We start from the raw sequence: 57,671 nt of genomic DNA on the forward strand, positions 1-57,671 counted from the left end.
TTTCGTGATCCTTGGACGACAATCGGTTATCATAAAGCACTTCGCTTATCTTCTTATGCAGAAAAAAAGCATAAAAAGCTAGAGCATAAAGTACTTAATTCTGCAGATGAAATTATTGTAACCAGTAAAACAACTAAAACTGAATTTGAAGCGATTACGAATAAGCCAATTACAGTAATTACAAATGGTTATGATGTTGAAACGGTTGAAAAACAAACTTTAGATACCAAATTTACCTTAGCTCATATTGGTTCTTTTTTATCAGATAGAAATCCACCGTTTTTATGGGAAGTTTTAGTCGAATTGCTGCAAGAAGTTCCAGAATTTAAATCTCATTTGGAAATTAAATTAATTGGAGCCGTAAGTCAAGAAGTTTTAGATGCGATAAAAGAACATCAATTAAATGATTATTTGAATTTAGTGGGTTATGTTTCTCATAAAGAGGCCGTGGCGCACCAAAGAAAATCACAAGTTTTGCTTTTAATAGAGATTAACTCTGAAGATACCAAAAGCATTATTCCTGGAAAATTGTTCGAATATATGGTTTCTAACCGCCCAATAATTGCTATTGGACCTCAAGGTTCTGACTTTGCTGATATTGTTACACAGACCAATACAGGAGTATTTTTTGATTATTCTGAAAAAGCGAAATTAAAAAGTGTAATTTTGGACTTTTTTAATCAGTTTTTAGAAGGGAAATTGCAGTCGCATGGAATTGGTTTACAGCAATATTCAAGAAAAAATCTAACCAAACAGTTGGCACAGCTGATTAAAGGATAATCATTAAAAATAAAACAGAATTAAACTCAAGAAATGGGTATTGTCTTAAATCAGTCTTTTAAAAATACTATAATTACATACATTGGTTTTGGTATCGGAGCCATTAATACATTATATCTTTACCCTGTTTTTCTTGGGGCAACCTATTACGCATTAACCAATTATATTACTTCTGCGGCAAACGTAATCATGCCTTTGTTTGCAATTGGTATGCAAAATACGCTTGTAAAGTTTTATTCGCAATACAAAACAGAAGAAGAGAGAGAGCAGTTTTTATCTTTTACAGCTCTGTTTCCAATCTTAATGTGTATTCCGTTAGGATTAATCGGAATCTTCTTTTACGATGATATAACCGATTTCGTGTCTAAAGAAAACCCAGTTGTTCGCGAGTTCATGCTTCTTATTCCTTTTATTGGAATCTGCATGGCTTATTTTGAAATTTTTTATGCTTGGGCTAGAGTGCATATGCATTCTGTTTTTGGAAATTTTATCAAAGAAGTTGGATTAAGATTGCTTTCTACAATTGCCTTAATTGGTTTATATTTCAATTGGATTAGTTTGGTTCAGTTTGTTTATGTGACTGCTATCATTTATTTTTTGGCTTTTATTGTAACCATGTTTTATGCATTCTATATCAAGAAGCCCAATTTCCAGATTACAATACCTGAAAATGTAAAAGCAGTAATGGAATATACTTTTTATATTATTCTTTCAGGAAGTGTTGCCAATTTGCTTTTAGATGGAGACAAACTGATTTTGAATCAGTACATGAAAATTGAAAATATTGCCTATTATTCTGTTGCAACTTATATTGCTTTGGTGATTTCTGTTCCAAGCCGTGCAATGCATCAGATAGTGTATCCGATTACTGCAAAATTAATGCACGATAATAAGCATGATGAATTAAACCAGCTTTACAAAAAGACTTCTATCAATCTTCAGATTGTAGGGGGATTTGTAATGCTTTGTATTTTCGTAAATATTAATCAATTGTATGAATTGGTTCCAAAAGAATATAGTGGAGGAATTCCAGTAGTTTTCATGATTGGTCTTTCAAAATATTTTGATTTAATTTTAGGAAACAATAACGCTATTATTTTCAATACAAAATATTACCGAATGGTTCTGTATTTAGGATTGATGCTGGTTGTTCTGACGGTAATTTTAAACATTATTTTTATTCCAATTTTAGGAATTTTTGGATCTGCTTTTGCAACGCTTCTTTCGATTACTTTATACAGTTTGGCCAAATTGCTTTTTGTGGTTAAGAAACTAGATTTGTATCCATTTACTAAGCAGACGATTCATTCAATCGTTTTGACTTTTGCACTGTTCTTGGTTTTTTATTTCTGGGAATTCCCATTTTTCCAATTAATTAGCATTGCTTTAAAATCTATTTTGGTGACTATTTTGTACGTGTATTTGAATTACAAGTTTAAAATTTCACCAGATATCAATAATGTAATTGATTCTATCATTAAGAAATTAGGATTTAAGATTTGATCTGATTTTTCTGTAAAAAAGAAAGTAATTTAAAATCGTAACTTTTTTGTTTTTATATTTGTTAGAAAGGATAACTAATTTATTTCTAATTGAATATGAAAATAAAAGTACTTAGGTTATTAGCTTTCTTTTTTGTTTTGTTTTCTTTTTCAGCATTTGCACAGACTCATAATCTGAAAAAATCTGATAAAGACACTGCAACAGTAAAACTACAAGGTTATCCTATTACACCTTTTAAAGACACTCTTTTCTTGGTTTATCATAATGTTGGTTCTTTTTCTGCAAAAGAACGGGCAGAATATATAACCAACAAAATCAAAAGACTTTACAACGAATCTTTCTTTGAAAAAGATTCTATTAAAATTGTGCCTTCTGATGTTTCGGTAGATATTGTTTACCAAAATGATTTGGTTATTATGTCTGTTTTTGATGCTGATGCAAAAGCAGAAAAAAGCACAATCACTAAGATTGCAAACCGAAATCTGTCTAAGATTAAAAGTGCAATTTTATATCAGAATGAAAACTATTCGCAATTGCCCAAACGAATTGGATATACAACCTTGTTAGTTCTAATAATTGGCCTTGTTTTGTTTTTGGTTGGAAAAGTCTTTAATATCATTAAAAATTATATTGTAAAGAATAAAGCCAGATATTTTAAAGGAGTAAATTACAATACAATCAAAATACTCTCTCCAGAAAAACAGCAATTTTTGTTTCTCCGCTTTTTTGGTTTTATAAAAATGGTAACTCTTATTTTAATAGTTTACCTGTCGCTTCCTGTTTTATTCAGCATTTTTCCTGCGACTAAAGATTACACGACAATGCTGCTCAGATGGATTTTGACTCCTGCAAAATCTGCTTTAATGGGATTTATTGGGTTTTTGCCAAGTCTATTCACTATTATCGTGATTATCATCATTTTTAAATATTCGATTAAAATAATTAAGTTTTTCTTTGACGAAATAAAATCAGAAAACATCAAAATAGATGGGTTTTACAGTGATTGGGCATTGCCAACATTCAATGTAATACGACTGCTGATGTATGCTTTTATGCTGGTGATTATTTTTCCCTATTTGCCTGGTTCAGATTCGCCAATTTTCAAAGGGGTTTCGGTATTTGTCGGAGTTTTATTTTCATTAGGTTCTTCTAATGCGATTGCGAATATGGTGGCTGGGTTGGTTATAACGTATATGCGTCCCTTTAAAATTGGGGATTATATCAAAATTGGAGATGTAAGTGGAGAAGTAATCGAAAAAACAGCTTTGGTAACCCGAATTAGGACACCAAAATTTGAAGATATTACGATTCCAAATGCGACGGTTTTGTCCAGTACATCAACCAATTATTCAGCAAACACCAAGCATTCAACAGCAGGTTTGCTAATTCATACTACGGTTTCTATTGGTTATGATGTGCCTTGGAAAGACATTCATGCTGCTTTGATAGCTGCGGCTTTAAAAACGGAAATGACCGAAAAAGAACCTAAACCTTTTGTGTTGCAAACCAGTTTGGATGATTTTTATGTTTCGTATCAAATTAATGTGTATACCAAAGAACCAACCAAACAACCAAGGATTTATTCGTCATTGCATCAAAATATTCAAGATTGTTTTAATGAGGCAGGTATAGAAATTATGTCACCGCATTACAGTGCTTTGAGAGATGGAAACGCTACTACAATTCCGCCAGAGTACCCGAAACAAGAATAGTTAAGCGTTATTTACTTTATTACTATAAAAGTTAACTAATTGGAAATTGGGTATTAAAAAATAAATTTTAACACGTGAATATTTTGTAATTAAATGAATTAAAATTAACTTTAACATGAAAATTTATCAGCACTTTACTGAAAACGCAGTTTTTTTTCTAACAAAATCACTAAATGTAGGTATTTTTTTATGTTTTGTAATTTTATATTTTTGAAAGAAATTACAAATAAAAGTGTATTAGAATTTAATTTGTAGAGTAACAATTATGAAAGACAATCATCTGAGCCATGAACAAAGCATGCAGGTATTTTCTAATATGATCTCAAACAAAGTTCATAAAGGATTTACGCTGGAAGAAAGAAATGATAAGTTGCTTTTTGCAGTTTTATCTAAAGGAGGAAAAGTGGTTAACCACAGTTTAAATTTCATGATTTTTTGTTTAACTCTAGGTTTATGGTCATTTGCTTGGCTGTACCTTACCTTTGAGGCTTCAAAACAGAAAAAGATTTTAGTAGCTATTGATGAAGATGGTGTTCCTTTTGAGGAAAGATGTCTTGTAGCTTAAAGCAGTAATAGAAATTAAAATATAAAGCCATAAATACAAAGTAATCAATTGTATTTATGGCTTTGTTATTTTGTCTGGAATCGCTGAGTTTACAATTTATCTTTTAAGTAAGCTCCTGTTACCGATTCTTTTACTTTTACAATATCTTCAGGAGTTCCAGAAGCAAGTAAATGGCCTCCGTTTTCTCCACCTTCAGGACCTAGATCCAATATCCAGTCGGCACATTTTATTAAATCAAGATTATGTTCGATTACAATTATCGAATGTCCTTTTTCTATTAAAGCATCAAACGAAGCCAAAAGCTTTTTAATATCATGGAAGTGAAGACCCGTTGTTGGTTCATCAAAAACAAATAAAGCTTTGTCTTTTGTTGCTCCTTTCACTAAAAACGAAGCCAATTTAATACGCTGTGCTTCTCCACCAGAAAGAGTAGAAGAGGATTGTCCTAATTGAACATACCCTAAACCAACGTCTTGTAAAGGCTGTAATTTTTGAGTGATTTTTGACTGTTTGTTTTTTTCGAAAAATGCAATCGCATCATCAATTGTCATGGTAAGAATGTCATTGATGTTTTGATTGTCGAAAGTAACTTCTAAAATTTCTTTTTTGAAACGTTTTCCACCGCAAGTTTCGCAAGGAAGAGAAACATCGGCCATGAAAACCATTTCGACATTAATGGAACCTTCACCTTTACAAGTTTCGCAACGTCCTCCGTCAACATTAAAAGAAAAATGTTTGGCTTGATAGCCTCTTATTTTTGATAGTTTTTCTTTAGCATATAAATCACGAATATCATCATACGCTTTGATATATGTAACAGGATTCGATCTAGAACTTCTTCCAATCGGATTTTGGTCTACGTACTCAATATGTTTAATCTGTGAAAATGATCCAGAAATTTCAGTAAATTGTCCCGCTTTTTCTGAGGCACTTTCTAATTTTTTCTGCATTGCCGGAAATAAGATTTTCTTAATCAAAGTACTTTTTCCGCTACCAGAAACTCCTGTAACCACAGTTAAAACATCTAGCGGAAAAGTAACATCAATATTCTTTAAGTTGTTTTCGCGCGCGCCAATAATATCAATATGATTTTTAAATTTTCTTCTTTTCTTAGGAACAGAAATTTCTAAATCGCCATTTAAATATTTTGCTGTAAGTGAATCCGATTTTAGAATTTCATCATAAGTTCCTTGTGCAACCAATTTTCCTCCAAAAGTTCCTGCTTCTGGACCAATATCGATAATCATATCGGCAGCTTTCATGATGTCTTCATCATGTTCTACCACAATTACAGTGTTTCCAAGATCTCGAAGAGAAAGCAATACTTTAATTAATCTTTCAGAATCTTTTGGATGCAGGCCAATACTTGGTTCGTCCAAAATATACATCGATCCAACTAAGCTGCTTCCAAGAGAAGTTGCAAGATTAATACGCTGCGATTCTCCTCCAGAAAGAGTAGCGGAGTTTCTATTTAAAGTAAGATAATCTAAACCAACCTCAGTTAAAAATGACAAACGATTGTTGATTTCGACCATCAAACGTTTAGCGATTTGCTGCTCGTATTGATTTAATTCGATGTTTTTGAAAAAGGTAACCAAGTGTTTAATAGGTAAATCAACCAGATCTGAAACCGTCTTCCCATTGATTTTTACATAAGATGCTTCTTCACGCAAGCGTTTCCCTTTACAAGCGTGGCATTTTGTTTTGCCTCTATAGCGTGACAGCATTACACGATTCTGAATCTTATAATTTTTTTCTTCTAATTCTCTAAAGAAGTCATTTAGACCTTGAAAATATTGATTGCCAGTCCAAATTAAATCTTTTTGCTCGTCAGTTAATTGAAAATAAGGTTTATGAATTGGAAAGTCGAATTTATAAGCATGTTTTACCAATTCGTCTTTATACCAGCTCATGCTGTCGCCGCGCCACGGATAAATAGCGCTTTCATAAACAGACAACGAAGTGTTGGGCACAACCAAATCGGCATCGATGCCAATTATATTTCCGTAGCCTTCACAAACTGGGCAAGCTCCATATGGATTGTTAAAACTGAACAAATGTACATTTGGCTCTAGAAAAGTCATTCCGTCAAGCTCAAAATTATTAGAGTATGAAAACCTCTTGTCTGCATTTAATTCTTGAAGATAACAGATTCCCTTCCCTTCAAAAAATGCAGTTTGAACAGCATCAGCCAAGCGATTATAAAATTCTTCCTCTTCTTTTACAACAATACGGTCAATAATCAATAAAATATCTTTATTGTCTAATTGATGCAAATCTGTAGCCGAAAATTCGTCCAAACGAACCATTTCGTTGTCAACTAAAATACGTGCAAAACCTTGCTGTAGAAGTACTTTTAGTTTGTCTTCAAGCTGTCGTCCTTCTTCTAGATGTATTGGCGAAAGAAGCAGCCATCTACTATCAAGTGGAAGACTTTTTACATCAGAAATAACATCTGTAACCGTATTTTTTTTGACTTCCTGTCCAGAAACAGGAGAGTAGGTACGCCCGATTCTGGCGTACAGCAGCTTCATATAATCGTAAATTTCTGTCGAAGTCCCGACAGTTGAACGGGCATTTGTTGTATTTACTTTTTGCTCAATAGCAATTGCCGGAGCAATACCTTTAATATATTCTACTTTTGGTTTGTCTAAACGGCCCAAAAACTGACGCGCATATGAAGATAAACTTTCTACATAACGTCTCTGTCCTTCGGCATATAAAGTGTCAAAAGCTAAACTCGATTTTCCTGATCCTGAAAGACCTGTAATAACAACAAGCTTATTTCTAGGAATAACCACATCTACATTTTTTAAATTATGTACTTGTGCTCCTTTAATTATAATATTTGATTTTGGATCTATTTTAGAAAGGTCAATTTGCATAAAAAAGTCAATTTTTACAAAAGTAATCAATTTTGAATTGGATTTAGTTAAGGAAATAGTTCCAAATTTTAACTATTTTACTCTTAATGAAATCCTTTTATCGTTTGATTTTAAGTCAAAAAGGATAATTTTTAGACATAAAAAATCTAATTTGGAGGCCGCTCAGAAAAAAATATTAGGCGATTAATCATTTATTCCAAGAAAAAATTGTAATTTAAATTTAGATTTAAAGCGGGAAGTAAATAGTATCTTGTTAATTTCGAGGTGTTTATATGTGTTTTTTGACACTTTTTAGATGCTTTTGTTTTATGGATTTTTAGCTGTTTGTACGTAAAATTTATGTTTATTGTACATTAATAAAAGTTTTATTAATAATAATTAATGATTTTATTTGCTTTTTAAAACTAAAATTTGTTAAATTTGGTCACAATATTAACATAACTCAAAAAAAGAAACGCCTATATAAAAAAACTACTTTTTAGAAAATACTCCAAATTTTAAAATTAAAACTAAAAAAAAGTAGTTATTATGGCTGATCTGCATACTCCAGACGCTCTATTAGTAAAAAATTATGTTGACGGTAGTGAAGCTGCTCTTGCAACATTAATAAAAAGGCATGAGTCTAAGATATATGGATTTATATATTCTAAGATTGCTGATAGAGATATTTCAAATGATATTTTTCAAGACACTTTTATTAAAGTTATTAAAACTTTAAAAAGCAATTCTTATAACGAAGAAGGTAAATTTTTGCCTTGGGTAATGCGTATTTCTCATAACTTAATTGTAGATCATTTTCGCAAGACAAAAAAAATGCCGATGTACAGAGAAACAGAAGAGTTTTCTATTTTCTCCATCATGTCAGATGATGCATTGACAATTGAAGGCAAAATGATTGTAGATCAAGTAGAGCTTGATTTGAAAAAGCTAATAGAAGAGCTGCCAGAAGACCAAAAAGAAGTATTGGTAATGCGAATGTATCAGGATATGAGTTTCAAAGAAATCTCAGAAGTAACAGGTGTTAGCATCAATACAGCGTTAGGAAGAATGCGTTATGCATTAATGAATTTGAGAAAAATAATTGATAAACATCAAATTATTTTAACCAACTAATACTATTTTGAGAATAAGCCCGTTATATTAGTATAAAACATTCTGATAGTATGGGGAAAATTTACTCAAAAAAAGCATTAGCTTCTAAAAATCTTAAACCTAAAAAAGAAGTAGTTTCTTTTTTATTGAATTATTCAAAAGCCTTAACAGTTGTTAAGATTGAGGATAAAAATTTTGAGATAATAGCTAACTAAACAGCCCACTGCTCCTGTCGGATGTTTATTAAAATAAACCAAAAATGGTCGTTTTGGTTTGAGAACTCACTGTTTGTATATTGTTATGTATAAATAGTGAGTTTTTTTATTTATTCTTCTTAGATTAAGAAAGTATAAGGTTTTTATGTCATTTTTATCTGGTTTTGTTAAAATTTAATATTTTAACGGATATTAATGTGTTTATTTGGTTTTTAATTCTATTTTAGTTAAAAAACTATTTTTTTGTTTAATAAAAATGCTTTTAAAGATGTTATTCGTATTGAGAAACTTTTTGATTGCTATTTAAAAAGAACAAGCTGTTAAAAATGAAATAATTAACCCAAATCCAGATTGTTTATGAAGAAAAACTACCCTACTTTATTCTGTTAAGTTTGATGTTATTTGATTTTGAGCAACTATTTGAACCAACAAATGTTGTCTCAAAAAAAAATAGTAGAAAAGATAATTTTTAAACCAGTTTAATTGTCTTTCTTACTATTCCTCAAAAAGAAGAAAATCATTTAATCACCAAAACTTAACCGCAAAAATGAAAGAGAACATCAAGATGTTGTCATGCTTATTGATGATAAGCATTGGCGCATTTGCCCAAAAAGACAAAATTAAAGAAGCACAATCTTTATTTGATAAAGGAAACAGCCAAGACGCTTTGGCAATTCTAACTAAAACAGAATATCTTATTCTTAACGCTCCAGATGAAGATAAATCTGATTATTACTTCTTAAAAGGAAATGTTTTAAAAGATTTGGCTGTAAAAAACATAGATGCTGCCAATAATTTTACACTGGCATCGCAATCGTACCAAGATGTTTTTTTATATGAGAATGAATCAGGAAAATTTAAATGGACAGTTAAGGCTAATATGGCTTTAAAAGACATGAAAGCTAGTCTTGTAAATGGGGCAATGGCAGATTTTAAAGCCGGAAACTTCAAAGAAAGCGCCGACAAAAGTTATAAAGTATATTTATTTGATAAAAAAGATACTATAAACTTATGCAATGCTGCTGCGTCATCTTTAAACGGAAAAGATTACAATGCAGCTGTGACGTATTACGAACTTCTGAAAAAGATAAATTTTTCAGGGAAAGGGGTTCGATATTTTGCTACCAACAAAAAAACAAAAGAAGAAGATGCGTTTATTTCGCCAAAAGCGAGAGAATCGGCAATACAGCAAGGTCTTTACGAAAAGCCAAGAACAGAATCTGTGCCTTCTAAGAAAATAGAAGTCAATAATAATCTGGCTTATGCTTATTTAGAAAAGAAAGATTATCCAAGGGCAGAAGCGGTTTATAATTATGTTTTAGAATTAGATCCAAATTATGTGGATGCCTATATTAATTTGGCGTATCTAAAGTTACAAATGAAAAAAGATTTGGCAGATGAGATTTCGTCCTTAGGAACTTCGCCATCCGAAATGAAGAAATATGACAAGCTAAATGCTCAAAAAGATGATATTACTAGAAGCGCAATTCCGTATTTGAAAAAAGTACTTACGCTTGAGCCAAAAAATCCAGATGCAACTAAAACATTATTAGGTGTTTATCGATCACTTGATATGAACGCAGAATACAATGCTCTGAAGGCAGGAATGTAAATAAATTTGATAATTAGAAAATTTGATAATTAGAAAATTTGACAATTAGATAATTTCTTTAGATTCCGAGAAACATTTCCTAATTTTCTAATTGGCACATTAAAGCACAAAGATTTTGATCTTTGTGCTTTATTTTTTTGATAGCATTTGTGTTTTTTCCATTTCTTCAATAAGAGATTTTTTTCCAACGGTCTTCGTTATAATATCTTTTTCTAGATTCCAGCCTCTAGCAGGTGAATATTCACGTCCGTACCAAATAATCTGAAGATGTAAATCGTTCCATAAATCTCTTGGGAATAATCTTTTAGCGTCTTTTTCAGTTTGCGCTACATTTTTTCCGTTAGACAAGTTCCATCTGTGCATCAAGCGGTGAATATGCGTGTCTACTGGAAAAGCCGGCACGCCAAAAGCTTGCGACATTACCACACTTGCCGTTTTGTGTCCAACAGCAGGAAGAGCCTCAAGCGCTTCAAAACTCTGTGGAACTTCTCCATTGTGTTTTTCAATCAAAATTTCAGACAAACCATGAATTCCTTTTGATTTCATTGGCGACAAACCACACGGACGAATGATTTCTTTAATTTCCTCAATCGTCATTTTAACCATATCATACGGATTATCAGCTTTTGCAAACAAAAGAGGTGTAATCTGATTTACACGAACATCGGTACATTGCGCAGACAATAAAACAGCAATTAAAAGGGTATAAGGATCTTTATGATCAAGCGGAACAGGTATAGTAGGGTAAAGTTCTTTTAATTTATCAATAACAAATTGTACACGAGCTTCTTTATTCATTTCGGTGATTTTAATGTATGTAAAAATAGTATAATTTTAATGATGTGCCTAATCCAGCTTTTCGTTTCAACTCCTCATTATGCTAGTAACATTTTTAAGTTTTTAAAAGAGCTTCCGTTGGTCGCTTTTTAAAAACAAAAAATGTAAACTATCATAATTCCGGGGTTTTCACTGCAATCTGGGGCAGAAAGAAGTTATGATTTATAAATTATGAGTTAAGAATTATGGGTTATAAGTTATCTTTGTTAGAAGAAACAATCTAAAATCTAATATCAGAAATCTAAAATAAAAAGATATGACAACATTAAAAGCAGGAGACAAAGCGCCAAACTTTTCAGGAATTGATCAAGAAGGAAAAACACATAAACTAGCAGATTATGCTGGAAAGAAATTAGTGGTTTTCTTTTATCCAAAAGCAAGTACACCAGGTTGTACAGCAGAGGCTTGTGATTTGAGGGATAATTTCCACCGTTTTCAAGCCAATAATTATGAACTTCTTGGGGTAAGTGCCGACAGTGTAAAAGCACAAGTAAAATTCAAAGAAAAATACGAATTGCCATTTCCTTTATTAGCCGATGAAGATAAATCGGTGATCAACGCATTTGGAGTTTGGGGACCAAAGAAATTCATGGGAAAAGAATACGACGGAATTCATAGAACCACTTTCGTAATCGACGAAAAAGGAATCATTGAAGAAGTAATCGAAAAAGTAAAAACAAAAGAACACACAGCGCAGATTTTGAAATAGAGTTCATTTTGTTTCAAGTTTCAAGTTTCAAGTTGCCTGTTTGACGTTTAATTTTAACGCAAAGCACGCTAAGTTTTATTTTTAAGCTTATGCTGATAAATGCAAAGTTCGCAAAGCTAAATCTACACAATGCTTTGCGAACTTTACGTTTTTATTAAGTTTGGGTCACAAAAAAACTTAGCGTGCTTTGCGTTAAAATTATACATAAAGTATATAACTTGAAACGTGAAACAAGAAAAACGTGAAACAAAAAAAAAGTCCCTTTTTCTGGGACTTTTTTACTATGAATTTTGTTCTAATTCTTTCTGAGGATGATATCCAAAAAGATGGTGTTCTTTTATAATTTCTGGAATTCCAGGAGGAAGCATTGGTTCCCATCCAGGTTTGCCTTGATTGATCATTTTTAAGATTTCTCTAGAGAAAACATCTAGAATATTCGGATCGTAATCTTCGATATCAACCACTTTTCCATTGAATTTAAAGAACTTGTACAATTCTTTCATTCTAGGGTGAACTTTTAAGTTGTTTGAATTCATTAATGAGCCATCTTCATCTAACATTGGATATAAGAATACTTTCATGTCACGGTAGAATAATTTTCCGAAAGCTTCCAGAATTCCACCACTTAAATGACGATAGTACTTCTCGTCAAAAATATCAACAAGGTTATTTACACCCATTGCCAATCCCATACGGGCTTTGGTGTAATTGGCGAAGTACTCTACAACTTTATAATATTCTTGGAAATTCGAAATCATAACCGTTTGGCCAAGAGAACAAAGCAATTCGGCTCTGTCCATAAAGTCACGTTCGTCGATTTCACCATCAGAACGTAAATTCGAAAGTGTGATTTCAAAAATTACAAGCGTATTTTTTTCTTCAACCTTATTTTCTTTGAGAAACATTTCTAATGACTTCTCATACATATCCATATTTACCTTAGTAACCGGACGGAAACTTCCTCTTAAAGCCAAAAGGTTCTTTTTGTATAAAATAGCAGCTGGTAGAATGTTTTTTCCTTCTGGATTAAACATTACGGCATCTGTCATTCCATTTTTTACCAATTGTAAACTCATCAAACGATTGTCTACATCAGCAAAACGAGGTCCAGAAAAGTTGATAGTGTCGATCTCTAATTGATCTTTGTCTAAGTGATCGTATAAATAACGAAGTAATCGTTTCGGATCGTTGTATTTGTAAAAAGCACCGTAAATTAAGTTAACTCCTAAAATACCAAGTGTTTCTTGTTGTAATCTCGCATCAGTCTCTTTAAAACGAATATGAAGAATAATTTCGTTGTAAGCTTCGTCTGGTTCAATTTGGTATCTAATTCCGACCCAGCCATGACCTTTAAATTGTTTGGCAAAATCTATTGTGGCAACAGTGTTTGCGTAGCTGAAGAAAAGTTTTGTAGGGTGTTTTTCGCGACTTAAACGTTCTTCGATGATTTGTCCTTCATGAGTAAGCATTTTTTTTAATCGCTCTTCGGTAACATATCTTCCGTCACTTTCAGTCCCATAAATGGCGTCACTAAAATCTTTATCATAGGCAGACATCGCTTTTGCAATAGTTCCCGACGAACCTCCAGATCTGAAAAAGTGTCTAACTGTCTCTTGTCCAGCGCCAATCTCAGCAAATGTTCCGTAAATATTTTCGTTTAAATTAATGCGTAACGCTTTGTCTTTTATAGAAGGAATCTGTTCGATGACCTTGTCACCTTTGAGTTTTATTTCTGTACCCATTTTGTTTTAAATAGATTTGTTACAAAGTTAGTAAATTAGGCTTCTAATGAAAGAGAAATAATCCTATTTTTGTAAAAAAATTAAGTTCAATTGAAGGTTTATTTTTTAGGTACAGGTACTTCTCAAGGCATTCCAATTATAGGAATCGATCATCCCGTTTGCAAAAGCACTGATGCTAAGGATAAAAGGCTCCGTGTGTCCATTTGGATAACATGGGATGAGCATTCGTATGTTATAGATTGCGGCCCCGATTTTAGACAGCAAATGCTTTCTTGCGGATGCCGAAAACTGGACGCCATTCTCTTTACACATGAACATGCAGATCACACCGCAGGATTAGACGATATACGTCCGTTTAATTTTAGACAGGGCGAAATTCCAATTTACGGACATAAACGTGTTTTAGACAATCTGAAACGTCGTTTTGACTATGTTTTTGAAACGGTAAATAAATATCCAGGTGCTCCAAGCGTAAAAACAATAGAGGTGCAGAATAATGCGCCTTTTGCTGTTGGAGATAAAATGGCAATTCCGATAAATGCCATGCATGGCAATCTTCAGGTTTTTGGATACCGAATAGATGATTTTGCTTATCTGACAGATGTGAAAACAATCGAACACGAAGAAATTGATAAACTGAAAGGTTTAAAAGTTTTGGTTGTCAATGCTTTGCGTGTTGAACCTCACGATACTCATTTTAATCTGCAAGAAGCGCTAGATTTTATTAATTTGGTTAAACCTGAAAAAGCGTATTTAACGCATATTAGCCATGTTTTAGGCTTTCATGAAGAAGTGCAGCAGAAACTTCCAGAAAATGTCTTTTTGGCTTACGATAATTTAGAAATTACAATTTAATTATACCACACAATGAAAAAATCCTTGATGCTTTATCTTTTTATTCTTGCCATTTTGATGAATGTCTTTACTTATGCATTTTACAGCGGCGAAGTGAAATTTGCAGAACAGAGATATGAAAAAACAACTAAGAAATTAAGAGACAGCATAAATATAGTGAAAACGAAACTTGCTGATGCTGATTATTTTTCGTTAGAACACAATGAAAATGCTCAGAATTATTTTGATAACAGTGCTTCTGGCGGAAAAGTTATTTTATACGAAAAACTGATTCCAGTTGTAACAGAGAAGCTATTGGATTTCAATTCTAATCCAAAGGGGAATCCGTATACCGGGCAAGATCAAATTGGACCAAACAAATTTATCATCAATAAAGTGAAAATTTTAAACCATAGATGGATCATAGCAGATTACAGTAATGGGGAGTTATGGGGAGAAGTCTTGTTAAAATACTTTGTAGATAACGACGATAATATTACATTTGAAGTAAATCAAACTTGGTTATATCAAAAATAGGATTTTAAATCCTATTTTTTTTGCTCAAATTTTAAATTATAAGATTATGAAAAAAGTGATTTTGATTGTAATGATTGTTAGCATGGTAGTATCTTGTGCAAAGAAACCTTCGGGGGAAAAAGTTAATTCGCAAGAACTTAAAAAAGATGGGGTCGAAGTAACTATTCAAGATACTGTCAAAGAAGCTAAAGTAGGAGCAGACGTTGATGATCATGGCTGTAAAGCTTCTGCAGGTTATACTTGGTCAACGCTTAAGAAAGAATGTATCCGAATTTTTGAAGGAACAAAACTATCCCATTCTGACGACGGAAAAAAGTATACAACTGCATCATATGTAATCTTTGACGGAAACAAGGCAGAACTTTTCTTAGACACTCAAAAAGAGTCTATCATTTTAGAAAGAAAATCGGAAGGCGAACCTTGGGTTAACGGTGACTGGCAATTAATTCCGTGGAGAGGTTATGTGTTGAAGAAAGGGGCGGATATTCTTTATACAGGACAGTGATTAGTATTTAGTCGCAGTTTTCAGTTTTGCACTGGCTTTAAAACTTTGTCAAAGTTTTAAACTTTGACAAAGTTTACTGAAAACTGCGACTGCGACTGAAAACTAAACAATTTCTTTAATAAACTCAGAATTTACCACTTGAGCAAACTCTTCATTTAAACTTGCCAAAGCAGTCTGATGTATTATTTCTGCAGAGAATTCTTCTCCATTTAAGCCTTTTTTATTGAAAGTAGCTGTCGCATCCGAAACTAGGTAAACGTTGTATCCAAAATTCCCAGCCATTCTTGTTGTAGTAGAAACGCAATGATCTGTAGTTAACCCCACAATGACAAGATTCGTGATTTTTACGTCGTCAATTAACTCTTTTAAGTTTGTTCCAATAAAAGCACTGTTGACATTCTTTTTAATAATGGTTTCTCCTTCAAGAGGTTTTACAACATCCTGAAATTCATTTCCCGGGTTTGTTTCGTTTAAAATCGAATTTGGATTTGAAGAACAATGCTGTATATGAAAAATAGGCAATTTTTTAGTTCTCCAAAGTTCTAAAAGTTCACCTGCTTTTTGCTCTGCATCAACATTATTTCGATCCCCGCCCCAATAAGCAACGTCATGAAAACCTTTTTGTATATCAATTAAAATTAAAGCGGGATTATCAAGTTTTAATGTGCTCATTTTATTAAAATTTAGATGTGAAAAACTAGAAAATACGATGCATCATAAAAATGATAAGATAAATCCAAAAATTATATAGAATTGTAAAGCTAATCCCGTATGCTATACTGCTTTGTAAATTACCTCTGCAAACAGCTGATTTTCTAAAAACAAGTCTCAATGCACGAAAAAATATCCAATAGAGCATTGCGATGAAAGTTAGTAAAGAAAACCAAATTACAGCTCCAAAAGCCCAAGCTACATAACTTATTACGACTGCCATTATAAACCATAATACTAGACTTATAATAACTCCAAAAATACCATCGCTGAAGTCGTGATCTGGAGAAGAATCTCCGTCAAGAAAAATATCTCCAACAAAATTTACGTCTTCTTTGTTGAATCGATCTGTTATCTTTCCAATATTGTCTTTTATTTTAATTCCTTTAAAAAGTCCAATAGAAATAAATAAGAAAAAAGCAAAAGATAAAATGGTTGTTGATATCAGCGAATTTTTAAAAAGTGAATTGTGAATTCCTAACCCCAAAAACCAAACCGATAAAATAGTTGTCAGCATGACGACAAGAGTAATTATAAAAATATTTCTGGAATTAATGATTTTATAATTACTCATATAATGTATAATTTTTACTGTATCTCTAAACCGCGACTGCGACTGAAAACTAACTAAGCAGCCAATTCTTAAAATCAAAGAAATTCTGTGGAGCAACACCGTGTCCAACAGGATACTCTTTGTAAACCACAGGAATATCTAATTTCTCTAAAATTGCAGGAGTTTTTCTCGCCCATTCAATCGGAATAACTTGATCTACAGTTCCGTGAGAAGCGAATATTTTTAAATCTTTGAAATCGTTTTGTTCAAATCCTTCTTTAATAATTTCTTCATTGAAATAACCGCTCATAGCAACAACTCGCTGAATTTTTTCTGGATAAGAAAGCGCTGTAGCGTAACTTAAAATCGATCCTTGGCTGAATCCGATTAGAGTGACATCATTAGCATCAATTGGATAATTGGCTACTAATTCATCAACAAACGAAGCGATTACATCTCTTGAAGATCTAGCTTGTTCATTATCCGAAAATTTATTTTGATCTGCATCAAAGTTGATTGCGTACCAAGCGTAAGCACCGTATTGCAAATCGTATGGCGCTCTAGCTGAAATAATATAGTAGTTATCAGGCAGTTCAGAAGCAAATGAGAATAAATCGGCTTCATTGCTGCCATATCCGTGCAATAAAAGCAATAACGGATTTTTATCTAAAATTACTTTTGGTTCTCTTATTTTATATTCTAAAGATAGATTCATTTTAATTGTGAATTGTGAGTTTTGAATTGTGTTTTTTTTAGTTTCAAGTTTAAAGTTCCAAGTTTTGGAATTTGGATTTTTTGTCTTGAAATTTAAAAGATTAACCAATCTTTTTGAACCATTTTTGAAACAATTCTCCAACTAAAGGAATTGGTCTCATTTGTCCTTGAATGGCATTAAAAATACCGAAAGTCCATAGAATTGAAATGCAAATCCACATCGGGAAAGTGATGAAAAAACTATCGAAATTACTGATAATTGCTCCAAAGGAGATAAAAGTTAACGACAAGCCCAAAGCCTGACGGATATGAAAAGAAGCAAAACTGTTTTTGTTTTCAGAATTCATGCTCATGGCGATCAAAACGCCAATGATTAGAATATAGCTTGTAATTGCAATTGATTTTCCTTCTTCGACTGAATTATTATTCATTGTGTTATTTTGTAACTAGTTGATTTTGATTTAAAATTCCGTACACAGAACCTTTAAGTTCAGTTCCTAAAAAAGCAGAATTTTTAGATTTTGAAAGAATATTTTCTTTCGCAAAAGTTGATTTTCCTTCTGTTGAAAATAAAGTGATATTTGCTTTCGCGCCTTCTTCAATTGTATTGCTTTCTAGACCAAAAATATTTCTTGCCGCAGTTAATTTTGCTACAATTGTTTCTACAGGAAGAACCGTTAATAAAGCTCCAAAAGCACTCTCTAGACCGATAGTTCCGTTTTTGGCCGTATCAAATTCCATTTTTTTGAACTCGATATCAATCGGATTATGGTCTGAAGTAATCATGTCGATTGTGCCGTCAGCGATTCCGTTCAATAAAGCTTGTCTGTCTACTTCTGTTCTTAACGGTGGCGTCACTTTAAAACGAGTATCGAATCCGTCTAGTTTTTCATCTGTTAAAACTAAATGATGTACAGATGCGCTGCAGGTTACGTGTAAACCTTTAGCTTTAGCTTCTCTAATCAATTCAACCGATTTTGCAGTAGAAATAGTCGGGATGTGGAGTTTTCCTCCTGTATATTCTAATAAAAATAAGTTTCTTGAAATTTGAAGTTCTTCCGCTAGATTCGGAATTCCTTTTAAACCCAATCTTGTTGAAACAATTCCTTCGTTTGCAACACCATTTCCTTTAATGTTTGGATCTTGTGAATAAGCGATTACCAATCCGTCAAAATCTTGAACATATTGTAAAGCAATTTTCAGGATATTGGCGTTGTCGATACTTTTGTTGTAATCTCCAAAAGCGATTGCTCCAGAATTTTTCATATCAAAAAGTTCCGCCATATCTTTTCCTTCGCTCGCTTTGGTTAAAGCACCGATTGGGAAAATTTCTGTTGCAAAACCATTTGCTTTATTTTTTACAAAATTTACCTGAGATTGATTGTCAATAATTGGTAAAGAGTTTGGTTGCAATGCAATTGCTGTAAAACCGCTTTTTGCTGCAACATTCAATCCGTTTGCGATGGTTTCTCTGTCTTCGTAACCTGGTTCTCCAAGCGAAACGCTGCTGTCAAACCAGCCTTGAGAAACATGAAGATCGTCAAATCGTACTACTTCGGCATCGTCATTTGGAAGAGAAACTCCTATTTTTTCTATTACACCATCTGCAATTAAAAGATCAACGGTCTGATTGTGAAACGGACTTTTTGAGTCGATAATTTTGGCGCTTTTGATGATTAGTTTCATATTTTGGATATTTATTTTATTCAAACATTAAATGTTTTTATTTTCTACCATTAAGAAATTAAGTTCATAAAGCGACGAACTTAATTTACTAGACATTAGAAAGTTCATAAAAGAAAAACTTATTAATCTTAATGCCTTAATGGTGAAAAAAATCATTTCACAAATTTTATAATTGCCATTTCTAATGCTAAAAATAACAGTGCAAAGATAACAAACCATTTCCAAATTTGGCTGTCTGTTCGTTCTGTTTGTAGCGTATTAAAAATGGTCGAAATTGTATCAGCAGTTTTAAAATCAGAAACCACATTGGTATTGACCTGACTCAAATCGCTTTCGGTTCTTTTGTAATTGAAACTGATATTTTCAACCCATTCTTTTTTGTCAAAAACACTGTAATTTCCAGCAGTTTCAGGGAAATCGTTGAATGTTAATTTGACTTTATTATTTAAAATCTGCTGAATCGGAATAAAAGAATCGTCTATTCCTTTGACTTCCAAAATAGCATCTTTAGTCAATAAAACATCAACAAAATAAGGCTGATTGTTTCCAATGGTCAGAGCATTTACGCCTGTTTTTTGATTATTCTGAGCGATTTTATAAAACAGCGGAACAATTAGAGGCGACTGCTGGAAATTGGAATTGTTGCTATTTATCGGAGCTGTAAAAACCGTTATTCCAGAAACTGGATTTTGGACAGAAGTCACGAAAGCAGTCTGATCTTCAAACGAAAGTACAGACGGATACGGACTCGAAACGGCAAACGAACTGTTTACTTTCGGATATTGGAAATTAGTTATTTTGTTTTCAAAAACCCCTGAAAACAAAGGGTGGTCGAAATTAATTTTAGTGATTAATTTGCTGTTGGGTTGTAAATTCCCGAATTGAATCTTTCCAAAATTCCCCAATAACGCATTTAAGTTCGATAGGGAACTTTTTTCGGACGGAATTATAGCCAAATTTCCGCCTTTAGAAACAAAAGCTTTTAAAGTGGTTTGCAATGCCTGCGGAATGTCAACTAATTCATTTAGAATAATGGTATTTTGTTTTTCTAAACTATTATAGTCTAAAGCACTGATAGAATAATTATTATAATTAAACTCGCCAGAAGTATATATTCTCGATAAGAAATTGCTTTTTTCAGGTTCGCCAATGCTGATAACGTTTGTTTTTTTGTTTTTAGAAATACTGAAAAACAATTTGTTGTCATAAGTTAAACCATTGTCTTCAATTGCTACATAGCCATGAAAAGCTTCTTTTGGAATTGTGAAATTGATTTTCTTTTTCTTTGTATCAAAATTGACAATTGTTTTGGCAATCAGTTTGTTTTGATTGTAAAGCGCTGTTGAAACAGGTTTGAAATCTTCGCCATAAGCCGACAAATTAATCCCTATTTCATAGAAATTTTCTAAATTCTGATTGATGTAAACGCTATCAATCGAAACATTGTTTTTTTGTTCTGCTTCTGGAACTATAAAATATGGTTTTTCTTCAAAATCTATATTCTTGATGTCTTTTTCTTTTAAACCGACTGCATCTGTAATGATTACAATATCTTTTTTATGAGCCGATTTGTGTGCTTTTATTTTGGCAGTAATCGCAGCAAGATCAAAAGAAGTTGCGCTGTATTTTAAGTTTTGTAGAGCGCTCTTAGATGATTTTATATCTGTATTCCAAAAATTTTCGGTGTTGGTTAAGAGTGAAAACGGAGTGTTTTCTGGAGTGTTTTCAAGCAATTCTTGAACAGCTCTTTTTAATAATTCGCCTTTTTTGCCTTTTGCCTGCATACTAAACGAATTGTCTAGTACAATATACATTTCGTTTGATGCGTTTTTGCTGTCAGCAGCTTCAAAAAAGGGCTGTGCAAATGCGATAATCGCACAAGTAAGCAAAAGTAATCGTGTAGCTAATAAAAGTCGCTTTTTGATTTTTGAACTCTTACGAGTCTGAACGGCAAGTTCTTTTAAAAATCGAACGTTGGTGAAATAGGAAGTTTTAAATCGTCTTAATTGAAATAAATGAACCAAAATTGGAACGATCAATAAAAACAGAAAGTATAGAATTTCGGGATGTTTAAAGTGCATTCTGGCTTCGATTTACTTCACTACGTTTTGTTTTTCGCGAAGATGCTGGTCAAAAATACGAATTAATGTGGAAAGTCGAAAGTTATAAAGTCAAAAGTCAATATCAAAAATCAATATCAAAAGTCAATACGGAAATTTTAAATATAAATCCCAAATTCCAAAAAGAGCGAAGCGATTTTTAAAATCTAAAATCTAAAATCTAAAATCTAAAATCTAAAATCTAAAATCTAAAATCTAAAATCTAAAATCTAAAATCTAAAATCTAAAATCTAAAATGAAAAGCCTTATAAAACTTACATGAACTTATATGGTAAAAAAAATGTAACTTTTGTAATTTCTTGTAACAAAGAAACTGTTTCAAATTAATATAATGCTTATTTTAGCTAATTCAAAAAAAAGCAAATTATGAAAAAAATATATTTAGTCTTGTTTTCAGCTTTATCGATTACAGCTCTTAAAGCACAAAATAAATTTAATTTACTGGTTGGAACTTACACAAATACTTGCCAAAGCAATGGTATTTATGTGTATGAATTTGACGCTTCTACAGGTGAATACAAACTAAAAAGTTCTTCTGAAAATGTAGTTAGTCCAAGCTATTTGTCAGTTTCTGCAGATAACAAGTTTATTTATGCGGTTAATGAAAATGGAACGCAAAGTACGGTCAGTTCATTTTCTTACAATTCACAATCTGGAAAAATCAATCTTTTAAATAAAAATGATGCTTTAGGCGCTGATCCTTGTCATTTAATAAATGATGATAAACACGTTATCGCAGCTAATTATTCTGGCGGAAGCATCGCGGTTTTTAAGAAAAATCCAGACGGTAGCATTACAGAAGTGCAACAATTGATTCAGCATGAAGGAAAAGGGCCAAACGCAGCGCGTCAGGAAAAAGCGCACGTACACATGGTTGTTTTTTCTCCAGATAAAAAGTTTGTGCTTTCGAACGATTTAGGTTTAGATAAAGTATTTATTTATAAATACAATCCAGCCACTAAAAACGAAATTTTGACTTTAAAAGGGAGTGTTGATGTAAAACCAGGAAGTGGCCCAAGACACTTGACTTTCAGTAAAGACGGGAAATTTGTCTATTTGGTTCAGGAACTTGATGGAACTTTGACGACTTTAAGCTGGGATAAAACGGGAAGTTTAAAGGTAGTGGCTGAAACAAGTATTTTACCGAAAGATTTTAAAGGTGGAACAGGAGCGGCGGCAATCAAACTTTCGCCTGACGGAAACTTTTTATATGTTACCGATCGTGTAGATGCCAATGCAATTTCAGTTTACAAAATCCTTAAAACAGGATCTTTAGAATTAGTAGAACAACAAAGCACTTTAGGAAAAGGCCCAAGAGATTTCGCGATTGACCCAACAGGAAATTACGTTTTAGTAGGTCATCAATATACTAATGATATAGTTATTTTTAAAAGAGATATCGCAACAGGAAAACTGACAGACACAGGAAGAAGAATTCAGATGTGTTCGCCAGTGGGATTGGTTTTTACGAAAATTTAGTAAAAAAGATGCTAAGGTTCTAAGTTGCTAAGATACTAAGTTAAAAAAAGGGTAAAGATTCAAAGAATCTTTACCCTTTTTTGTGCTATGTAAAAAACTTAGAACCTTAGCAACTTAGTAGCTTAGCATCTAAAAAAAGCTATTTTTTCTTTTTCTTCTCGTTTCTTGTCTTCAACATATTTCTATTTACAGAACCATGGGTTTTCTTTTTTGTTTTTGAAGGACCTCCAAGATTAACTTTTTGATTCTTTTTTGATTTTTCGTGAAAAGCGCCATCACCCTCAAGTTTTGGTTTTTTCAATAAAAACTTTCTCGGTAATTTGTCTTTTTCGGCTTCAATCAGTTTTTCTGAAATTTCAACTTCTTCGGGGAAATCAGCGATTTCAAGTTCCTCATCCATTAAAAGTTCGGTTGCGATTTTGAACTCTTCTTCTCTTGGAGTGACAAAACTAATTGCTATTCCCGTTGCATCTGCACGACCTGTACGACCAATTCTGTGCATGTACAATTCTGGTTCTTCTGGAAGTTCGAAGTTAATTACATGCGTAATATTCGAAATATCCAAACCTCTCGCCATAACGTCGGTCGTAATTAAACCGCGAAGATTTCCTTCTTGGAATTCTGCCATTGTGCTCAAACGGTAGTTTTGAGATTTGTTCGAGTGAATAACACCGAATTGTCCTTCAAAAAGCTCATCAATACGATTGAAAAGCATATCTGAAATCTTTTTATTATTTACGAAAACCAAAATACGGCTCATGCTTTCGTCGGTTTCTAGTAAATGTTTTAAAAGATTTACTTTGGTGTTGAAATTCGGAACGTTATAAGTAAGCTGTGTAATTTTTTCTAACGGAGTTCCCGATGGAGCCAATGTAACTTCTTCAGGAAAATCGAAATAATCATTTAATAAATCATCAACTTCATCTGTCATCGTTGCAGAGAACAGAATGTTTTGACGCTTAGTTTTCATCATTGCAAAAAGCGCAGTCAATTGAGGTCTGAAACCTAAATTTAGCATTTCGTCAAACTCGTCGATAACTAGTTTTTGTGTTTCGTCAAAACGAACAACAGCGTCAAGCGCTAAATCCATTGTACGACCAGGCGTTCCAACTAAAATGTCAACACCCTCGTAAACGGCTTTTTTTTGTGTATTGATGTTTACACCTCCGTAAATTCCTAAAGTTTTAACCGACATATAAGTAGTCAGTTTTTCTACTTCTTCTACTACCTGAACTACCAATTCACGAGTCGGAACTAGAATTACGATTTTTGGGGTATTGGTGTGCGTGAACTTGTAAAGCTTAAGAAGAGGAAGTAAATAAGCAAATGTTTTACCAGTTCCGGTTTGTGCAATTCCCATCATATCACGCCCAGACATGATTACAGAAAAAGATTTTTCTTGAATAGGAGTAGGCGTAACAAATCCTAATTCGTCAACTGCTTTTTGTAATGATTTTGGAAGATTAAATTTTTCGAAAGTGCTCATTTGCTTTAAATTTTGTGCAAATGTACGTTAAATTCATGGTTTGTTTATAAAATTCTTAAAATCATCTGATAATTTATTAGTATAACTATTTAATTTTCAATGTTAAAACCCTTCGAAAACACCTAATCCAAATAACGCGAAATCATATTTTACAGGATCTTGAGCGTCCATTTTTCTTAATTTGGTGTCTAATTCTAGTAAAGCTTTGGCGTCGTTTTGCTTTCGCGAAAGAATTCCAAGTTTGCGCGCTACATTTCCAGAATGTACATCTAGCGGACAAGATAAAACTGCGGGAGAAATGCTTTTCCAAATTCCTAAATCGACTCCTTTTGCGTCTTGGCGAACCATCCAACGCAGGTACATGTTGATTCTTTTTGCAGCTGAATTATTTAGCGGATCTGAAATGTGTTTTTGAGTTCGCGCTAAATGATCGGTTTCGAAAAATATTTTTTTGAATTCGCTTATACTTTTCTGCAAACTGTCTTTTTCTTTATTTTTAGCAAAAACAGCTTCTAGTCCGTTGTGGTTTTTGTAAATGTTATTTAAGCCTTTTATGAAACCCGCAAAATCATGTCCGTTGAAAGTTCTGTGCACAAAAGTTTCCAATCTTGCTAAGTCTTCATCAGAATGTGACATTACGAAATCGTAAGGCGTGTTGCCCATTAATTCCATCATTTTATGCGAATTTTTGATAATCATTTTACGATTTCCCCAAGCAATTGAAGCGCTTAGAAAACCAGCGATTTCAATATCTTCTTTTTGAGTATAAAGATGCGGAATCTGAACAGGATCACTTTCGATAAAATCCTGATTGTTATATTGAATGACTTTTTCGTCTAGAAATTCTTTGAGTTCTGATTTATTCATTTTTTGAGATTTTTTTTGCGTAAAATCCGTCTTTTAGGTCATTAGTACGCATTTGTGGAATGTACTGAAAGTATTTTTCAAAACTATCAATTAGTTCTTTATTAACGCATGGCAAATCCCCGTTTCCGCTTGCCCACAAGAAATCATTTTTCTGAGGAGAATTATACTTTAAATTTCCTATTTGTATAGTCTCAAAAGTACTCTTGCTTTTTGAGTTTTGGTAAGGAGAAATAATGTTTTTGGTCGAAAATGTACTTATTTCCATTAACGATTTATGATTTGCAAATTTACTTAGATTAAAAGGAAAAAATAAAATAATTGCAATTGGAATTTGTGAAAGTGCTAAAAGTGCATTGATTACTTTTTTGTTTTGTATTAGGCAGATCAAACAAAAGAGAGAAAAAAACAAAGTGAAATGAATAAAAAAGCGATACTGCGGAGAAGTTATTAAAAGCAAAAATATTTGCAATATCATGTTGACATAAATCAGCCAAAGTGCTTTCTCATTTTTAAATTTATAGATAAAAAAGGGGATAACAACGATTAATAAGATACTGAGTTTATTAAAAAATCCATTAAGTTTTGGTAATGTAATCCATCGTACAAATAGATCGTAAGCGGACATCAAATTATACTGGTCACTAGTAATAAAATAGCCATAATATTTTAGGTTATCATAATAATAAGTTTGAATAGTGTTCGGAATTGCATAATCAGTTGTTATAGCAGTAAATAATTTGGATGGAAAAAGAGGTGATCCGCAGATAATTAGATTTTTAATGAAAAAAAGTACGAATACTAATGTGCTTAATAAAATTGGTTTTAGAAGTTTTCTTGATAATGATTTGAAATTAAAGGCTAATAGAATTACGGGAAAAGCAGCAAAAGTTACCGTTGTGTTTTTGATATAAAGTAAAAAAAGAACTAAAACCAAAAGCAAATCAAATGTTTCGGAAGTAGTTTTTTTGAAATTTTCTAAAAAATAAAAGAAGAAAATAAACGAGAAAATATAAACAGGAATATCTGGAGAAGGCGCACTTATAAAGGGGAAAAAGAAAATATTAAACAAAGGAAGCAACCCGACTAACAAGTAGTTTTTATTATCATTTTTACTGTATTCATTTAGTTTCAGAATCGCAAATACATTCCCTAATAACAAACAAAAACCACTTAAATCGTTAAAGTTTTTATATAAAAAAGAAAAATTAAAAACACTTTGCGTAATATGCCAACCACTCATTTGTCCTAAAAATAAATGAAGATTTGCAAGTCCTTTTACAAAACCATATTCGTTAAGCCATTTTATGGTTTGGATATAATAAGATTCATTATCAATTACAAAAGGAATTGAAGCGCATTGTAAAAGAATAAGAACTGAAACAGCGGCTAAAATAATTTTTAAGCTTTTTTGCAACTGCTTTAGTTCCAATGAAAATGATTTGTAAAGATCAATGATCGAATTGCGAAATTTTAGCAATAACAGAATATTCAGAAGTAATAGAGCGATATGAAATTCGATATTGATTCTTCCGAAAATTGCCCAAATACTTGCAAGTATAGTTATTGAAAATAATCCGAGAATAGATGTAATTACAAAATTTTTATTGCAGAGATTCATTATTTTATCGAAACCAACTCCTAAATTGATGGTTGTGAATAAAATATAAATCCAGCTAATTGCAATTAAAAGCATTAATAAAGAATTTGGCCGTCTGACATAACTAATTTTCTATCCGCCATATTAGCCAATTCTTCATTGTGCGTTACGATGACAAAAGTTTGTCCAAACTCGTCTCGAAGTTGAAAAAATAACTGGTGTAGATTTTCGGCAGAATGAGTATCTAAATTTCCAGAAGGTTCATCGGCAAAAATAACATCTGGTTTATTGATTAAAGCTCTAGCAACGGCAACACGCTGTTGTTCTCCTCCCGAAAGTTCGCTTGGTTTATGATTAATTCTGTGTGAAAGTCCGAGATAACTTAAAAGTTTTTTTGCTTCTTCTTCTGTTTCGGCTGTTTTTTTGCCTGCAATATGAGCTGGAATACAAACGTTTTCTAATGCTGTAAACTCTGGCAAAAGCTGATGAAATTGAAAAATAAATCCTAAGTTTAAGTTTCTGAAATCAGATAGAGTCTTGTCTTGTTTGCTTTTGTTTTTGAAATAGCGATTATAGTAAAAAAGCAAGAGAAGAGTAGGCAAAAGTATTACCGCCCAAGTACCGTAGCCGAAAATATCGTTTTCTATTTTGCTTCTAAAAAATAAAACAAAGACAGCCAATAAAACAAAATAAAGGGCTCCAAGCCAAGTAATGATTTTGAATGCTTTTTCTTGGTTTGAATTATCTTTTTTGATGTTTTGCAATTCTAAAACATTTCTGCCATTAATGGTTAGGGACGAATCTGGATTGTGATCAGGTTTGTCTAATGTTCCTAGAATTTGCAGCAGAGTCGTTTTTCCAGCACCTGAAGCGCCTACGATAGAAACAATTTCACCTTTTTTAATGTGCAGGTCGACTCCTTTTAAAACTTCAAGTTTGTCGTAGAATTTATGTATGTTTTTTGCGTGTATCATCTAATGAAACTGTTTTTACAAAGAAACGAAGATTATAATCAATATCAAAAAGTCGAAAGTCGAAAGTCGAAAGTGAAAAGTGAAAAGTGAAAAGTGAAAAGTGAAAAGTCAATGGTGTAATTCCAAATTCCAAAAAGAGCGCAGCGATTTTTAAAATCTAAAATCTAAAATCTAAAATCTAAAATCTAAAATCTAAAATCTAAAATCTAAAATCTAAAATCTAAAATCTAAAATCTAAAATCGGTACGCAAATTGATATGGGAATGTTGGAACTTAAATTTAAGAATGAAATAATGAAGTTTCAGGAAATAATTTTTAATTTCGATTAACTTAAAAATGAATAGGTTATGCAAGATTTAGAAGTTGTAGAAGATAACAGAATGTCAAAACTAATTATTGGATTGGTCTTGGACGGAATTGGTATGATTTCTTTTTCGATTCCGTTTCTGGGTGAGTTTTCAGATGTGGTCTGGGCTCCTATTGCTGCAATAATTATGGCGAGAATGTATAAAGGGAGAGTAGGAAAGGTGGCAAGTGTTTTGACTTTTCTGGAAGAGGTATTACCTTTTACTGATGTGATTCCGTCTTTTACTTTGACTTGGATTTATACTTATTTCTTTATGAGACAGCCTAAAGAATTTACCGAAAAATAAAAAGAAAGGCAGCTAAGATGAACTGCCTTTCATTGTTTACTTATTGTATAATGACCTTTTTAAGGTATAATATTTTTTTGGTGTCTGGATCTGTCACTTTTAAGATAAAAACTCCTTTTTCTGTAATAGAGATATTTTCTTGAGTTTGTCCGCTAATAGTACGTTTTTGAATTTCTCTGCCAAAAATATTATAGATTTTAAGTTCGGCTTTGTCTACATCAACATCTAGTAAAATAGAGAAGTTTCCTGTGTTTGGTACTGGCCAAACTTTGAAATTGTCTATTAGATCTTTAATTACTTCGTTTATAGGAGAAGTTGAATATCCGCTAAGCACGTTTACTTTTCGAGTCATTGTTCCTCCTTCAGCATCTGTAACTGTAAATTTAAAAGAGCACAAGCCTTTTGCATTTGGTTTGAATTCTACTGTTTTTCCAGAAAGTGTTGCATTTCCGTTTACTACTTGAGATAATGAATAGGATACTCCGTTTGTAAAACCTCTAGATAATTTTTGAATATCAATATAGGTTTTGTTTCCTATTACAGCATCGTAATGCGGTTCAGACATCCATTGCAAATATTTGTCTAAGTTGGTGTAGCCGTCTAAATCTGGATCGGCATTGGCATCTGAAAAATCTCCGATAGCTGAATGTATATTAGTTCCAATTATAGTTTCCCACCAATTTGGAAGTCCATCTTGATCGCTGTCCCAATTTTGAGGTCTAACTACGGCTGGGTAATCTTCAAAACCTCCAACATCAGCTTCGTTATCTGGGAATCCAGGTTTTCCTGTTACGCTTCCAACAGTAGAATAGGTACCGTTTAAAGTTTCTGAAATAATGCGCTGATCGTGATCGTCAAACTCTGGTTGCGTACATCCAACATCTGAAAGAACAATTTTATAGGCGTTTTTTGCAGATTGAGTAGTTACATAAGAAGGGAAAAATGGTGTATCTACGAAGTTATCATAAGAAACTGTGTTGCCAGAAGCTTTTCTTCCTAAAGTTTGATTGTTTTCGTCAAAATAGCCAGGCATTACATTTCCGTTAAAATAGCAGCGTTGCATTCCTGTTCCAACCCCTTCGTTTTGCTGATTGAAAGCAACAAATATTTTTGATCCAGCACCCGGTTTGTAATAGTTGTTTACAAAATTTACTTCTTTAGTTCCCCCGTCAGTAGTTCTTCCTCCCCAATTGTAAACGACATTATTGGTAATATCCATTCTTCCCGTATAAGCGCCACTTCCGTCTAATCCGCCGCCAAGACTCCAGTTTCGACCATAACAATGTGCTAATAGATTGTGATGAAAGCTTCCGATATCACCACCAATAGTAGCTGCATAACCGTGTTCTGTTCCTGCTGGATAATTCTGGTGATTTGCAGCATTTAAAGCTTCAGAAATAAGCGTTCTCTGAAGTGTAATGTTTTTTCCAGATCTTGAACTGAAAGATTCGTCAATAGTCCAGCTGATAGAGCAGTGATCGATAATACTGTTATCTGCGCCTGTTAATCCCATTCCGTCATAAGTTGGCCCTGCACCAATTCTGACTCTTAGATTTTGTACAACGGCATCATTTCCAGTTACGCCAAAAGGAGCAGAACGAATAACAATTCCTTTTCCTGGAGCAGTTTGTCCGGCAACAGTTACATAAGGCTGGCTTAAAACCAAACGAGATTGCAGTTGAATAACCCCAGAAGTACTGAACACAATTGTTCTTGGACCAATATCATTTGTAACGGCTTCACGGAAACTTCCCGGGCCGCTGTCGTTTAGATTGGTAACTGTAACTACTTTTCCGCCGCGCCCTCCGCGTGCAAAACGGCCATATCCTTCCGCTTCAGGAAAAGCAAGCTGCGCGGGACGAAAACGCCAAACGTTTCCTTTTTCGACTCCATTTGCTAAAACTTCATCAATACGCCAATAATACGTTTCTCCTGTGTATAATCCGTTTACTTGATAGGTGTTGCTAGCTAAAGCTTGGTTTCCTTTAAATTCTGGAGAAGAGGTTGTGGCATTGTCAAGAGCTGTTGGATCCGTTCCAAAATAGATATTATGCGAAACAGCATTTGCTGCGGCAGTCCATTGCAGTAATTTGCCTCCAGAAGTTACTTCTACATGTTCATCATTTTGCTTCGGATTCGGATTTGTTGCCTGATAGAAAATATTCGGCGTGTTTAATTCAAAACCATTAAGAATAAAATTTTTGATATTTTCTGTTCCTGAAGTTTCTGCGGCCATTAGAATCACAACGTCTGTTCCTGCTGTGGCTTGAAATCTTAAATAAGTAGATTTAGCATCTGCAGTTTTGGTTGCTCTAACGGTTGGAATTAAATTGTCAACGACTAAATTCCCATCGACAGAAATATCTACAGGACTAAAAGTGTTAGTTGTCGGACTGTCTACGTTATTAAAAAAAGCCAATAAGGTATGTTCTCCTGTTGGAAGTCCGCTTATTTTAAGTTCGATTTGAGCGCCAAAATTTGCAGTTGTGCCTTTAACGGTAAGTCCGTCGCAGACCAATCTAGCATAATAAGGAGCTTGAATTCCTGCTTTGTACCAATTGGTTCCTAAGGCATCTCCGTTGTTTCCAGTACGAGTAACAGTAAATGTAACGCCATTTTCGGCATAAGTGCTAGTGTTTCCAGAAGCGATTACCCAAGCAGTGTAATCGGGGTCATTTACTTCGGCTTTGGGTCTTGCAGCTTGATCAAAGTCAATTTTTACAATCGGATTTTGAGCAAAAATCTTGTCTACGGGTGCAATGAGACAAATCATCGCCGCCATCGCGGAGAATTTTAAGTAATTTTTCAGCATGTCAAATTGTGGTTTGGTTAGTAAGTAATAATTTTGTTGTAAAATTTAAATATCTGATTATCAGTTTAAATAAATATTTATAACTATAGTAAAGTTTGTTATTACTTAAAATAAAACCATCCTGCACCGTCCTGTTCTGCTTGTCTTTTTACTATTAAAAAGAGGTTTAAAACTAGTTATTTATATTTTTTATCTTAATTTTTTAAGTACTTAATACTCGATAATCACAGAGATTGTAAAAATGCAATTTGGTAAAATGAATAGCGGAATAATTTTTAATTAAAATGAAAAAATTAAGAGAAAGAGAAAGCTAAACCAGAACGGTTTTTTAACTTAAAAAAGTAGAAGTGAGGTATTAGTTTTTAAATAAAAAACCAAGCCCCATATTTTTAAGCATTTTCTTTTCGAAGTTCCAAAAGAATTTAAACTGACCAAAAATAGTTCCGATGGCAACTAGTAAAACTTGATAAATTGGGAAGATAATAATAAGACGAATAAGGGTAAACCAGCCTCCGAAATCTTCTTTTGTAATTCCCAACCAAACGCAGAAAGGTTTAGACAGCCACGCAGATGCCGATCCTGTGATGGCAAAAACGATAAATATAATTATGGCTTGTAAATTGGAGGTAATTCCCCAGCGTTTTTTGAATCCGTTCATTGCTATTTGTAATGATTACAAATATAACATATTATCTTGAGGGAACATAACCCCAAAGCTTTTGTTTATAAGTATTTTGAAAATAAATCATGTAATTATAAATTAAGTAATTTACTTCATAGCCATAGTGAATGTCTGGGCGGTAATCGATAGACATTTCATATAAATTTGGATTATAACGCTGTGGCTGTAAAACACGATTATTCCATTCTGTTACGTATAAATTGTTTTTGTTTTCAAGATATGCTAAGGAATGGTAGTTTCTTGGATAAGCGCGAGAAGCAAGCCAAGTGCTAAAACCATTATCGATAATAATAACTTCATATTCCAAAGAATCATTTGCGATTCTAACAGTGTCATTTACTTTTTTAGTGGATGCAGTATCTGCACTCGCAATATTCTGAGAAGCTGAAGAACACGCAATAATAGTAAGTAAAACAATCAATATGGGAATACATTTTTTCATGAATTAAATTTACGAATATATGATGAGAAGAAGATGAGGTTTAACATTCTTTTGGTTCTGAGGTTCTAAGCTACTAAGTTTCTAAGTTTCTAAGTTTTTTAAATAGCAAAAGCCGTTTGCTTTGCAAACGGCTTTAGTTTTTACCTTAGCACCTTAATACCTTAGCATCTCAGTATCTCAGCATCTCAGTATCTCAGTATCTCAGTATCTCAGTATCTCAGAACCTTTATTTACTCCCAAAAAGCTTCCCAATAAATCCAGAGATTCCTCCTTTGGTTTTGGTAACCACTAATACATCTGCAACATCTACTTTCCCGTCGTTGTTTTGGTCAAGGCCAAATTGCATTCCGTATTTCGAAATGGTATCCATTATTCCAGAAGCTTGTCCGCTGTTTCCTGAAATGGAGTTTATAATATCTGAAATTTGAAAACTACTATCGTTTGGATCTTTTGCTTTATTCACTAAAGAACCTAAAATCTGCGGAATCAAATTTGAAGCTACTCCGTTTGATTCAGCACTGCCTAATCCGAATTTTTCTCCAAGGTTGCCACTTAATTGCTGTTGAATTTGTTGGACAACAGGATTAGAGCTGTCAATAGAGGTATTTCCATTAAATAATCCGGCAATTTGATCGGTTCCACCTTCAGAAACAATCTTTTTTAATCCTTCAAAAATAGAATTGCTTGTTTCATTTATTACGGCTTCATTATGTTCATTTGGGACCGCGTTATTTTTTACCACCGCATCTCCTCCGTATTGCTGTACTAATTGGGTTAATTGTTCAAACATGATCTTTAGGGTTTAGATTATTCAATCAAATTTAAACAAAAAAAGAAAGGGATTTATTAAACTGTGTTAATAAATCCCTTCTAAGTGGTTTAATTATAGTTAATTAGCTTAACAAAGTGATGATTTGTGATGCTAATTCAGTACCAATTCTGTCTTGTGCTTCTCCAGTTGCAGCTCCGATATGAGGAGTCAATGAAATTTTAGAGTGCATTAAGATTGCCATTTCTGGCTTAGGCTCGCTTTCGAAAACGTCTAAACCTGCAAAAGCAACTTTTCCTGAGTCTAAAGCTTTAACTAACGCCACTTCGTCAATAACACCACCACGAGCACAGTTAACGATTCCAACACCATCTTTCATGATTTCAAGTTCTTTTTCTCCAATGATATAGCCATCTTGAGCAGGAACGTGTAATGTAATGAAATCTGCTTCTTTGAATAAAGATTCTAAAGATTGAGAAACGATTGTAGTTGTAATTGATTGTCCGTCGAAAAATTCAACTTTTACATCAACTTGTGGGATAAAGCTATCAGCAGCGATAACTTTCATTCCTAAACCAAGAGCCATTTTCGCAGTAGCTTGTCCGATACGACCAATACCAACAATACCTAAAGTTTTTCCTCTTAATTCTGTTCCGTTAGCATATGCTTTTTTCAAACCATCAAAGTTTGAATCTCCTTCAAGAGGCATATTTCTGTTAGAATCATGTAAAAAACGAACACCAGAGAATAAGTGACCGAAAACTAATTCAGCAACAGACTCTGAAGATGAAGCAGGAGTGTTAATTACATGGATTCCTTTGCTTTTAGCATAATCCACATCAATGTTATCCATACCAACACCACCACGACCGATGATTTTGATACCTGGACAAGCATCGATAATATCTTTACGAACTTTAGTTGCACTACGAACTAAAATTACGTCGATGTTATTTTCATTTATATAGTTAGCTACTTGTTCTTGAGCTACTTTTGTAGTGATAACTTCAAATCCGCCTTTTTCTAAGGCTAGAATTCCGCTTTTAGAAATTCCGTCATTTGCTAATACTTTCATTGTGTGTATTTTGTTTATTTGGTTAATCGTTTAATTGGTTAATCGATGAACCAGCTATTTGATTTTTCTTTTTTGATATTTTAAAGGAAACATTTTTACGATTAAACGGTTAAACAAATTAACGGTTAAACGTATAAAACGATTACACTTTGCTTTCTAAAGCTTTCATTACATCAACTAAAACCTGTACGCTTTCAATTGGCATAGCATTGTAGATAGAAGCTCTGTAACCACCAACAGAACGGTGTCCTGGCAATCCAGAAATGTTTGCAGCTTTCCATAAAGCGTCAAAAGTTTCTGTATGCTCTGGGTTGTTCAATAAGAAAGTTACGTTCATGTTAGAACGGTCTTCCACTTTTGCTGCACCTTTGAATAGTGGGTTTCTGTCGATTTCAGCGTAAAGTAATTCTGCTTTAGCGTTATTTAATTTTTCAACAGCAGCGATTCCACCTTTTTCTTTAATCCATTGTAAAGTTAAAAGAGAAACATAAACAGCAAATACAGGTGGAGTATTGTACATACTCTCTCCTTTGATGTGTTTAGCGTAATCTAGCATACTTGGAATTGTTTTTCCATTTTTGCCTAAAATTTCTTCTTTTACTACTACTAACGTAGTTCCAGCAGGTCCCATATTTTTTTGAGCTCCAGCATAGATTAAATCGAATTTAGAAAAATCTAATTCACGCGAAAAAATATCAGAACTCATATCGCATACAACAGGAACATTTGTTGATGGGAATTCTTTCATTTGAGTTCCAAAGATGGTATTGTTACTTGTACAGTGAAAATAATCAGCATCAGCTGGAATTTCGTACCCTTTTGGAACATAAGTATAATTGTCTTCTTTTGACGAAGCTACGACAACAGTATCACCGAAAAGCTTTGCTTCTTTGATCGCCGCAGTTGCCCACGTTCCTGAATCTAAATAAGCTGCTTTTCCGTTTTCTTTCATTAAGTTATATGGTGCCATTAAGAATGCTGTACTTGCACCACCTTGTAAAAATAAAGCCTGATAACCTTTTCCTTGAAGTCCTAATAATTCTAAAGCAAGGGAACGAGCTTCCTCCATTACCGCTACGAAATCTTTGCTTCGGTGCGAAATTTCAAGGATAGATAAGCCTGAATCATTAAAATTTAAAATTGCTTTTGATGCCTTCTCAAAAACTTCCTGAGGTAAAATACTTGGTCCTGCGCTGTAGTTGTGTTTTTTCATGGTTGTTGTTAATAGTCGAAAATTTTAAAAACGCAAATTTCGGTAATAAGAGCCGAAAAAGCGTTAAAATATTCGAAATAATTAAACAATTTATTACTTTGTTGTTAACAAAAACGTTATAGTATCGACATTATCTGCGTAATCCCACAATTGAGGTTTTTGAGTTTCCCCAAATGCAATACTATTTGTAGTTAAATTATTGCTAACGATACATTGAATTTGGTCTGTGTCTTCCTGAAGGCGTTTTTGAAGTTCTTCAAGGTTTTCATAGGATTCATAAAAAACACTCGAAATAGGCGAAGCGTAACTCGAATCTTCTTTTAAAGTTAGAAATCCGTTGTCTAATAATTTGAAATTACTCATTAAAAATACGGCTTTATTATAATCATAATTATTAGCATACTTTTCATAATGAATAACATCTTGATATTTAAACATAGCTTGAAAAAAAGAGTCAAAAGAATAGTTTTTTGGAATAAAAAGTTTAGAAACATTTCGGCATCCTAAACCAAAATATCTAAAAATATCTTCTCCAAGCGCTTCCAATTCTTCGTGTGTTTCTTGCCCGGTTAAAATTGCTGCCGAATTTCTGTTTTTGCGAATAATCGAAGGCTTGTCTTTAAAATAATATTCAAAATAACGCGAAGTATTGTTGCTTCCGGTAGCAATTACAGCATCGAAGTTTTCTAATTTTCCTTCAGCAAAAGTGATGTAGCTTTTCAAATTTTCATCAATAGCAATTAAATATTTAGCTAAAAAGGGTAATAAATGCTGATCGTTTGACGATGTTTTAATTAAAGCTTTGTTGCCTGTAATCAAAACAGATAAAAAATCATGGAAACCTACTAGCGGAATATTTCCAGCTAAAATCAAAGCAACGGTTTTTGGATTATCGTTGTTCTGAACAATTTTATAAGCCGAAAGCCATTTGTCAATGTTTTCAGCCGTTAAAGCTTCAGCCCATGACTGTATAGAGAAATAAACCTGTTCAGGAGTGTACCATCCGTTATGAGATTGCGAAAGGCTAATAAGTTTTTCGAAATCTTCAAAAAAGATATCATTATATAAGACGTCAGATTTTGGCGCAGAAGCGCCTTCAGAAAACTGACTTAAAAATTTTCCTAATTCAACAAAAACACTTTTTTTTGTTTCTAATGTCATAATGTTTGCTTATGAATTGTTTTGATTGTAATTTTGCACAAAAATAAGCATAATTAAGTCGAAAGTCAAAAGTCATAAAGTCAAAAGCAATGCTTGTCTTTATTTTGACTTTAGAACTTTAAGATTTTTAACTTTAAGACTAATAAACGATGGCAATTATTATAACTGACGAATGCATCAATTGCGGGGCTTGCGAACCAGAATGTCCAAATACAGCAATATATGAAGGAGCAGATGATTGGAGATACAAAGACGGAACAAGTCTTTCTGGTAAAATTGTTTTACCTGACGGAACTGAAGTTGACGCTGATGACGCGCAAACTCCAATTTCTGACGAAATCTACTATATAGTACCAGGAAAGTGTACAGAATGTAAAGGTTTTCACGATGAGCCACAGTGTGCTGCTGTTTGTCCTGTTGACTGTTGCGTACCGGATGATAATCACGTTGAAGACGAAGAAACTTTGTTGCAAAGACAAGCGTTTTTACACGCAGAATAATTTTTCTGTTTCTAAAAGAATAAAAAACCTGAGTTTTTCTCAGGTTTTTTTTTGCCCTGAAATCAGGTATTTTCAAAAGTTAGTGTGTTGGCAGTTAATGTTTTATTTTTTGACTGTTGCTTAATTGTTAAAAAAATAATACTTTAGTTGAAAAAATAACAATGCCTATGAAGAGATTGCTACTTTTATTTATTGTTTTATTCAACTATGTAAGCGTTTTTGCACAAAGCGAAGAGTATTCTATTATTGTTAAGGATATCGAAACCTTGGAGCCAATACAAAATGCTACGGTTAAAATAATGAAAACCCAGCAGATTTTATTGAGCAATGAAGAAGGAAAAGTTACTTTTATGCTGACTGGGGGATCTAATGTTCAGGTTTCTGAAACTAATTATGAAGATGTGACTGTACGCTGGACTTCTTTAAATGGAGAACAAAAATTTGTTATTTATTTAAAGAGTAAAAACAATAAATTAGATGAAGTAGTTTTATCTAAGGAATCTCCAGAAAAAATACTGCAGAAATTGGTTAACAATTCTACTAAGAAAATTAGTGTATCTCATAGACAAAAAGTATATGTGAGAGAGTTTTTTATGCTCGACAATCAATATACATATTATAATGATGGATTGGTAAATTTTCAATTTGATAAAAATAATAATGCAACAACTTTATTGGTTGAGCAAAATCGTTCCTACGGATTGTTAGAAGCAGATGTAAGTGCTGATTTAAAGGGTTATAATCTGAATGATATAATGGAGAATTATTCGAATTTTAAATATTTTGATCCATTATTAGATTCGAAGTCAAAAAAAACGTACGATTTTACGATAAAAGGACATTCAAAAAACAAAGATTATTTTGTAATGTCCGTTGTTCCACTAGATAAAGCAAAAGAGGCAATAGACAATTTTGAAATCATTTATGATCCTTTGAAAAAAATTATTGTAGAATTTACGATTTCAACTACACCTGCAACCCTTGATAAAATAGAGGAGAAGACAAAAGAAGGTGATAAAAACATTACAAAATCATTTGTAAAAGTAAATTACAGATGGGACGGAACCGATTACTATTTATTAAGTTCTAATGAAGAAATTGGTTATGATGTGGTTTTAAAAGACAAAACCAAAAATGTTCAAGTCCGAAATAGTTTTGTAACAACAGGTTTTAATAAGCAGAATTTCACATATAATGAAAGTGATGTTTTTAAAGAGAAATCGCTCTTTAATAAAAAAAATAAAATCCTGACCAATTATTGGGATATCTCTGGATTTACAGCCACAGATGAAGAAAAAGCAATCATCGCATCGTTAGAGTTTAAATTGTAATTAAATAAATTGAAGTAAAAATCCTGAGCTTTATGGTTCGGGATTTTTTTATTTAATGAAAAAATCAGAGAAAAAATGCGATAATGAACTTAGAAGAAAATAAGAACTTGTTCTTAAATAATATTAATGCAAATATTTAATTCGCGAAAGAGTTATTAAATCTTATATTTGCAAAATTTTAATGCCGAAAAAGAGCATTTTAGCAATTATTAATAAAGCATAACAGGTCTAAAAGTTTTAAGACCGATTAAAATAATATAGAAACAAACAGATGAAAGCAGGAATTGTAGGATTGCCAAATGTTGGAAAATCAACATTATTTAATTGTTTATCTAATGCAAAAGCGCAGAGTGCAAACTTTCCTTTTTGTACAATCGAGCCAAATATTGGTGTTGTAAACGTTCCAGATCCAAGAATTAATAAATTGGAAGAATTGGTAAAACCAGAGCGCGTTCAAATGGCAACTGTAGATATCGTAGATATTGCTGGGTTAGTTAAAGGAGCAAGTAAAGGTGAAGGTCTTGGAAATCAGTTTTTGGGAAACATTAGAGAATGTAATGCTATTATTCACGTTTTGCGTTGTTTTGATAATGATAATATCGTTCACGTTGATGGAAATGTAAATCCTATTCGTGACAAAGAAACTATCGATATTGAATTGCAGTTAAAAGATTTAGAAACTGTTGAAAAACGTTTGGAAAAAGTAAAACGTGCTGCAAAAACAGGAAATAAAGAAGCGCAGACAGAAGAGGCTTTATTAAATAGAATTAGAGAAGCGTTATTACAAGCAAAATCTGCTAGAACAGTTGTCCCTCAAAATAATGACGAAGAAGTTTTATTAGAAAGCTTTCAATTAATTACTGCAAAACCAGTTTTATACGTTTGTAATGTTGACGAAAGTTCAGCAGTAAGCGGAAACAAATATGTTGATCAAGTTCGCGAATTAGTTAAAGACGAAGAAGCTGAAGTTATCGTGCTTTCAGTAGGAGCAGAAGCTGACATTACAGAATTAGAAAGCTACGAAGAGCGCCAAGTTTTCCTAGAAGATATGGGATTAGAAGAACCAGGAGCTTCAGTTTTAATTCGTGCCGCTTACAAATTATTAAAACAACAAACTTACTTTACAGCGGGTGTAAAAGAAGTTCGTGCTTGGACAATCAATATTGGAGCAACTGCACCACAAGCAGCTGGAGTGATCCATACAGACTTTGAAAAAGGTTTTATTCGTGCAGAAGTTATTTCATACGATGATTATGTTCAATACGGTTCTGAGGCAAAAGCAAAAGAAGCTGGAAAATTTAGAGTTGAAGGAAAAGAATACATTGTAAAAGATGGTGATGTAATGCACTTCCGTTTTAACGTTTAATTTTTTTTTAGAAGAAAGAAACAAGAAGAAAGATAATAGAAAAAAACTGCTGAAGAGATTCAGCAGTTTTTTTGTTTTTAGAAAATAGAGAAAAGAAGAAAGAAGATGGATGATATTCTGAGCGTCCTGAAACTTCAAGAGGTTCCGCACAGATTGTCAATTCTCTTTGTCGCTTTCCGTAGTGTGATTGCTTCTTTCCTCGCAATGACAAAAAAAACGTTTAAATCTGCGCTTTCGCGTAAGCAAATCAGAAAAATCCGCGTTCTATTTTTGATAGACAAAATTTTTGGCTCAGTAATTGGTTACAAAAAATAGCCAATTACTAATCTAAAACCAATCAATCAAAATGCTAAAAAAAATATTCAAATTTTTGGGCTGGACACTCTTCGGAATCTTTGCTTTTCTTGCCCTTTACATTTCATGTGTTTTAATTATTTCTAAAATTACAGTGAATTCGGATATTGCGCAAATCGAAGAACAAAATGCGATTCCAATTTACATTCTTTCAAATGGTGTTCATACCGATATTGTAGTTCCAGTTAAAAACGAAATTAAAGATTGGAGAAACGAAATTCAATTCAATCAAACCCAAGGCAAAGATTCTTTGATGAATTATATCGCTTTTGGCTGGGGCGACAAAGGATTTTATCTTGAAACTCCAGAATGGGCAGATTTAAAAGCACGTACAGCTTTTAAGGCCGCATTCGGAATCAGTTCTTCTGCTGTACATGCCACGTTTTTCAAACAACTACGAGAAGGAGAAGATTGCAAACGCATTTTGGTTTCTAAAGAAAATTATCAAAAACTAGTGACTTATATTTCTGAGAGTTTTAGCGATCCTATTCATCCGCAATGGATTCAAGGCCATAGCTACGGAAAAAAAGATGCTTTTTATGAAGCAAAAGGAAGTTACAGTCTTTTTTATACTTGCAATACTTGGGCAAATAATGCTTTGAAGGCAGCCAATCAGAAAGCAAGTTTGTGGACGGTTTATGATAAAGGTATTTTTTGCCATTATAAATAAACGCACATGTCTCTACGGGACATTGTGTATTGACTTAATTTTTTTCCACCGATATTTAAATCTTTGGCGAGATTGGTTGCTACTCCGTAGGAGTTTAATAGTGGTAGCTCATGAAAATAACAATTTAAGGTTGTCCCGCAGGGATTATGTGTTTTAATGATAATATGAAAAACAACATGGAAAAAATATAAAAGTTCTTCAGAATCCAAGAAGTAACAAATTTTCATTAATGCTTAAATTTGGGTGAATCTCAAATAAATCAGCAAAATGAAAGCCAAAAATATTTTTTCAAAAACGTGGTTTCTGTTAAAAAATACTTTTTTAGAATTCAATGATGACAATGCCATCAAGCTTAGTGCGGCATTATCGTACTACACCATATTTGCATTACCTCCTTTGTTGATTATTATAATTACAATCTGTGGCTTTTTCTTTGGAGAAGAGGCGGTTACGGGACAATTATATGGGCAAATAAATGGATTGGTAGGCAATGGTGCTGCGACGCAAATTCAGGAAGCAATTAAAAATGTACAACTGTCTGGAAGCAACGTTTTTGCTACCATATTTGGAGTGGTAATGTTATTGATTGGTGCCTCGGGAGTTTTTGCGGAAATTCAAAGTTCAATAAATTACATTTGGGGACTTCGCGCTAAACCAGATAAAGGGGTTAGAAAATTTATACAGAATAGGTTAATGTCATTTTCTATGATTGCATCTGTTGGTTTTTTAATGATTGTCAGTTTGTTCGTCAATACGATATTGGATCTTCTTAGTGCACGTTTGAAAATTTATTTTCCTGAAAGTACGGTTTATTTATTTTATGTAGTCAATATAGTGATCGTGTTTGCAAGTATTACATTGTTATTTACTATAATTTTTAGAACTTTACCTGATGGAAAAATCAGATGGAAAGATGCCATTATCGGATCAAGCGTTACTGCTGTACTTTTTATGATTGGTAAATTTGCCATTGGATTCTATTTAGGCAGTTCTACAGTAGCTTCAGTTTATGGTGCAGCTGGGTCTGTAATCATTATTTTAGTTTGGGTTTATTATTCGGCAATTATTCTGTACTTTGGAGCAGAATTTACCAAAGTGTATGCAAAATCATATGGAGGAAAAATTTACCCAAACGAATACTCAGTAGAGATCGCAAAGGAAGTTTACGAAATTGAAGATGCCACGCCAGAACCCACACAAGAACGATTAACAAACGAGAAACCATGAAAATAATAGCCTTTGGAGGAAGTAACAGTACTCAGTCAATCAATAAACGTTTAGCAACTTATGCATCGAGTTTATTTGAAAATGCTGATGTGGAAGTTTTAGATTTAAATGATTACGCAATGCCCGTTTTTAGCGTTGATTTAGAAAAAGAAGTTGGTCAGCATCAAGTTGCTCAAGCATTCTTAAATAAACTAAAAGAAGCTGATGTTTTAGTTGTTTCAATGGCAGAAAATAACGGAAATTATTCAGTAGCTTTTAAGAATGTTTTCGATTGGAGTTCTCGTATCGAAAAAGATGTTTTTCAGCACAAACCAATGCTGCTATTAGCAACTTCTCCAGGAGGACGTGGAGGTGCATCAGTTTTAGGAATTGCTCAAAATCTTTTCCCGCGCTATGGTGCTGAAATTAAAGGAAGTTTCTCATTGCCAGCGTTTGGCTCGAATTTTGATTTAAATGATAATAAAATATCTAATGCCGAATTAGATAAAGAACTGAAAGATATTATCAAATCAAATTTTTAAATGCCACAAAAAAAGATTTCATTTTTATTCCTTTTACTGAATATTATTTTTTTCAACTTTGCTGCTGCACAAAAAGTCAGCGAAGTTGACAAAATCATTGCAAAATATCCGAAAAGCTTTACTACCACCGAACAGTTAGCCGAAAGAATCGAAAAAGATTTTGATTCGGATGCTGAGCGTGCGCGAGCTATTTACACTTGGATTGCTTTAAATATAAAGTACGATTACAATTCATTTTTGAATCCGCCAAAAGTGCAAGGATTTCGTTATTCTTCTGAAGCTGAAAAACAGCGAAAAATAAAACAGCTAAACGATAATCTCATTCAAAAAGCTTTTACATCTCAGAAAGCGGTTTGTGAAGGCTTTACGGCTTTGTATCAGCATTTGGCAGAATCGGTCGGTTTAAAATGCGAAATAATTCGTGGCGATTCTAAAACTAATTTAAGAGATATTGGTCGTAAAACAACTTTGTCAAATCATGCTTGGAATATTGTTTTAGTTGATAGAAAATGGCGTTTGATTGATGTTACGTGGGGGCAAGGTTATTATGATAGCAGAAAAGGTAGAATGGTTAACGATTTTAATCCAGTCTATTTTGACACTGATCCTGAGTATTTCTTTGCAAAACATTACCCAGATTCGGGTACTTTTCTTGGAGGCAGAATCAGTAAAAGCGATTTCTTAAACGGGCCTTTAATTTATAATAAAACAATAGAGAATGATTATAAAATAAAAACTCCAAATTCTGGAATCATCGAAGCTAAAAGCGGAGATAAAATCACTATTGAAATCAAAAATGTATCCAAATCCAATCAGGTTTTTTATTTGAATAAAAAGAACCAGCCGGTTAAAGTTCTTAATCCGAAAGAGAAACGAGGAGGTTTAGAATTTCAAATTCTTGCGGATAAAAATATCGGAGAATATGTCACTATTTTTATAGATACGGAGAGTATTGTTTCTTTCAAAATTGTTTTTAAGTAATTTAATAAAATCACATTTTTGTCTTTTATGAAATTGCCGTATCTTAGCAGTAAATGAAAAGAATTTGATGCTATGGAAACAACTTTTTTGAAATCAATTTTAGATAATGATTTCTATAAATTTACAATGCAGCATGCTGTAATAAAGCTTTTTCCAAAAGCAAAAGTCCGTTACGGATTCATAAACCGCGGAAAACATATTTTTCCGAGAGGTTTTGCAGATTTACTTCGCCAATCGGTAGACGCCATGGCAGATCTGCGTTTAACAAAAGAAGAAAAAAATTATCTGTCGCATTATTGTCCTTATCTCGATCCAACTTATTTAGATTTTCTTCAAGGATATAGTTTTGATCCGTCTGAAGTGCAAATTAGCCAAGAAGGTTCAGAAATCTCCGTTACAGTTGAAGGATTTTGGTACAGAACCATTTTGTGGGAAGTGCCTTTAATGGCCTTGATTTCAGAACTATTTTATAAAGCTAATCATCTCATTCGCTTGAATGATGATGCCGTCAAAAAGCTGACTCAGGAAAAAATTGAAAATTATAACAAGTTAGGGGTTTCAGTTTTAGAATTCGGTACCAGACGACGTCATTCTTATGAGGTTCATTATTTAATAAATGAAACTTTAAAAACGTATGGAGGACAAAGTTTTATTGGAACAAGCAATGTGCATTTTGCAATGGTCAACAATAAACGTCCATTGGGTACGCATGCCCACGAGTGGTTCATGTTTCATGCCGCGCAATATGGTTTTAAAATGGCCAATTCGATAAGTCTTGAGCATTGGACCCAAGTTTACAGTGGAGATCTCGGAATTGCATTAACGGATACCTATACAACTGATATTTTTTTCAATCAATTTGATAAAAAATATTCGAAACTTTTTGATGGTGTTCGACATGATAGTGGTGATCCGATAGAATTTGCTCAAAAAGTAATTTCGCATTACATCAAAATGGGAATTGATCCAAAATCTAAAGCTATCGTTTTCTCGGATTCTTTAAATTTTGAAAAGGTAAAAAGAATTGCAGATTTCTGTACTGACAAAATAAAAATGTCATTTGGAATTGGAACCAATTTTACAAACGATGTTGGCCTTCCTGCAATGAACATGGTGATCAAATTAACCGATACAAAGCCTGATAATACACATTGGCAAGGAGTTGTGAAATTGTCTGACGAGAAAAACAAAAATACGGGAACCCCTGAAATGATTGCGCTGGCAAAAGAAGTGCTCGGAATCAAATAGTGTTTTTTGCCTAAAAGTCAATTTTTTATTAATTTTAATGTCCGTTTTATATTAAAATCAATTTAAATAGATTTTAAACTGTTATTATTCATAACAAAAAAGAAATACGCTTTCATTTTTTGTTGATAAATGGTACATTAGCAAAAAATCCTAAATTCATTTATGCTAGAGCAAAATCAATACAACGAAGATAATATTCGTTCACTCGATTGGAAGGAACATATTCGTATGCGTCCGGGTATGTACATCGGGAAATTAGGGGACGGATCATCACCTGATGATGGTATTTATATTCTTTTAAAAGAGGTTCTGGACAACTGTATCGATGAATTCGTTATGGGGGCCGGAAAAACTATTGAGGTAAGTATTAAGGACAAAACAGTTTCTGTTCGTGATTATGGACGTGGAATTCCGTTAGGAAAAGTAGTCGATGTAGTTTCGAAAATGAATACTGGAGGAAAGTACGATTCTAAAGCTTTCCAGAAATCAGTTGGTTTGAACGGTGTCGGAACAAAAGCGGTTAATGCCTTGTCTAATTATTTCCGCGTAGAATCAGTTCGTGATGATAAACAAAAAGCAGCAGAATTCTCTGCCGGAAATTTGGTTACAGAAGAAGATATTATCGATACGACAAAACGTAAAGGAACAAAAGTAATTTTTACGCCAGACGAAACGATCTTCAAAAACTATAAATTCCGTTTAGAATACGTAATTAAAATGGTCAAAAACTATTGTTATTTGAACAATGGTTTGACTATTATTTTCAATGGAGAAAAATATTATTCAGAAAATGGACTTCGCGATTTATTAGAAGAAACCATCAACGAAGAAGATTTAGAATATCCGATTATTCACTTAAAAGAGCACGATATTGAAGTTGCGTTGACACATAGTAAAACGCAATATAGCGAAGAATATCACTCTTTCGTAAACGGTCAGAATACAACGCAGGGAGGAACGCACTTAGCGGCTTACCGTGAAGCTGTTGTAAAAACAATCCGTGAATTTTACAATAAGAATTTCGAAGCATCAGACGTTCGTAAATCGATTGTAAGTGCGATTAGCATTAAAGTAATGGAGCCTGTTTTTGAGTCTCAGACCAAAACAAAATTAGGTTCTACAGATATGGGGTCTGATGATGGAACTCCAGCCGTTTCTGTTCGTACTTTCGTTAATGATTTCATCAAAACGAAGCTAGATAATTATTTACATAAAAATCCAACAACTGCCGAAGCTTTATTGCGTAAAATTCTTCAGGCAGAACGTGAGCGTAAAGAATTATCAGGAATTAGAAAGCTGGCGACAGATCGTGCTAAAAAAGCCAATCTTCACAATAAAAAATTAAGAGATTGCCGTGCGCATCTTCCAGATACTAAAAACCCAAGAAACTTAGAAAGTACGCTTTTTATTACCGAGGGAGATTCGGCTTCTGGATCGATTACAAAGTCACGTGACGTAAATACACAAGCGGTTTTCAGTTTGCGTGGTAAGCCTTTGAACTCATACGGAATGAGTAAAAAAATCGTGTATGAGAACGAAGAATTCAACTTGCTTCAAGCTGCATTGGATATCGAAGACGGATTAGAAAAATTACGTTATAACAACATTGTAATTGCAACCGATGCCGATGTCGACGGAATGCATATTCGTTTGCTTTTGATTACTTTCTTTTTGCAGTTTTTTCCAGAATTAATCAAAGAAGGGCATTTGTATATTTTACAAACTCCACTTTTCAGGGTTCGTAACAAAAAAGAAACGATTTATTGTTATTCTGAAGAAGAAAGAAAAGATGCAATCGAAAAACTTAAGCCAAAACCAGAAATCACGCGATTTAAAGGTTTGGGAGAGATTTCGCCAGATGAGTTTAAAAACTTTATTGGAGATACAATCCGCCTTGATCCCGTTATGATGGATAAACATACTTCGATTGAACAATTGTTATCTTTCTACATGGGGAAAAATACTCCGGATAGACAAGAGTTTATTATCAAAAACTTGAAGGTTGAGATTGATGAGCTTGAAGAGGCTTAAAATTAAAGAAGAAGAATTTTTTAGTAGTTATACTGAACAAAATATATGAAAGACGAAGAAGACGATAACATAATTCCAAACGACGACGAGAATAATCAGGATGAAAACCAGTTTGATGACAATCAAAATGGGGATGACGATGAGATTATTGATGTAGATGCTAAGAATTTTGAAGGACAGCATTTTTACGAAAATCAGGAAGAAGAAGGCGAAGACGTTATTACGAAAGTAACCGGAATGTACAAAGACTGGTTCCTGGATTACGCTTCGTACGTAATTCTGGAGCGTGCCGTTCCTGCTATCGAAGACGGATTCAAACCTGTTCAGCGTCGTATTATGCACTCGTTAAAAGAGTTGGATGATGGTCGTTATAATAAAGTTGCCAATGTAGTAGGGCACACCATGCAGTATCACCCACACGGAGATGCTAGTATTGGTGATGCAATGGTACAAATTGGTCAAAAAGATTTATTGATTGACTGCCAAGGAAACTGGGGAAATATCTTAACTGGTGACGGTGCGGCAGCGCCCCGTTATATTGAAGCACGTTTGTCTAAATTTGCTTTGGAGGTTTTATACTCTCCGAAAATTACTGATTGGGGAGTTTCGTATGACGGACGTCGTGCAGAGCCTAATAATCTTCCGGTAAAATTCCCTTTGCTTTTAGCGCAAGGGGCAGAAGGTATTGCGGTAGGTTTATCAACAAAAGTTTTGCCTCATAATTTCAACGAATTAATTGACGCTTCGATTAAAATCTTAAAAGGAAAACCGTTTACGCTTTATCCTGATTTTATGACGCAAGGTATTGCCGACGTTTCAAATTATAACGACGGAATGCGTGGCGGACGTGTGCGTGTGCGTGCTAAAATTTCGCAGTTAGATAAAAATACATTGGTGATTACGCAGATTCCGTTTTCTACCAATACTTCGAGTTTGATTGACAGTATTTTGAAAGCCAATGAAAAAGGTAAAATCAAAATCAAGAAAATTGAAGACAATACTGCTGCCGATGTTGAGATTTTAATTCATCTTTTTCCTGGAGTCTCGCCAGATAAAACAATTGATGCCTTATTTGCGTTTACGGCTTGCGAAACATCTGTAGCGCCTTTAGGCTGTGTTATTGAAGACAACAAGCCATTGTTTATTGGTGTTTCTCAAATGTTGAGAATTTCAACTGAAAGAACAGTTGATTTACTTCGTCAGGAATTAGAAATTCAGTTAGAAGAATTAAAGAATAAATGGCATTTTTCTACCTTGGAGAAAATCTTCATTAGAGAAGAAATGTACATTGACTTCAAATTATATGGAGACAGAGAATCATTATACAAGTATTTGTATGACCGATTTGAGCCTTTCAAAAAATCTTTTGTTAGAGAAATCAATGATGACGATTTACAGCGTTTGACGCAAATTCCGATGATTCGTATCACACGTTTTGACTCTGATAAAGCAGACGAATTCATTTCGAAATTAGAGGATGAAATGAAAGAAGTAGAGTACAATCTCGAACATCTTACTGATTTTGCGATTACTTATTTTACCAAATTAAAAGAGAAGTACGGAAAAGGTCGTCAGCGTCAGACAGAACTTCGCGTTTTTGACAATGTTGAGGCTACAAAAGTAGTTTTAAGAAATACAAAACTGTACGTAAATCGTGAAGAAGGTTTCGTTGGAACAAGTTTAAAGAAAGATGAATACGTAGGTGATTGTTCGGATATTGATGATGTTATCGTGTTTTTACGTGATGGAACTTTAATGATTACAAAAGTTGATGCTAAAACTTTTATCGGAAAAGACATTATACACGCGGCCGTTTTTGATAAAAATGATAAGCGAACTATTTACAACATGATGTATCGCGATGGTAAATCGGGGCCATCATACATTAAGCGTTTTAATGTTACTGGAGTAACACGTGATAAAGCTTACGATTTAACAAATGGTACAAATGGTTCACAAGTAGTTTATTTTTCCCACAATCCAAACGGTGAAGCTGAGGTGGTAACTATTTTACTGCGTCAGGTTGGCACGATTAAGAAACTGAAATTTGATATTGATTTTGCTAAATTGGCAATTAAAGGTCGTGGTTCAAAAGGAAATTTGGTTACCAAATATCCAATCAAGAAAATCGAATTAAAAGAAAAAGGAATTTCGACATTACTGCCAAGAAAAGTCTGGTTTGATGATACCGTAAAACGTTTAAATGTTGACGCAAGGGGAGAGTTACTAGGTGAATTTAAACCAACAGATAAAATCCTAGTAATCAGTCAGTCAGGGAAGTTGAAAGTAATTATTCCAGAATTATCGACTCATTTTGAGGAAGATATGATTGTTCTGGAAAAATGGAAACCTAAGAAACCAATTTCTGCGATTTACTATGATGGTGAAAAAGAGCGTTATTTCTTGAAACGTTTCCTTGTAGAAAACGAAGGTAAAGAAGAAAGCTTCATCACAGACCATCCAAATTCACAATTGGAAATTGTATCTACCGATTATCGCCCTGTTGCGCAATTGGTTTTTGCAAAAGTAAAAGGAGTTCAAAAAGACGATCTTCATATAGATGTTGAGGATTTTATAGCTGTAAAAGGTTTTAAAGCTTTAGGGAACCAATTAACAACTGATAAATTAAGACAAGTTAATCTGTTGGAACCACTTCCTTACGAGGAACCAGTTGAAGAAGTTCCTGAAAGACCAGAAATTCCAGAAGACGATTCAGTAGAAACAGAATTAGACGACGACGGCCAAATAGGCTTAGTCTTAGAATAAGGCAAAAAAACGCTAAGAAATTTTCTTAGCGTTTTTTTTATGACTGATATTAACTTTCTAGTACACTAGTTCCTTCTTTAATCCATTTCACTTCGTTGTTCTCAATAATTACTAAAACATTATCGCCATCTATGATTTCTCCAGAAATTATTTTCCTTGCCAAAGGTCTTCTCAAATGACTTCTAATGATGCTTTTAATAGGTCTTGCGCCATATTTAACGTTAAAGCCATTTTCGGCAAGATAGATTTTAGTTTCTATAGGAATTTCAACATGTACATTCTTTAACAAGTCTGTAAATTCTTTTTTTAGATGAATCTCAAAGATTTTAAGAATATTTTCCTTACTGATAGGCGCAAAAGGTACAATTTCAGTTAATCGACCTAAAAATTCAGGTCTGAAATAATTTGCCATAATTTCCATTAAAGAAGCCGAACTCGGAATGTGACCACTGTTGAATGTCTCCACAATATGATCTGCGCCAATATTTGATGTAAATAGAATAATTGCGTTCGAAAAATCGCCTTCTTTTCCCAAACGATCGTGAAGCTTACCTTCGTCCATAATCTGTAAGAAAACATCAAAAACAGAAGGATGCGCTTTTTCGATTTCATCAAATAAAACAATAGAGTAAGGTTTTTGTCTAATTTTATTTACTAGCAAACCTCCATCTTCATATCCCACATAGCCTGGAGGGGCACCATAGAGTAATGCTGCTGAGTGTTCTTCCTTAAATTCAGACATATCAAATCTGATAATTGCATTTTCATCCTGAAAAAGAAATTCGGCTAAACTTTTAGCTAGTTCTGTTTTTCCTGTTCCTGTTGGTCCTAGAAAGAAGAAAGACGCAATAGGTTGTCCTGCTTTGCTTAAACCCGATCGCGACTCTAAAATTGAACCCGCAACTGTTGCAATACAATGATCTTGTCCAACAACTCTCTTGTTTAAAACCTCTTCAATTGTGTTGAGTTTGTTTTTTTCTTCCTCGTTTAATTTACCTGCCGGAATCCCTGTTTTTTGAGCAATTATTAGAGACAAATCAAAAGCTTCAATATGGGAACGTTTGTCTAAAGCTCTTTCTTCAATTATTTGTAAAAGGTTCTCAATGTGATCGATAATAGCAACAGAAGATTCGAATGTTTTGGAATTATTCTCCTCATCAGCAATCATTAAAAAAGCAGTTTTGTTTGTCAAGTCGGTTAGAAACCAATTACATTCTTTAATTAATTGTTCTTCTGATAAACCTGTTTCATTGTGTTTTAATACTTCTAGCTTATTAATAAGCGCGGGCTTTTCTTTTAAAAAAGTTTCACCGGAAGTTTTTAGAACAGACATTGTATGATCTATCAGATTTATAGCTGATCCTGGAAGACTTTTCTCTTTTAAGTACCTTTTTGATAATCGAATAGATTCAGAAATCGTTTCATCATCTATTTTTATTTTATGATGTTCTTGATATGTTTTTATGGATTCGCGAATCATTCTAAACAAAGTTTCATCGTCAGATTCTTCCAGTTTTACAATTTCAAACATGCCAGAAAGACCTTGTTCTTTTTCAATTCTTTTTGTAAATTCATCAATCGTTGAAGTTGCAATTATGTTTAACCCTTTTGCCAATTCACCTTTTAAAACATTCGAAACTCCTGAGTCTCCACCATTTTTATCTAACAGAGTGTGAATTTCTTCGATTATTAAAATAGCTTTCGGGAACTGCTTTAACTCCTGAATGCAGTTCTTTAAGCGGTCTTCAATTTCTCCTTTATAAGATGCGCCTGCAATTAAAGAAGATAAATCTAGTTCGAATAACTGTACTTTGTCTAATACGTCTGGAATTTTATTATTAATGACATTTTCAATTAGAGCCTCAATTAAAATTGTTTTTCCAATACCACGATCGCCAATTAGTAATACATTGGGTTTAGAGAAACGGCATAAAATTTCTTTAATAGAGTTTAATTCAGCTTCACAACCAATTGCTTGAATTCTCTTTTTATTTTTTTCTAGATTTTTATGAATACAGTACTTGCCTAAAAAGCCTTTTTTTACATCTTGTTTAATTGCGCCGTCGTTTTGAGGAATAACAATTTGGCCTTCTAGCAATTCATTTCTCGAAATAGGGTAAGATTTCATTTGGTCAAAATTGAAACCTACACCTGGCGAACTTATAGCAGTTAAAACAGCATACAAACTAATTTCATCTTCCTTTAATGCTATTCGAACAGATTCGGCTTCTTTTATAATTTCATCAATAAGATCGCTTGGTTCAGAATCAAGAACATTAGTTGTTTTTGGTTCTTCGTCAATTCGTACCTCTGCCCATTCATCTAGATAGTAAACATCTTTGCCCATATTTTCAAGTCTTTTTAAAAGAGATAGATCTCTGTTTAAAATGGCTTTTAATAAATGAGGAGCAGAATAATATTTATTCAAATTAGTTTTAGCTATTTTTTTAGCAATTTCTAATGCGGTTAATAGTTCTGTACTGAAAATATTTTTTTCTTCTTCCATACCAAAATTTAATCTTTAGACCATATCAAGTACTTTTTTACTTTGTAGTTGATATTTAATCCTTTAATGCAGTTCGTTTGTTTGTCTTTATTTAGACGTATTGATTCTATTTTTATTTTTTTTCCCTTTATATTAGCGCATAACTGTGCAAAAGTGAGCAAATCAGAATCGTTTTTAACAACTGGTATCTCAAGGTCATCACATAAAAAATCAGAGAAATCATCTTTTACTTTGCTTCCTTCGGCTACTTTATTTAGTAAGATTTCAAATTGATCTTCAGATACTTTTGTTGCTTTTTTAATTGGTGCAATAGTGTCATTTTGAGTTTTATTTTTGGGGGCAACAGGAACATATTGAAGCATATCTTCTAATGGATCTTTTTTTACAGAACCTCTCGGCAGACAAAAAGATTCTGCACTTTTTTCATAAACATAAGATGTCACATCTAGCGGATTGGTCTTTCTTATTACTTTAGGATGGACATAAATAACCTTTTTAGCCACTCTGCTAAAATCTCCATTAATAACTAGGGTTACAATTTTTTCTCCAGAAGAAGAAAAAGTATAAACAGGGTTAGATGAATTTTCATTAATTCCTCTATTTTCGCCAAAAGCCCATTCCCACGTTTTGGCATTTTCTGCAGTAGAATAAAAATAAGCAGGTTGGCCTACAGTAATAATTTTAGAAGAAATTATATGTGGAGTACCTAATTTGTCTAATAAGTATTTGTCCTTTAAAGTAATTTCTCTTGTACTGGTGCAATTGCCATTAATGGTTAAGGTCACAGTATATTTTCCAGGATTCTTATACGTATGGAAAGTATGTTTTCTTTTATCTATGGGAGAACCATCTCCAAAATTCCATTCCCATGTTTTTGAATTAGGTGTTTTATCATAAAATTCTATAGGCTCTTCGCTCTGAGATTGTTCAGATAAAATATAATAAATGATATTGTCACAGTCAACATGCTTAAAAAACTGAATTAGAAGCAATGTTACACCTATAAGTAAAACTGTTGAAAACACCAATGTAATCCTAACGTCTAAATTTTTGCCCATGCTTTTAATTGTAAAAAAATAAGAAATTAATGACAAATATAAAACGATATTTTTTATTTTTGTATAAAAAATATTACAAATTTGTAAAGCTATTAAAAAAAATAGTTTTATGTTTGTGAATATATACTTACAAATATAAAATGTTAAGAGAGAAGAGAATTTATGGCCAAAATGAGATATTTCATATTGGGTACTTGATAGTTGGATTGTTTTCAATCTTGTTTGTTTTCAATTCTTGCAGCAGTAAAAAATACATTTCGCAGATTCCCTTTAAATATGATTATTCATTAGATCTGCTAAAAAAGCAGGCAAAGATGGAAGAAATTGGGTTGAAGAATAAAACGATTGTCAATGACAATTCTGAAAATCTAAGTGATGAAGTTTTGAATCTAAAGGAAAAATATTCGATAGTTTTAGGAGTAATGCCTAGTAAAATTACCAATTACAAACTCTATTCCTATTTTGATTCTTGGATAAACACTCCATATAAGGAAAAAAGCTTTTCTAGAAAAGGAATTGATTGCTCATATTTTTTGCAGTCATTATATAGTGATGTATATAAAGTTACATTACCAAAAGATCCTGCGGGAATGTGGAAATCAAAATCGATCCAGATTTTTACCGGAAGAACATTTCTTACAGAAGGAGACTTGGTCTTTTTTAGATACGATAAAGACCATCCAATTTCAGACGTTGCTTTGTATTTGCATAATGATAGAATTTTGGCTTGCACAGACAAGGGATTGGGGATTTATAATTTTAACGACGAGTATTTTCAACTTCGTTATATAGGAGCAGGAAGAATAAATGAAGACACGAAGAGAAAATAAAAAAAGCCTAGAAGACCTAGTTCAGGAAATCAAGAATGTATCAAATGATATTCGAGCAGAAATTATTGCGAACGAACTCATTGAACAGAATGAAATTTCTCTTGATGAGATAACGATTTCAAATCAAGGGCAGTTTTCAAGAGCATTTAGAAGTGATCTTTTAGATGCAATAGTCAAAGATGATAACTATGTAAAACACGATTATCTTACTCTGTTATTGTCTCGTGACAGTATGTATGATGCACTGCCAGAAGGATTCGTTCACAGTCTTACCGAAAACAATGCCGACAAGTCTGTACGACAGATGATAAAAGAGCACAAGCATCAGAAGAAGCAGGAAAATGAAGCAAGAAAATTTTTCGACCCTTTTGAAAATGAAATCTTTCATTACAGAACCAAAATTGAAGCTGTGGAACAAAATTTTCTGTACAAGCTAAATGGCAGTAAGCCAATGGAATTTTTCTACGACTTCTGGGGAGTGTCTAGCGATTATCCGCCTGTCTTGGTATCAAAGTTCATTCAGCTGTTACCCTATGCGTACAAAATTGTAGGCGATATCGATTTATCATGTCAGTGCCTTGCGAGCATTATTGAGGAAAAAGTGCAATACAAAACCACAAGTTCTAAAGAGTACAGCGAAGAAAGCGAACAAATTACATTAGGAGAAAATAGATTGGGTGTCGATTTTATCTGCGGAAACACTTATACAGACTATTCTATGAATTTGACTATTGAAATTGGGCCAATAGTAAATGCTTCATTTGAAAATTATCTTTTTAACGGTAAGATAAAAAACTTTATAGATTGTTTTTACGAGCATTTTTTTCCTATGGAAGTCGAAACCAAGACTATACTGGTACTGGATCATGAAACAGAAGAATTTAATTTTAATAAACGGCCTGTATTAGGTTTTACAACACGAATTTAAAAAATGGTAAAAAAACATTTATTATCACTTATTGATATTAAGCTCATCGTATTTTTAGTTGTCATTATAGCACTTTGCGGTATACTCACTTTATTGTTTACCGACAAAGTAAAAGACTTTGCCAAGACTTACAAAAAAGGATTTTATATCTATATTCTTTCTTTTGTACTCACTTATGCAATTGTGGCATTTTTAGGCTACAATAAATTATTTAATGAGCTTTCAGACGAGTTTCTTTTTTATCAGATTGTATCGCTATTGTTTGGAGTGTTGCATGCATGGCTTTATCGATGGAATTTTGAGGAATTTAAAACCAAAAATATAGGTATCGAACTATTATTTGGCGCTTTGGTTATTTTATATTCCAGCATCTTTTTTGCCATAATTTATACAGCATTAAATGGTATTGCATTAACATTTTTGATGTGCATGCATTTCCTGATGTTTATTTGTCCCACAGGTATTTACATTACGTTTAATTATATGATACAGATACCGCCTAAAGAATATATTACATGGAAAATTCCAGATAGAAAAGACCCTTTTCCAGATATTGAAGATGTTGAGATGAAAGATTTATTATTGATTACATTATTAATTCAGAAAAAAGAGAGCGATACAAAATACACTTCACTAAGATCAAAAGGGCCTGTGAGAATCGATTTTGGAAACTTGTTTTATCATACTGTTACAGGTTATAATGAGCATAATGCAGATAGTAAAATCGATTTAAAACACAATGGAGAAAATTGCAGTTGGGTATTCTTTTTACAGCCTAAATGGTATGAGACAGCAAAATATGTAGATGCTAGGTATACTTTAAGTATGAATGGTATTACTGAAAATTCAGTTATTATTTGCAAAAGACAAAAGGCAAAAGAAGCAGTATTGATAAAAGGAACTGACGAAGGTTTTATGTTTGAACCTACAATTGAAAAGAAGGAAAAAGAAAATTGATACTGAGACAATATGTATTACGAAGGTAGCCCCGAAGAATCTCCATATAATAAGTTTAGAACTTATAAAATCAAGAAAGGAGACACACTTGCAAGTGTAGCTCGAGATCTTGGTGTTGAGCCTAATAAACTCAGATGGTATCATAATATGTATTGTGAGATTCATGATTTAATAGAAGCTGATTTTAAAAGCCATTTACAGCTTTTAATACTAGCTCCTGAAAAATGTATTGAAGAACGAAAAGAAAAAGAAGAAAAAAAAACTCAAAAAGTAAGTTTAGCGAGTAATTATAAATTGCCTTTTATTGCAGATAAAATTAATAAAAATTATAAGGTTCAATATATAACTGTTGATGGTGATGAAGTTGATACACTTGAAATGGAAATGAGTGTAAAATGGTTGGCAACTGATAAAAACAGATTTCATTTGTTTGAGATAAATAGATCGTCTATTTATGTAAATAATGAAATGCCCAATACTGTAATGGATGAATTGGCGCGAAAAACTGCGCAAGTTTTGTATCCGTTAAAAATTGTAGTTGATGAATCAGGAAAGTGGATTGCGGTTTATAATTATAATGAAATTGATAGCAGATGGAAACACTCAAAAGATAAAGTTTTAGATTATTTTGAAGGTCAAGTTGCCGAAAAATATATTGACGAAACAGAATATGCTTTACAAAATACAGACACATTATTTAGTTTTCTTGCTTCGGATTATTTTTTAAGAGCCTTTTTTAACGGAATCTATATTGGGTATACAGCTGATTTTTCATTTAAGAATGAAGTTTTCTTTCCATTAGTGAAAGATGAGGAAGCAAAGTTTGAAGTGGAGCAGAAAATTAATCCTCTTTTAGATGAATTTAATCTAATAAAGGTAGAACAAAAAGGTCATTATGTAGATGATGGAAGTGAAGCCAATTTTGGATTTGATCCTTGGACAGGAAGTTATAATGCCTCTTATTTTTTAGACGAGCATTCTTATTGCATTGAAAAGATAAACTTAGAATGTTTGGTAGATTATGATGAAGTAATAAAAGTGATTATACAAATAGAATCTTTTAAAAAAGAGGAAACCCAGATTTAAAGAATAAGAACAGAATAGTAAAGAGATTGTAATATTCATAAATGATAAGGCTATGAGTGAGAAACATATAGTAGTACAAGGAGCCATACTAAAATGTAAGTTTAGTGTAGAACCTAAAACAGATATATTAAAAGTAAAATCGCAGAATAAGCATTATGCTAATGATAAAGATGCAGAAAAAAAACTCATTGCTACTGACAAAGAAATTGGGCAGACATTAGAGAAAAATACCTTCGGTAAATGTAAAATGCAGCCTAACGGAAGCGGTGATTTCCTGCCATGCCATGCCTCAATTACAAAATGGAGCGCCTTTTATGAAAAAGTAACCTTAAGCAATCAAGGGAAAATTTTATTAGAAGACAGTAAAGGAACCTGCCCTGTTGGAGGGCCGGATTGTATAGAGGTAGATAAACACGGCCAAAAAGCAGAAGCCAGTAAACAAAATGCTAAAAAAGCCAAACCGCAGGTAAATAATCAAATTAATCCTTTGGTTAATACAGCAAAATTTCAAGAGAGTTTAGAAGAGAGTGATTCTATTTGTAAATAAAATTAAATAGTATGTCAGATTTTAAAATAATTGGAAATACAGATCCTACTGTAGGTAAGGAAGAATTCTATTCAGTAAATACTTTTTTACCGAGTGTTCTGCCTTTTCAAAATACTGCTTCTAACAATAGTTTTGAACAGCCTGTAAAATGGGAAATTCACATTCTTGAAAACGGAAGATGGCGTAAGACAAAAGAAAATGATAAAATAGGAAAAAAAGTATCTTACACATTTCTTCAAAAA

The 57,671-nt window shown here is 33.0% G+C and carries 50 protein-coding genes and 2 pseudogenes (2 of these 52 cut by a window edge); 29 read left to right on the plus strand and 23 right to left on the minus strand.

Going from position 1 to position 57,671, the window contains the following annotated elements; genetic code table 11:
• The 4 genes from ABTV69_RS12630 to ABTV69_RS12645 all read left to right on the plus strand — a co-directional run.
• On the plus strand, nucleotides 1–780 hold the 3' portion of the coding sequence (locus ABTV69_RS12630; RefSeq protein WP_433829258.1) for a glycosyltransferase family 4 protein. Its footprint begins 507 nt before the window's first position; the window shows 780 of its 1,287 coding nt (coding positions 508–1,287); the start codon falls outside the window, past its left edge; its stop codon occupies nucleotides 778–780.
• Nucleotides 781–813: 33 nt separating this feature from the next.
• A complete protein-coding gene (locus ABTV69_RS12635) occupies nucleotides 814–2,283 on the plus strand; it encodes a polysaccharide biosynthesis C-terminal domain-containing protein (RefSeq protein WP_433829260.1) in 1,470 nt (489 codons plus the stop codon).
• A gap of 95 nt (nucleotides 2,284–2,378) precedes the next feature.
• Nucleotides 2,379–3,995, plus strand: coding sequence for a mechanosensitive ion channel family protein (locus ABTV69_RS12640; RefSeq protein WP_433829262.1), 1,617 nt, complete (start codon nucleotides 2,379–2,381; stop codon nucleotides 3,993–3,995).
• Nucleotides 3,996–4,260: 265 nt separating this feature from the next.
• On the plus strand, nucleotides 4,261–4,560 hold the full coding sequence (locus tag ABTV69_RS12645; RefSeq protein ID WP_290970296.1) for a hypothetical protein: 300 nt from the start codon (nucleotides 4,261–4,263) through the stop codon (nucleotides 4,558–4,560).
• An 89-nt stretch (nucleotides 4,561–4,649) separates the two neighbouring features.
• Here the strand turns inward: ABTV69_RS12645 and uvrA are convergent, their stop codons facing one another.
• Nucleotides 4,650–7,445, minus strand: a complete 2,796-nt coding sequence (gene uvrA / locus ABTV69_RS12650; RefSeq protein ID WP_433829264.1) for an excinuclease ABC subunit UvrA — start codon at nucleotides 7,443–7,445, stop codon at nucleotides 4,650–4,652.
• A 528-nt stretch (nucleotides 7,446–7,973) separates the two neighbouring features.
• Between uvrA and ABTV69_RS12655 the strand changes: the two genes are divergently transcribed.
• The 3 genes from ABTV69_RS12655 (at nucleotide 7,974) to ABTV69_RS12665 (ending at nucleotide 10,364) form a co-directional block, all read left to right on the plus strand.
• Complete coding sequence (locus tag ABTV69_RS12655) at nucleotides 7,974–8,558, plus strand: RNA polymerase sigma factor (protein ID WP_111378620.1); 585 nt, start codon at nucleotides 7,974–7,976, stop codon at nucleotides 8,556–8,558.
• 50 nt (nucleotides 8,559–8,608) lie between these two features.
• Entirely contained in the window at nucleotides 8,609–8,752 is a 144-nt protein-coding gene (locus ABTV69_RS12660; RefSeq protein ID WP_198857070.1) for a hypothetical protein, read from the plus strand.
• Nucleotides 8,753–9,299: 547 nt separating this feature from the next.
• A complete protein-coding gene (locus ABTV69_RS12665; RefSeq protein ID WP_433829267.1) occupies nucleotides 9,300–10,364 on the plus strand; it encodes a tetratricopeptide repeat protein in 1,065 nt (354 codons plus the stop codon).
• A gap of 129 nt (nucleotides 10,365–10,493) precedes the next feature.
• Here the strand turns inward: ABTV69_RS12665 and ABTV69_RS12670 are convergent, their stop codons facing one another.
• A complete protein-coding gene (locus tag ABTV69_RS12670; protein ID WP_433829269.1) occupies nucleotides 10,494–11,162 on the minus strand; it encodes an endonuclease III domain-containing protein in 669 nt (222 codons plus the stop codon).
• Between the two features lie 295 nt (nucleotides 11,163–11,457).
• On the opposite strand from ABTV69_RS12670, the gene bcp reads away from it, so the two are divergent.
• A complete protein-coding gene (gene bcp, locus ABTV69_RS12675; protein WP_433829271.1) occupies nucleotides 11,458–11,910 on the plus strand; it encodes a thioredoxin-dependent thiol peroxidase in 453 nt (150 codons plus the stop codon).
• A gap of 281 nt (nucleotides 11,911–12,191) precedes the next feature.
• On the opposite strand, the gene ABTV69_RS12680 is transcribed toward bcp, so the two are convergent.
• The gene (locus ABTV69_RS12680) at nucleotides 12,192–13,652 is read right to left on the minus strand and encodes a TonB-dependent receptor (protein ID WP_433829273.1); all 1,461 of its coding nucleotides are present in this window, start codon (nucleotides 13,650–13,652) and stop codon (nucleotides 12,192–12,194) included.
• Between the two features lie 90 nt (nucleotides 13,653–13,742).
• On the opposite strand from ABTV69_RS12680, the gene ABTV69_RS12685 reads away from it, so the two are divergent.
• Genes ABTV69_RS12685 through ABTV69_RS12695 form a run of 3 tightly spaced genes read left to right on the plus strand, consistent with a single transcriptional unit; the run spans nucleotide 13,743 to nucleotide 15,528 of the window.
• Nucleotides 13,743–14,507 carry an MBL fold metallo-hydrolase gene (locus ABTV69_RS12685; RefSeq protein ID WP_433829275.1) on the plus strand — a complete coding sequence of 255 codons (765 nt, stop codon included), beginning with the start codon at nucleotides 13,743–13,745 and terminating at the stop codon, nucleotides 14,505–14,507.
• A gap of 12 nt (nucleotides 14,508–14,519) precedes the next feature.
• Nucleotides 14,520–15,023, plus strand: a complete 504-nt coding sequence (locus ABTV69_RS12690) for a hypothetical protein (protein WP_433829277.1) — start codon at nucleotides 14,520–14,522, stop codon at nucleotides 15,021–15,023.
• Nucleotides 15,024–15,069: 46 nt separating this feature from the next.
• Complete coding sequence (locus ABTV69_RS12695) at nucleotides 15,070–15,528, plus strand: hypothetical protein (RefSeq protein ID WP_433829279.1); 459 nt, start codon at nucleotides 15,070–15,072, stop codon at nucleotides 15,526–15,528.
• A 102-nt stretch (nucleotides 15,529–15,630) separates the two neighbouring features.
• Here ABTV69_RS12695 and ABTV69_RS12700 read toward each other — a convergent pair whose 3' ends face one another.
• From ABTV69_RS12700 to ABTV69_RS12725, 6 genes are all read right to left on the minus strand, one after another.
• Complete coding sequence (locus tag ABTV69_RS12700; RefSeq protein ID WP_433829281.1) at nucleotides 15,631–16,200, minus strand: cysteine hydrolase family protein; 570 nt, start codon at nucleotides 16,198–16,200, stop codon at nucleotides 15,631–15,633.
• 25 nt (nucleotides 16,201–16,225) lie between these two features.
• On the minus strand, nucleotides 16,226–16,813 hold the full coding sequence (locus ABTV69_RS12705; RefSeq protein WP_433829283.1) for a hypothetical protein: 588 nt from the start codon (nucleotides 16,811–16,813) through the stop codon (nucleotides 16,226–16,228).
• Between the two features lie 49 nt (nucleotides 16,814–16,862).
• Nucleotides 16,863–17,507, minus strand: a complete 645-nt coding sequence (locus ABTV69_RS12710) for an alpha/beta hydrolase (RefSeq protein ID WP_433829285.1) — start codon at nucleotides 17,505–17,507, stop codon at nucleotides 16,863–16,865.
• Nucleotides 17,508–17,607: 100 nt separating this feature from the next.
• Nucleotides 17,608–17,937, minus strand: a complete 330-nt coding sequence (locus ABTV69_RS12715) for a hypothetical protein (RefSeq protein ID WP_379695942.1) — start codon at nucleotides 17,935–17,937, stop codon at nucleotides 17,608–17,610.
• Between the two features lie 4 nt (nucleotides 17,938–17,941).
• The gene (locus tag ABTV69_RS12720; protein ID WP_433829287.1) at nucleotides 17,942–19,192 is read right to left on the minus strand and encodes a dihydroorotase; all 1,251 of its coding nucleotides are present in this window, start codon (nucleotides 19,190–19,192) and stop codon (nucleotides 17,942–17,944) included.
• 152 nt (nucleotides 19,193–19,344) lie between these two features.
• On the minus strand, nucleotides 19,345–21,273 hold the full coding sequence (locus tag ABTV69_RS12725) for a vWA domain-containing protein (protein WP_433829289.1): 1,929 nt from the start codon (nucleotides 21,271–21,273) through the stop codon (nucleotides 19,345–19,347).
• A gap of 405 nt (nucleotides 21,274–21,678) precedes the next feature.
• On the opposite strand from ABTV69_RS12725, the gene ABTV69_RS12730 reads away from it, so the two are divergent.
• The gene (locus tag ABTV69_RS12730) at nucleotides 21,679–22,791 is read left to right on the plus strand and encodes a lactonase family protein (RefSeq protein WP_433829291.1); all 1,113 of its coding nucleotides are present in this window, start codon (nucleotides 21,679–21,681) and stop codon (nucleotides 22,789–22,791) included.
• Nucleotides 22,792–22,930: 139 nt separating this feature from the next.
• On the opposite strand, the gene ABTV69_RS12735 is transcribed toward ABTV69_RS12730, so the two are convergent.
• The 5 genes and pseudogenes from ABTV69_RS12735 to ABTV69_RS12755 form a co-directional block, all read right to left on the minus strand.
• Nucleotides 22,931–24,277 (minus strand): DEAD/DEAH box helicase, encoded by a 1,347-nt coding sequence (locus tag ABTV69_RS12735; RefSeq protein ID WP_433829293.1) that lies wholly within the window; start codon nucleotides 24,275–24,277, stop codon nucleotides 22,931–22,933.
• A gap of 102 nt (nucleotides 24,278–24,379) precedes the next feature.
• A complete protein-coding gene (locus ABTV69_RS12740; RefSeq protein ID WP_433829295.1) occupies nucleotides 24,380–25,144 on the minus strand; it encodes a TIGR02757 family protein in 765 nt (254 codons plus the stop codon).
• Nucleotides 25,137–26,837 (minus strand): LIC_10190 family membrane protein, encoded by a 1,701-nt coding sequence (locus ABTV69_RS12745; protein ID WP_433829297.1) that lies wholly within the window; start codon nucleotides 26,835–26,837, stop codon nucleotides 25,137–25,139. Before ABTV69_RS12745 ends, ABTV69_RS12740 begins: the two co-directional genes overlap by 8 nt.
• Nucleotides 26,837–27,286, minus strand: a pseudogene (locus ABTV69_RS12750) (ABC transporter ATP-binding protein); the annotation flags it as partial. The gene ABTV69_RS12745 and the pseudogene ABTV69_RS12750, both read right to left, overlap by 1 nt.
• 216 nt (nucleotides 27,287–27,502) lie before the next feature.
• Nucleotides 27,503–27,715, minus strand: a pseudogene (locus tag ABTV69_RS12755) (ATP-binding cassette domain-containing protein); the annotation flags it as partial.
• Between the two features lie 347 nt (nucleotides 27,716–28,062).
• On the opposite strand from ABTV69_RS12755, the gene ABTV69_RS12760 reads away from it, so the two are divergent.
• Nucleotides 28,063–28,368: a hypothetical protein gene (locus tag ABTV69_RS12760; protein WP_433829299.1), complete on the plus strand. Its 306-nt coding sequence runs from the start codon at nucleotides 28,063–28,065 to the stop codon at nucleotides 28,366–28,368.
• Nucleotides 28,369–28,408: 40 nt separating this feature from the next.
• On the opposite strand, the gene ABTV69_RS12765 is transcribed toward ABTV69_RS12760, so the two are convergent.
• The 7 genes from ABTV69_RS12765 to ABTV69_RS12795 all read right to left on the minus strand — a co-directional run bounded on the left by ABTV69_RS12765 (nucleotide 28,409) and on the right by ABTV69_RS12795 (nucleotide 36,522).
• The gene (locus tag ABTV69_RS12765) at nucleotides 28,409–31,180 is read right to left on the minus strand and encodes a T9SS type A sorting domain-containing protein (protein ID WP_433829301.1); all 2,772 of its coding nucleotides are present in this window, start codon (nucleotides 31,178–31,180) and stop codon (nucleotides 28,409–28,411) included.
• 355 nt (nucleotides 31,181–31,535) lie between these two features.
• The gene (locus ABTV69_RS12770; protein ID WP_433829303.1) at nucleotides 31,536–31,838 is read right to left on the minus strand and encodes a DUF6787 family protein; all 303 of its coding nucleotides are present in this window, start codon (nucleotides 31,836–31,838) and stop codon (nucleotides 31,536–31,538) included.
• 31 nt (nucleotides 31,839–31,869) lie between these two features.
• Nucleotides 31,870–32,304, minus strand: coding sequence for a DUF6146 family protein (locus tag ABTV69_RS12775; protein ID WP_433829305.1), 435 nt, complete (start codon nucleotides 32,302–32,304; stop codon nucleotides 31,870–31,872).
• Between the two features lie 226 nt (nucleotides 32,305–32,530).
• Nucleotides 32,531–33,094 carry a hypothetical protein gene (locus ABTV69_RS12780; RefSeq protein WP_433829307.1) on the minus strand — a complete coding sequence of 188 codons (564 nt, stop codon included), beginning with the start codon at nucleotides 33,092–33,094 and terminating at the stop codon, nucleotides 32,531–32,533.
• A gap of 103 nt (nucleotides 33,095–33,197) precedes the next feature.
• Nucleotides 33,198–34,148, minus strand: coding sequence for a D-2-hydroxyacid dehydrogenase (locus ABTV69_RS12785; protein WP_433829309.1), 951 nt, complete (start codon nucleotides 34,146–34,148; stop codon nucleotides 33,198–33,200).
• A 142-nt stretch (nucleotides 34,149–34,290) separates the two neighbouring features.
• Nucleotides 34,291–35,361 carry a 3-phosphoserine/phosphohydroxythreonine transaminase gene (serC, locus tag ABTV69_RS12790; protein ID WP_433829311.1) on the minus strand — a complete coding sequence of 357 codons (1,071 nt, stop codon included), beginning with the start codon at nucleotides 35,359–35,361 and terminating at the stop codon, nucleotides 34,291–34,293.
• A gap of 93 nt (nucleotides 35,362–35,454) precedes the next feature.
• Nucleotides 35,455–36,522 (minus strand): acyl-CoA reductase, encoded by a 1,068-nt coding sequence (locus ABTV69_RS12795; RefSeq protein ID WP_433829313.1) that lies wholly within the window; start codon nucleotides 36,520–36,522, stop codon nucleotides 35,455–35,457.
• 149 nt (nucleotides 36,523–36,671) lie between these two features.
• Here ABTV69_RS12795 and ABTV69_RS12800 point away from each other — a divergent pair, with 149 nt between their 5' ends.
• The 10 genes from ABTV69_RS12800 to ABTV69_RS12845 all read left to right on the plus strand — a co-directional run bounded on the left by ABTV69_RS12800 (nucleotide 36,672) and on the right by ABTV69_RS12845 (nucleotide 49,517).
• Nucleotides 36,672–37,022, plus strand: coding sequence for a 4Fe-4S dicluster domain-containing protein (locus ABTV69_RS12800; protein WP_008462559.1), 351 nt, complete (start codon nucleotides 36,672–36,674; stop codon nucleotides 37,020–37,022).
• A 167-nt stretch (nucleotides 37,023–37,189) separates the two neighbouring features.
• The gene (locus ABTV69_RS12805; RefSeq protein ID WP_433829314.1) at nucleotides 37,190–38,353 is read left to right on the plus strand and encodes a hypothetical protein; all 1,164 of its coding nucleotides are present in this window, start codon (nucleotides 37,190–37,192) and stop codon (nucleotides 38,351–38,353) included.
• A 271-nt stretch (nucleotides 38,354–38,624) separates the two neighbouring features.
• Nucleotides 38,625–39,719 carry a redox-regulated ATPase YchF gene (gene ychF, locus ABTV69_RS12810; protein WP_433829316.1) on the plus strand — a complete coding sequence of 365 codons (1,095 nt, stop codon included), beginning with the start codon at nucleotides 38,625–38,627 and terminating at the stop codon, nucleotides 39,717–39,719.
• A 346-nt stretch (nucleotides 39,720–40,065) separates the two neighbouring features.
• Nucleotides 40,066–40,743 carry a TIGR02117 family protein gene (locus ABTV69_RS12815; RefSeq protein ID WP_433829318.1) on the plus strand — a complete coding sequence of 226 codons (678 nt, stop codon included), beginning with the start codon at nucleotides 40,066–40,068 and terminating at the stop codon, nucleotides 40,741–40,743.
• Between the two features lie 267 nt (nucleotides 40,744–41,010).
• Complete coding sequence (locus tag ABTV69_RS12820) at nucleotides 41,011–41,970, plus strand: YihY/virulence factor BrkB family protein (protein WP_433829320.1); 960 nt, start codon at nucleotides 41,011–41,013, stop codon at nucleotides 41,968–41,970.
• Nucleotides 41,967–42,491: an NADPH-dependent FMN reductase gene (locus tag ABTV69_RS12825; protein ID WP_433829322.1), complete on the plus strand. Its 525-nt coding sequence runs from the start codon at nucleotides 41,967–41,969 to the stop codon at nucleotides 42,489–42,491. Before ABTV69_RS12820 ends, ABTV69_RS12825 begins: the two co-directional genes overlap by 4 nt.
• The gene (locus tag ABTV69_RS12830; protein WP_433829323.1) at nucleotides 42,492–43,472 is read left to right on the plus strand and encodes a transglutaminase domain-containing protein; all 981 of its coding nucleotides are present in this window, start codon (nucleotides 42,492–42,494) and stop codon (nucleotides 43,470–43,472) included.
• Between the two features lie 72 nt (nucleotides 43,473–43,544).
• On the plus strand, nucleotides 43,545–44,720 hold the full coding sequence (pncB, locus tag ABTV69_RS12835; RefSeq protein WP_433829325.1) for a nicotinate phosphoribosyltransferase: 1,176 nt from the start codon (nucleotides 43,545–43,547) through the stop codon (nucleotides 44,718–44,720).
• 162 nt (nucleotides 44,721–44,882) lie between these two features.
• Complete coding sequence (locus tag ABTV69_RS12840; protein ID WP_433829327.1) at nucleotides 44,883–46,751, plus strand: DNA topoisomerase IV subunit B; 1,869 nt, start codon at nucleotides 44,883–44,885, stop codon at nucleotides 46,749–46,751.
• Between the two features lie 45 nt (nucleotides 46,752–46,796).
• A complete protein-coding gene (locus ABTV69_RS12845) occupies nucleotides 46,797–49,517 on the plus strand; it encodes a DNA gyrase/topoisomerase IV subunit A (protein WP_433829329.1) in 2,721 nt (906 codons plus the stop codon).
• A 49-nt stretch (nucleotides 49,518–49,566) separates the two neighbouring features.
• Here ABTV69_RS12845 and ABTV69_RS12850 read toward each other — a convergent pair whose 3' ends face one another.
• Both ABTV69_RS12850 and ABTV69_RS12855 read right to left on the minus strand, forming a co-directional pair.
• Nucleotides 49,567–52,023, minus strand: coding sequence for an AAA family ATPase (locus tag ABTV69_RS12850; RefSeq protein WP_433829331.1), 2,457 nt, complete (start codon nucleotides 52,021–52,023; stop codon nucleotides 49,567–49,569).
• Between the two features lie 8 nt (nucleotides 52,024–52,031).
• A complete protein-coding gene (locus ABTV69_RS12855) occupies nucleotides 52,032–53,081 on the minus strand; it encodes a PKD domain-containing protein (RefSeq protein ID WP_433829333.1) in 1,050 nt (349 codons plus the stop codon).
• A gap of 140 nt (nucleotides 53,082–53,221) precedes the next feature.
• On the opposite strand from ABTV69_RS12855, the gene ABTV69_RS12860 reads away from it, so the two are divergent.
• The 6 genes in view from ABTV69_RS12860 to ABTV69_RS12885 are tightly spaced (at most 52 nt apart) and all read left to right on the plus strand, a layout consistent with a single transcriptional unit that may run on beyond the window.
• Nucleotides 53,222–53,911 carry a C40 family peptidase gene (locus ABTV69_RS12860; protein ID WP_433829335.1) on the plus strand — a complete coding sequence of 230 codons (690 nt, stop codon included), beginning with the start codon at nucleotides 53,222–53,224 and terminating at the stop codon, nucleotides 53,909–53,911.
• The gene (locus tag ABTV69_RS12865; protein WP_433829337.1) at nucleotides 53,889–54,839 is read left to right on the plus strand and encodes a type VI secretion system baseplate subunit TssG; all 951 of its coding nucleotides are present in this window, start codon (nucleotides 53,889–53,891) and stop codon (nucleotides 54,837–54,839) included. Before ABTV69_RS12860 ends, ABTV69_RS12865 begins: the two co-directional genes overlap by 23 nt.
• A 3-nt stretch (nucleotides 54,840–54,842) precedes the next feature.
• Nucleotides 54,843–55,796: a TssN family type VI secretion system protein gene (locus ABTV69_RS12870; RefSeq protein WP_433829339.1), complete on the plus strand. Its 954-nt coding sequence runs from the start codon at nucleotides 54,843–54,845 to the stop codon at nucleotides 55,794–55,796.
• A 12-nt stretch (nucleotides 55,797–55,808) separates the two neighbouring features.
• Nucleotides 55,809–56,882: a LysM peptidoglycan-binding domain-containing protein gene (locus ABTV69_RS12875; RefSeq protein ID WP_433829341.1), complete on the plus strand. Its 1,074-nt coding sequence runs from the start codon at nucleotides 55,809–55,811 to the stop codon at nucleotides 56,880–56,882.
• A gap of 52 nt (nucleotides 56,883–56,934) precedes the next feature.
• Entirely contained in the window at nucleotides 56,935–57,429 is a 495-nt protein-coding gene (locus ABTV69_RS12880; RefSeq protein ID WP_433829343.1) for a DUF4280 domain-containing protein, read from the plus strand.
• Nucleotides 57,430–57,440: 11 nt separating this feature from the next.
• Nucleotides 57,441–57,671: the 5' end (the start) of a L,D-transpeptidase family protein gene (locus ABTV69_RS12885; protein ID WP_433829345.1), read on the plus strand. Its footprint extends 2,415 nt past the window's final position; 231 of the gene's 2,646 nt are visible here — the first part of the coding sequence; it begins with the start codon at nucleotides 57,441–57,443; its stop codon lies beyond the right edge, outside the window.

This window comes from Flavobacterium anhuiense, from assembly GCF_050990855.1.
Lineage (GTDB): Bacteria > Bacteroidota > Bacteroidia > Flavobacteriales > Flavobacteriaceae > Flavobacterium > Flavobacterium anhuiense_C.

Coding starts and splice junctions, on each gene's coding strand:
- ABTV69_RS12635 (WP_433829260.1), top strand. CDS start 814: ATGGGTATTGTCTTAAATCAGTCTTTTAAAAATACTATAATTACATAC.
- ABTV69_RS12640 (WP_433829262.1), top strand. CDS start 2,379: ATGAAAATAAAAGTACTTAGGTTATTAGCTTTCTTTTTTGTTTTGTTT.
- ABTV69_RS12645 (WP_290970296.1), top strand. CDS start 4,261: ATGAAAGACAATCATCTGAGCCATGAACAAAGCATGCAGGTATTTTCT.
- uvrA (WP_433829264.1), bottom strand. CDS start 7,445: ATGCAAATTGACCTTTCTAAAATAGATCCAAAATCAAATATTATAATT.
- ABTV69_RS12655 (WP_111378620.1), top strand. CDS start 7,974: ATGGCTGATCTGCATACTCCAGACGCTCTATTAGTAAAAAATTATGTT.
- ABTV69_RS12660 (WP_198857070.1), top strand. CDS start 8,609: ATGGGGAAAATTTACTCAAAAAAAGCATTAGCTTCTAAAAATCTTAAA.
- ABTV69_RS12665 (WP_433829267.1), top strand. CDS start 9,300: ATGAAAGAGAACATCAAGATGTTGTCATGCTTATTGATGATAAGCATT.
- ABTV69_RS12670 (WP_433829269.1), bottom strand. CDS start 11,162: ATGAATAAAGAAGCTCGTGTACAATTTGTTATTGATAAATTAAAAGAA.
- bcp (WP_433829271.1), top strand. CDS start 11,458: ATGACAACATTAAAAGCAGGAGACAAAGCGCCAAACTTTTCAGGAATT.
- ABTV69_RS12680 (WP_433829273.1), bottom strand. CDS start 13,652: ATGGGTACAGAAATAAAACTCAAAGGTGACAAGGTCATCGAACAGATT.
- ABTV69_RS12690 (WP_433829277.1), top strand. CDS start 14,520: ATGAAAAAATCCTTGATGCTTTATCTTTTTATTCTTGCCATTTTGATG.
- ABTV69_RS12695 (WP_433829279.1), top strand. CDS start 15,070: ATGAAAAAAGTGATTTTGATTGTAATGATTGTTAGCATGGTAGTATCT.
- ABTV69_RS12700 (WP_433829281.1), bottom strand. CDS start 16,200: ATGAGCACATTAAAACTTGATAATCCCGCTTTAATTTTAATTGATATA.
- ABTV69_RS12705 (WP_433829283.1), bottom strand. CDS start 16,813: ATGAGTAATTATAAAATCATTAATTCCAGAAATATTTTTATAATTACT.
- ABTV69_RS12710 (WP_433829285.1), bottom strand. CDS start 17,507: ATGAATCTATCTTTAGAATATAAAATAAGAGAACCAAAAGTAATTTTA.
- ABTV69_RS12715 (WP_379695942.1), bottom strand. CDS start 17,937: ATGAATAATAATTCAGTCGAAGAAGGAAAATCAATTGCAATTACAAGC.
- ABTV69_RS12720 (WP_433829287.1), bottom strand. CDS start 19,192: ATGAAACTAATCATCAAAAGCGCCAAAATTATCGACTCAAAAAGTCCG.
- ABTV69_RS12725 (WP_433829289.1), bottom strand. CDS start 21,273: ATGCACTTTAAACATCCCGAAATTCTATACTTTCTGTTTTTATTGATC.
- ABTV69_RS12730 (WP_433829291.1), top strand. CDS start 21,679: ATGAAAAAAATATATTTAGTCTTGTTTTCAGCTTTATCGATTACAGCT.
- ABTV69_RS12735 (WP_433829293.1), bottom strand. CDS start 24,277: ATGAGCACTTTCGAAAAATTTAATCTTCCAAAATCATTACAAAAAGCA.
- ABTV69_RS12740 (WP_433829295.1), bottom strand. CDS start 25,144: ATGAATAAATCAGAACTCAAAGAATTTCTAGACGAAAAAGTCATTCAA.
- ABTV69_RS12745 (WP_433829297.1), bottom strand. CDS start 26,837: ATGCTTTTAATTGCAATTAGCTGGATTTATATTTTATTCACAACCATC.
- ABTV69_RS12760 (WP_433829299.1), top strand. CDS start 28,063: ATGCAAGATTTAGAAGTTGTAGAAGATAACAGAATGTCAAAACTAATT.
- ABTV69_RS12765 (WP_433829301.1), bottom strand. CDS start 31,180: ATGCTGAAAAATTACTTAAAATTCTCCGCGATGGCGGCGATGATTTGT.
- ABTV69_RS12770 (WP_433829303.1), bottom strand. CDS start 31,838: ATGAACGGATTCAAAAAACGCTGGGGAATTACCTCCAATTTACAAGCC.
- ABTV69_RS12775 (WP_433829305.1), bottom strand. CDS start 32,304: ATGAAAAAATGTATTCCCATATTGATTGTTTTACTTACTATTATTGCG.
- ABTV69_RS12780 (WP_433829307.1), bottom strand. CDS start 33,094: ATGTTTGAACAATTAACCCAATTAGTACAGCAATACGGAGGAGATGCG.
- ABTV69_RS12785 (WP_433829309.1), bottom strand. CDS start 34,148: ATGAAAGTATTAGCAAATGACGGAATTTCTAAAAGCGGAATTCTAGCC.
- serC (WP_433829311.1), bottom strand. CDS start 35,361: ATGAAAAAACACAACTACAGCGCAGGACCAAGTATTTTACCTCAGGAA.
- ABTV69_RS12795 (WP_433829313.1), bottom strand. CDS start 36,522: ATGACATTAGAAACAAAAAAAAGTGTTTTTGTTGAATTAGGAAAATTT.
- ABTV69_RS12800 (WP_008462559.1), top strand. CDS start 36,672: ATGGCAATTATTATAACTGACGAATGCATCAATTGCGGGGCTTGCGAA.
- ABTV69_RS12805 (WP_433829314.1), top strand. CDS start 37,190: ATGAAGAGATTGCTACTTTTATTTATTGTTTTATTCAACTATGTAAGC.
- ychF (WP_433829316.1), top strand. CDS start 38,625: ATGAAAGCAGGAATTGTAGGATTGCCAAATGTTGGAAAATCAACATTA.
- ABTV69_RS12815 (WP_433829318.1), top strand. CDS start 40,066: ATGCTAAAAAAAATATTCAAATTTTTGGGCTGGACACTCTTCGGAATC.
- ABTV69_RS12820 (WP_433829320.1), top strand. CDS start 41,011: ATGAAAGCCAAAAATATTTTTTCAAAAACGTGGTTTCTGTTAAAAAAT.
- ABTV69_RS12825 (WP_433829322.1), top strand. CDS start 41,967: ATGAAAATAATAGCCTTTGGAGGAAGTAACAGTACTCAGTCAATCAAT.
- ABTV69_RS12830 (WP_433829323.1), top strand. CDS start 42,492: ATGCCACAAAAAAAGATTTCATTTTTATTCCTTTTACTGAATATTATT.
- pncB (WP_433829325.1), top strand. CDS start 43,545: ATGGAAACAACTTTTTTGAAATCAATTTTAGATAATGATTTCTATAAA.
- ABTV69_RS12840 (WP_433829327.1), top strand. CDS start 44,883: ATGCTAGAGCAAAATCAATACAACGAAGATAATATTCGTTCACTCGAT.
- ABTV69_RS12845 (WP_433829329.1), top strand. CDS start 46,797: ATGAAAGACGAAGAAGACGATAACATAATTCCAAACGACGACGAGAAT.
- ABTV69_RS12850 (WP_433829331.1), bottom strand. CDS start 52,023: ATGGAAGAAGAAAAAAATATTTTCAGTACAGAACTATTAACCGCATTA.
- ABTV69_RS12855 (WP_433829333.1), bottom strand. CDS start 53,081: ATGGGCAAAAATTTAGACGTTAGGATTACATTGGTGTTTTCAACAGTT.
- ABTV69_RS12860 (WP_433829335.1), top strand. CDS start 53,222: ATGTTAAGAGAGAAGAGAATTTATGGCCAAAATGAGATATTTCATATT.
- ABTV69_RS12865 (WP_433829337.1), top strand. CDS start 53,889: ATGAAGACACGAAGAGAAAATAAAAAAAGCCTAGAAGACCTAGTTCAG.
- ABTV69_RS12870 (WP_433829339.1), top strand. CDS start 54,843: ATGGTAAAAAAACATTTATTATCACTTATTGATATTAAGCTCATCGTA.
- ABTV69_RS12875 (WP_433829341.1), top strand. CDS start 55,809: ATGTATTACGAAGGTAGCCCCGAAGAATCTCCATATAATAAGTTTAGA.
- ABTV69_RS12880 (WP_433829343.1), top strand. CDS start 56,935: ATGAGTGAGAAACATATAGTAGTACAAGGAGCCATACTAAAATGTAAG.